At 41.5% G+C, this 57671-nt stretch carries 52 protein-coding genes and 2 pseudogenes (2 of these 54 cut by a window edge); 31 read left to right on the forward strand and 23 right to left on the reverse strand.

Annotation, left to right across the window (positions count from 1 at the left end):
* Together H6H03_RS24735 and H6H03_RS24740 are read right to left on the reverse strand one after the other, a co-directional pair.
* Positions 1-442: the 5' portion of a DUF4351 domain-containing protein gene (locus H6H03_RS24735; protein WP_190957707.1), read on the reverse strand. Its footprint begins 467 nt before the window's first position; only the first 442 of its 909 coding nucleotides appear in the window; the start codon lies at positions 440-442; its stop codon lies beyond the left edge, outside the window.
* Between the two features lie 159 nt (positions 443-601).
* Positions 602-997 (reverse strand): hypothetical protein, encoded by a 396-nt coding sequence (locus H6H03_RS24740; protein WP_190957708.1) that lies wholly within the window; start codon positions 995-997, stop codon positions 602-604.
* A 755-nt stretch (positions 998-1752) separates the two neighbouring features.
* Between H6H03_RS24740 and H6H03_RS24745 the strand changes: the two genes are divergently transcribed.
* Positions 1753-2046, forward strand: coding sequence for a DUF433 domain-containing protein (locus H6H03_RS24745; RefSeq protein ID WP_190957709.1), 294 nt, complete (start codon positions 1753-1755; stop codon positions 2044-2046).
* On the forward strand, positions 2043-2387 hold the full coding sequence (locus tag H6H03_RS24750) for a DUF5615 family PIN-like protein (RefSeq protein WP_190957710.1): 345 nt from the start codon (positions 2043-2045) through the stop codon (positions 2385-2387). Before H6H03_RS24745 ends, H6H03_RS24750 begins: the two co-directional genes overlap by 4 nt.
* Positions 2388-2623: 236 nt before the next feature.
* Here H6H03_RS24750 and H6H03_RS24755 read toward each other — a convergent pair.
* A pseudogene (locus tag H6H03_RS24755) lies at positions 2624-2935 on the reverse strand (hypothetical protein); the annotation flags it as partial.
* A 199-nt stretch (positions 2936-3134) separates the two neighbouring features.
* Between H6H03_RS24755 and H6H03_RS24760 the strand changes: the two are divergent.
* The 4 genes from H6H03_RS24760 (at position 3135) to H6H03_RS24775 (ending at position 5675) form a co-directional block, all read left to right on the forward strand.
* Entirely contained in the window at positions 3135-3452 is a 318-nt protein-coding gene (locus tag H6H03_RS24760) for a 2Fe-2S iron-sulfur cluster-binding protein (RefSeq protein WP_190957711.1), read from the forward strand.
* Between the two features lie 167 nt (positions 3453-3619).
* A complete protein-coding gene (locus H6H03_RS24765) occupies positions 3620-3799 on the forward strand; it encodes a hypothetical protein (RefSeq protein ID WP_190957712.1) in 180 nt (59 codons plus the stop codon).
* 101 nt (positions 3800-3900) lie between these two features.
* A complete protein-coding gene (locus H6H03_RS24770) occupies positions 3901-4968 on the forward strand; it encodes a DUF3326 domain-containing protein (protein ID WP_190957713.1) in 1068 nt (355 codons plus the stop codon).
* A 110-nt stretch (positions 4969-5078) separates the two neighbouring features.
* Positions 5079-5675: a CPBP family intramembrane glutamic endopeptidase gene (locus H6H03_RS24775; protein WP_190957714.1), complete on the forward strand. Its 597-nt coding sequence runs from the start codon at positions 5079-5081 to the stop codon at positions 5673-5675.
* A gap of 93 nt (positions 5676-5768) precedes the next feature.
* Here the strand turns inward: H6H03_RS24775 and purN are convergent, their stop codons facing one another.
* Entirely contained in the window at positions 5769-6419 is a 651-nt protein-coding gene (purN, locus tag H6H03_RS24780; protein ID WP_190957753.1) for a phosphoribosylglycinamide formyltransferase, read from the reverse strand.
* A gap of 23 nt (positions 6420-6442) precedes the next feature.
* Between purN and H6H03_RS24785 the strand changes: the two genes are divergently transcribed.
* Together H6H03_RS24785 and H6H03_RS24790 are read left to right on the forward strand one after the other, a co-directional pair.
* Entirely contained in the window at positions 6443-7324 is an 882-nt protein-coding gene (locus H6H03_RS24785; RefSeq protein ID WP_190957715.1) for a carbohydrate ABC transporter permease, read from the forward strand.
* Positions 7325-7555: 231 nt separating this feature from the next.
* Positions 7556-8215 carry a pentapeptide repeat-containing protein gene (locus H6H03_RS24790; RefSeq protein ID WP_190957716.1) on the forward strand — a complete coding sequence of 220 codons (660 nt, stop codon included), beginning with the start codon at positions 7556-7558 and terminating at the stop codon, positions 8213-8215.
* Positions 8216-8295: 80 nt separating this feature from the next.
* Here the strand turns inward: H6H03_RS24790 and H6H03_RS24795 are convergent, their stop codons facing one another.
* From H6H03_RS24795 to H6H03_RS24815, 6 genes are all read right to left on the reverse strand, one after another.
* On the reverse strand, positions 8296-9369 hold the full coding sequence (locus tag H6H03_RS24795; RefSeq protein WP_199339082.1) for a GGDEF domain-containing response regulator: 1074 nt from the start codon (positions 9367-9369) through the stop codon (positions 8296-8298).
* 253 nt (positions 9370-9622) lie between these two features.
* Positions 9623-10399: an ABC transporter permease gene (locus tag H6H03_RS24800; RefSeq protein WP_190957717.1), complete on the reverse strand. Its 777-nt coding sequence runs from the start codon at positions 10397-10399 to the stop codon at positions 9623-9625.
* Positions 10399-10521, reverse strand: coding sequence for a hypothetical protein (locus H6H03_RS41455; protein ID WP_277927401.1), 123 nt, complete (start codon positions 10519-10521; stop codon positions 10399-10401). The genes H6H03_RS24800 and H6H03_RS41455 overlap by 1 nt, the downstream gene beginning before the upstream one ends.
* Positions 10522-10608: 87 nt before the next feature.
* On the reverse strand, positions 10609-11616 hold the full coding sequence (gene fraD, locus H6H03_RS24805) for a septal junction protein FraD (protein ID WP_190957718.1): 1008 nt from the start codon (positions 11614-11616) through the stop codon (positions 10609-10611).
* Positions 11617-11675: 59 nt separating this feature from the next.
* Positions 11676-12218 carry a filament integrity protein FraC gene (gene fraC / locus H6H03_RS24810; protein ID WP_190957719.1) on the reverse strand — a complete coding sequence of 181 codons (543 nt, stop codon included), beginning with the start codon at positions 12216-12218 and terminating at the stop codon, positions 11676-11678.
* Positions 12219-12295: 77 nt separating this feature from the next.
* Entirely contained in the window at positions 12296-12493 is a 198-nt protein-coding gene (locus H6H03_RS24815) for a hypothetical protein (RefSeq protein WP_190957720.1), read from the reverse strand.
* A gap of 354 nt (positions 12494-12847) precedes the next feature.
* On the opposite strand from H6H03_RS24815, the gene H6H03_RS24820 reads away from it, so the two are divergent.
* From H6H03_RS24820 to H6H03_RS24875, 12 genes are all read left to right on the forward strand, one after another.
* Positions 12848-14212: an LLM class flavin-dependent oxidoreductase gene (locus H6H03_RS24820; protein WP_190957721.1), complete on the forward strand. Its 1365-nt coding sequence runs from the start codon at positions 12848-12850 to the stop codon at positions 14210-14212.
* 200 nt (positions 14213-14412) lie between these two features.
* Positions 14413-15951 carry an amidohydrolase family protein gene (locus tag H6H03_RS24825; RefSeq protein ID WP_190957722.1) on the forward strand — a complete coding sequence of 513 codons (1539 nt, stop codon included), beginning with the start codon at positions 14413-14415 and terminating at the stop codon, positions 15949-15951.
* 75 nt (positions 15952-16026) lie between these two features.
* On the forward strand, positions 16027-16677 hold the full coding sequence (locus tag H6H03_RS24830) for a carboxylesterase family protein (RefSeq protein WP_190957723.1): 651 nt from the start codon (positions 16027-16029) through the stop codon (positions 16675-16677).
* Positions 16678-16857: 180 nt separating this feature from the next.
* The gene (locus H6H03_RS24835) at positions 16858-17856 is read left to right on the forward strand and encodes an aldo/keto reductase (RefSeq protein ID WP_190957755.1); all 999 of its coding nucleotides are present in this window, start codon (positions 16858-16860) and stop codon (positions 17854-17856) included.
* A 162-nt stretch (positions 17857-18018) separates the two neighbouring features.
* Positions 18019-19071 carry an aliphatic sulfonate ABC transporter substrate-binding protein gene (locus H6H03_RS24840; protein ID WP_190957756.1) on the forward strand — a complete coding sequence of 351 codons (1053 nt, stop codon included), beginning with the start codon at positions 18019-18021 and terminating at the stop codon, positions 19069-19071.
* 110 nt (positions 19072-19181) lie between these two features.
* A complete protein-coding gene (locus tag H6H03_RS24845; protein WP_190957724.1) occupies positions 19182-21005 on the forward strand; it encodes an ABC transporter ATP-binding protein in 1824 nt (607 codons plus the stop codon).
* Positions 21006-21149: 144 nt separating this feature from the next.
* On the forward strand, positions 21150-22286 hold the full coding sequence (locus H6H03_RS24850; protein ID WP_190957725.1) for a cob(I)yrinic acid a,c-diamide adenosyltransferase: 1137 nt from the start codon (positions 21150-21152) through the stop codon (positions 22284-22286).
* Between the two features lie 198 nt (positions 22287-22484).
* Complete coding sequence (locus H6H03_RS42085) at positions 22485-22712, forward strand: phage integrase N-terminal SAM-like domain-containing protein (RefSeq protein ID WP_190957726.1); 228 nt, start codon at positions 22485-22487, stop codon at positions 22710-22712.
* 189 nt (positions 22713-22901) lie between these two features.
* Positions 22902-25691, forward strand: coding sequence for a DUF3131 domain-containing protein (locus tag H6H03_RS24860; RefSeq protein WP_190957727.1), 2790 nt, complete (start codon positions 22902-22904; stop codon positions 25689-25691).
* 462 nt (positions 25692-26153) lie between these two features.
* Positions 26154-28127 (forward strand): glycosyltransferase, encoded by a 1974-nt coding sequence (locus tag H6H03_RS24865; protein WP_190957728.1) that lies wholly within the window; start codon positions 26154-26156, stop codon positions 28125-28127.
* Positions 28128-28157: 30 nt separating this feature from the next.
* A complete protein-coding gene (locus H6H03_RS24870; protein WP_242058024.1) occupies positions 28158-28883 on the forward strand; it encodes a PIG-L deacetylase family protein in 726 nt (241 codons plus the stop codon).
* A 213-nt stretch (positions 28884-29096) separates the two neighbouring features.
* On the forward strand, positions 29097-29426 hold the full coding sequence (locus H6H03_RS24875) for an STAS domain-containing protein (RefSeq protein ID WP_190957729.1): 330 nt from the start codon (positions 29097-29099) through the stop codon (positions 29424-29426).
* Positions 29427-29589: 163 nt separating this feature from the next.
* Here H6H03_RS24875 and H6H03_RS24880 read toward each other — a convergent pair whose 3' ends face one another.
* On the reverse strand, positions 29590-30780 hold the full coding sequence (locus H6H03_RS24880) for a PP2C family protein-serine/threonine phosphatase (RefSeq protein ID WP_190957730.1): 1191 nt from the start codon (positions 30778-30780) through the stop codon (positions 29590-29592).
* A 134-nt stretch (positions 30781-30914) separates the two neighbouring features.
* On the opposite strand from H6H03_RS24880, the gene H6H03_RS24885 reads away from it, so the two are divergent.
* Together H6H03_RS24885 and H6H03_RS24890 are read left to right on the forward strand one after the other, a co-directional pair.
* The gene (locus tag H6H03_RS24885; RefSeq protein WP_190957731.1) at positions 30915-31331 is read left to right on the forward strand and encodes an ATP-binding protein; all 417 of its coding nucleotides are present in this window, start codon (positions 30915-30917) and stop codon (positions 31329-31331) included.
* A gap of 121 nt (positions 31332-31452) precedes the next feature.
* Positions 31453-32313, forward strand: a pseudogene (locus H6H03_RS24890) (Rpn family recombination-promoting nuclease/putative transposase).
* An 8-nt stretch (positions 32314-32321) separates the two neighbouring features.
* Here H6H03_RS24890 and H6H03_RS24895 read toward each other — a convergent pair.
* The 3 genes from H6H03_RS24895 to recN form a co-directional block, all read right to left on the reverse strand.
* Complete coding sequence (locus H6H03_RS24895; RefSeq protein WP_190957758.1) at positions 32322-37022, reverse strand: response regulator; 4701 nt, start codon at positions 37020-37022, stop codon at positions 32322-32324.
* A gap of 235 nt (positions 37023-37257) precedes the next feature.
* Complete coding sequence (locus H6H03_RS24900) at positions 37258-38505, reverse strand: hypothetical protein (protein ID WP_190957732.1); 1248 nt, start codon at positions 38503-38505, stop codon at positions 37258-37260.
* A gap of 203 nt (positions 38506-38708) precedes the next feature.
* Complete coding sequence (gene recN, locus H6H03_RS24905; protein ID WP_190957733.1) at positions 38709-40457, reverse strand: DNA repair protein RecN; 1749 nt, start codon at positions 40455-40457, stop codon at positions 38709-38711.
* A 376-nt stretch (positions 40458-40833) separates the two neighbouring features.
* Between recN and H6H03_RS24910 the strand changes: the two genes are divergently transcribed.
* A complete protein-coding gene (locus tag H6H03_RS24910; RefSeq protein ID WP_190957734.1) occupies positions 40834-42828 on the forward strand; it encodes an ABC1 kinase family protein in 1995 nt (664 codons plus the stop codon).
* Between the two features lie 374 nt (positions 42829-43202).
* On the opposite strand, the gene H6H03_RS42090 is transcribed toward H6H03_RS24910, so the two are convergent.
* The 3 genes from H6H03_RS42090 to H6H03_RS24925 form a co-directional block, all read right to left on the reverse strand.
* Positions 43203-43406 (reverse strand): LysR family transcriptional regulator, encoded by a 204-nt coding sequence (locus H6H03_RS42090; protein ID WP_190957759.1) that lies wholly within the window; start codon positions 43404-43406, stop codon positions 43203-43205.
* Positions 43407-43519: 113 nt separating this feature from the next.
* Positions 43520-43954 (reverse strand): hypothetical protein, encoded by a 435-nt coding sequence (locus H6H03_RS24920; RefSeq protein ID WP_190957735.1) that lies wholly within the window; start codon positions 43952-43954, stop codon positions 43520-43522.
* 208 nt (positions 43955-44162) lie between these two features.
* On the reverse strand, positions 44163-47162 hold the full coding sequence (locus H6H03_RS24925) for a valine--tRNA ligase (protein ID WP_190957736.1): 3000 nt from the start codon (positions 47160-47162) through the stop codon (positions 44163-44165).
* A gap of 119 nt (positions 47163-47281) precedes the next feature.
* Between H6H03_RS24925 and H6H03_RS24930 the strand changes: the two genes are divergently transcribed.
* From H6H03_RS24930 to H6H03_RS24940, 3 genes are read left to right on the forward strand one after another with little or no spacing between them, the layout of a single operon-like run.
* Positions 47282-47671 carry a GxxExxY protein gene (locus tag H6H03_RS24930; protein ID WP_190957737.1) on the forward strand — a complete coding sequence of 130 codons (390 nt, stop codon included), beginning with the start codon at positions 47282-47284 and terminating at the stop codon, positions 47669-47671.
* A 51-nt stretch (positions 47672-47722) separates the two neighbouring features.
* Positions 47723-48988, forward strand: coding sequence for an MFS transporter (locus tag H6H03_RS24935; RefSeq protein WP_190957738.1), 1266 nt, complete (start codon positions 47723-47725; stop codon positions 48986-48988).
* A 14-nt stretch (positions 48989-49002) separates the two neighbouring features.
* Positions 49003-49974, forward strand: coding sequence for an N-acetylglucosamine kinase (locus tag H6H03_RS24940; protein WP_190957739.1), 972 nt, complete (start codon positions 49003-49005; stop codon positions 49972-49974).
* 429 nt (positions 49975-50403) lie between these two features.
* Here the strand turns inward: H6H03_RS24940 and H6H03_RS24945 are convergent, their stop codons facing one another.
* The gene (locus H6H03_RS24945) at positions 50404-51765 is read right to left on the reverse strand and encodes an FGGY-family carbohydrate kinase (protein WP_190957740.1); all 1362 of its coding nucleotides are present in this window, start codon (positions 51763-51765) and stop codon (positions 50404-50406) included.
* Positions 51766-51922: 157 nt separating this feature from the next.
* On the opposite strand from H6H03_RS24945, the gene psaM reads away from it, so the two are divergent.
* Both psaM and H6H03_RS24955 read left to right on the forward strand, forming a co-directional pair.
* Complete coding sequence (gene psaM / locus H6H03_RS24950) at positions 51923-52054, forward strand: photosystem I reaction center subunit XII (RefSeq protein ID WP_096538979.1); 132 nt, start codon at positions 51923-51925, stop codon at positions 52052-52054.
* Between the two features lie 378 nt (positions 52055-52432).
* The gene (locus H6H03_RS24955) at positions 52433-52840 is read left to right on the forward strand and encodes a slr1601 family putative cell division protein (protein WP_190957741.1); all 408 of its coding nucleotides are present in this window, start codon (positions 52433-52435) and stop codon (positions 52838-52840) included.
* Positions 52841-53007: 167 nt separating this feature from the next.
* Here H6H03_RS24955 and H6H03_RS24960 read toward each other — a convergent pair whose 3' ends face one another.
* The gene (locus tag H6H03_RS24960) at positions 53008-53730 is read right to left on the reverse strand and encodes a tetratricopeptide repeat protein (protein WP_190957742.1); all 723 of its coding nucleotides are present in this window, start codon (positions 53728-53730) and stop codon (positions 53008-53010) included.
* Between the two features lie 572 nt (positions 53731-54302).
* On the opposite strand from H6H03_RS24960, the gene H6H03_RS24965 reads away from it, so the two are divergent.
* Both H6H03_RS24965 and H6H03_RS24970 read left to right on the forward strand, forming a co-directional pair.
* Positions 54303-54767 (forward strand): hypothetical protein, encoded by a 465-nt coding sequence (locus H6H03_RS24965; protein ID WP_190957743.1) that lies wholly within the window; start codon positions 54303-54305, stop codon positions 54765-54767.
* A gap of 6 nt (positions 54768-54773) precedes the next feature.
* The gene (locus H6H03_RS24970; RefSeq protein ID WP_190957744.1) at positions 54774-55331 is read left to right on the forward strand and encodes a glutathione S-transferase family protein; all 558 of its coding nucleotides are present in this window, start codon (positions 54774-54776) and stop codon (positions 55329-55331) included.
* Between the two features lie 168 nt (positions 55332-55499).
* On the opposite strand, the gene H6H03_RS24975 is transcribed toward H6H03_RS24970, so the two are convergent.
* Positions 55500-55991 carry a YajQ family cyclic di-GMP-binding protein gene (locus H6H03_RS24975; RefSeq protein WP_190957745.1) on the reverse strand — a complete coding sequence of 164 codons (492 nt, stop codon included), beginning with the start codon at positions 55989-55991 and terminating at the stop codon, positions 55500-55502.
* A gap of 54 nt (positions 55992-56045) precedes the next feature.
* On the opposite strand from H6H03_RS24975, the gene H6H03_RS24980 reads away from it, so the two are divergent.
* Complete coding sequence (locus tag H6H03_RS24980) at positions 56046-56201, forward strand: hypothetical protein (protein ID WP_190957746.1); 156 nt, start codon at positions 56046-56048, stop codon at positions 56199-56201.
* On the opposite strand, the gene H6H03_RS24985 is transcribed toward H6H03_RS24980, so the two are convergent.
* The 3 genes from H6H03_RS24985 to H6H03_RS24995 all read right to left on the reverse strand — a co-directional run.
* Positions 56182-56577 carry an MAPEG family protein gene (locus H6H03_RS24985; protein ID WP_190957747.1) on the reverse strand — a complete coding sequence of 132 codons (396 nt, stop codon included), beginning with the start codon at positions 56575-56577 and terminating at the stop codon, positions 56182-56184. The two genes, H6H03_RS24980 and H6H03_RS24985, sit on opposite strands and share 20 nt — an antisense overlap.
* Before the next feature lie 182 nt (positions 56578-56759).
* Positions 56760-57263 (reverse strand): DNA recombination-mediator protein A, encoded by a 504-nt coding sequence (locus H6H03_RS24990; protein ID WP_073641923.1) that lies wholly within the window; start codon positions 57261-57263, stop codon positions 56760-56762.
* Between the two features lie 89 nt (positions 57264-57352).
* Positions 57353-57671 carry the 3' portion of a PadR family transcriptional regulator gene (locus H6H03_RS24995; protein ID WP_190957748.1) on the reverse strand. Its footprint extends 224 nt past the window's final position, so 319 of the gene's 543 nt are visible here — the last part of the coding sequence; the start codon falls outside the window, past its right edge — the gene reads right to left on this strand; it ends in the stop codon at positions 57353-57355.

Genomic DNA, 57671 nt, shown 5'->3' on the forward strand with positions numbered 1-57671 from the left:
TCCGCAAGGCATCTGGCAGAAAATGTACTCCTGGTAACCAACCTGCTTGTTGCATAGTTCCAAAGCTAGACAACCTAGTTTCAGATACGGTAGGTGTCAGAATCCACAATTTAGGAATTTCCGAGTCCTGAAGTTTGGTTTTATTGGTTTTGGCTTCTCGTCGTAACAGAGCCTTTACTTCTAATAATTTTAGAATACAGTCGCATATTTCATCAGTAGAAGCTGGATTACGGAAGGGTTCTATGAGTGCAGGATGTTCCGCAAATCTTCCTAGCAAACCTAGTATTTCTATATTAGAGCTTTGCTGTTTGGCAGGAGTGAATAAAACATCTATTTCTTTAATCTCTCCTGAAACTTTTTCTGATGCTTTGACTTGTCCGTAATTTTTTAATAATTCTTCTAGATAGTCTTTGGCGAATTGATCGTGTATAAAACGGGTCATTCAATTTTAAGATTGCGGAAGTTTTGAATTAATGTAAAGTTTTATTATATAGGATTCCTGATTCGTTTGTGAGAAGATAGATCCCGGATTTTTCAAAAAAGTCAGGGATCTAGACACGATGAGTTTGCCAAACCTTACTAAAATTATCGCGCAATTTTACTAGATAGTTATTACATTTTCATCTGATGTTTTATTTGTGTTAGATTTTAACCGTGTTAATCTGCTTTTACGAACGCGTTCGCTGTCTCTAACCCCACCTGCAAGTTCATATTCATTGCTGTTTTTGCCGTACTTGCAACCAACCCACGTCAGCATTTTGTCTGAAACCTGACTTAAGTTTTTTTCCATCTCATCTAGCTTTTTTTTAGAAGAGTCAATCATAGCTATAGCAGCGTTATAATCATTAAGCATATTGCGAAAATTCTCTATTAATTGAGTCAGGTTTTGTAAGTTGTAAGTATCATCAAAATTGAGATTTGGATCGATAGCTTTCAGTCCAGCAACTCTAAACTGAGCTTTTTTTAGAATTTGGGAACTACGTTTTTTTACAGGCATACATTTACGCTTTTAAAAGCTTTACAAAGCTATTTTGTCTCAATTAACCTGTATTCTGGTTCAGCAAAAAGCGCATTTTTTTAGTAAAAGTTTTTATTTATGCCCGTGATTTCTCGGAATTTAATCATCAAAGGTTGATTTTCAGCACAATAATATTACAGCAGTTTTCTTTTGCATGAAGTACAAAGTCAGTGGTTTTGAGGCAGGAGCCAGAAGGCAGTGTTTCGACTACGCGGTAATCGAGCGAAGTCAAGATTCAACAACCAGGCAAGAGCCAGAAGAATAATTTGATTTGTGAATCCTTGATTCTGTACCTCATTTAGTTGCAAACTGCTGTATCCCTCTTCTGTCACTTTTCGGGAGGGCGATCGCTTTAACTTTAAGGCTTAATGTTGTAACCTTAAGGCTTAATGTTGTAACCTTAAGGCTTAATGTTCTAGCTCTAAGGCTTAATGTTGTAACCTTAAGGCTTAATGTTATAACCTGAAGCCTTTATGTTATCACCTTAAGGCTTAATGTTCTAGCTCTAAGGCTTAATGTTGTAACTTTAAGAGTCAACCTTATAACATTGATGACCAAAGTTTGTTAGTGAGTGCAACCATCGCTACATAGTGTATATTGTTGAGTTACAGCGATCGCAGAGTTAGAAAAAATTTTAATAAAAATGAAAAGCTTATTCTATAAGCCTTTCGGCTTCCACGTAGGGTATTAGTCTGTGATACATTAACAGAAATACTGCCAAAAAGCTCAATAGTATGACAACTACTACAAACTCTCGCTATGTTACCCGACAGGCTGATATTTTATCAGGTGAACCGATTATTAAGGGAACTAGAACGCCTGTAAGAGCAATTGTTGAAAATTGGCGTTTAGGTATTAGACCAGAAGAAATTCCGCTACACTTACCTCATTTAACTTTAGCGCAAGTCTTTGATGCTTTGAGTTTTTACTTAGATAATCAAGCAGAAATCAATGAATATATCGAGCTTAATCATGTCCCTGATGAATTAGTACATCCTGCTATTAAAGCTAGATTAAATCAAAAATGACGATTTTTGCTCAAGTTTATATTGATGAAGATGTGGATGTTCTTGTGGCTACTTTACTCTTAGCAAGAGGTTTTGATGCAACGACAGCACGAGAACAGCAAATGTTAGGAAAACCAGATCAAACACAACTAGCTTTTGCTGCATCTATTGGGCATTGCATTTTAACTCATAATCGACTTGATTTTGAGGAATTACACACAAACTATCTAATTACTAGTCAACCTCATGCAGGGATTTTGATTGCTAAACGCAGAAGTTCTTATGAAATTGCCGAAAGGGTTGCCATCCTTCTTGATACTTTGACAGCAGACGAAATTGCTAATCAATTATTGTATATTTAGCGCAATAAAGCACCAGGAATACAGCAGGGTTTTTTCTGCGACTTTAGTAACTATAGCACTCATGACCGTTTGAGTAATGATGGTATTATTCAATGGCATTTGGCGTTTTTGCAATTGGGGAGGATGTTGAAAAAATCTGCTGCTAGATATCGGCAGTTTTTAGTGGCTTGTAATAAATCTTTATAATCGGAAAGCTTTAGATGTTACACTTTACAAGTCAGTCTGGTATGCGAGAGAAGAGACGGTCTTAACTCATTATTCAACACAGCGATCGCAATTCCCCCTACTGAACCACGAGAAGCACCCACATCCAGCCCGGCTGCTTTGAGAATTTCGCGGGTAGTGCCAAACAAACTATAAAGAGAGTTCATCGCTTCTCGTACCAAACCCTCGTCAACTTCTAATGGTTGCACAGCAATGCGCGTCACCAATTCCACATACAGCGACCAAGCGGCTTTCCGTTCTGTGGGGTCAACTTTCCAAGCCATTGAACCAATGCCAAAAGGCAGACTTACAGATACAGTCTCTAAAGAAACGCGATCGCGCATATTAATATTTATAGTAGGCAAATTTAACTAAATTATTTGTGTATTTTATAGTAAAAGATACTACAAGTCTATAAAATATCCACAATTTGTTGTTATAATTATCACTGTTTAACTTAAATTTTTATGGTGATAGCTGGATATTTTTAACTAATTCCGATATATTAATAAATTTGCCCCTTGCTTAAAACTTTTTTTGAATATGCCGAAAACTTACACCGTAGAAATTCATCACCAAGGTCAAATTCATACTTTGCAAGTCCCCGACAATGAAACCATCTTATCAGTTGCCGAGGCAGCTGGTTTAGAATTGCCGGCTTCTTGCCATGCAGGTGTTTGTACAACTTGTGCCGGTCAAATCAGCGAGGGAAAGGTAAATCAAACTGATGGTATGGGCGTTAGTCCGCATTTACAAGAACAAGGTTACGTATTGCTTTGCGTTGCCAAACCCCTTTCTAATTTGAAAATTGAGACTGAAAAAGAAGACACACTTTATCAGTTGCAATTTGGCAAAGACTAATAATTGAGTAAATATGTATCAGTGAACAGTTATCAGTATAGATGTTGATTTATTAATAGCTGAATGACTGTTCACTACCATGATTACAAAAACTGGAAAATCATATAACTATTTCATAGCACCTGATAAGCTATTCTATAAACTAAAAATCAACAGGATTTAGCGCCATGACAACTCATTTTATTACCGCAGAAATCGACCTGCAAGAAACTCCCGCAGAATTACTCAAAGAAATTGAAACAGAGTTAAAAAAACAAGGCGAACCCCTGCGTTGGGCGGTTACCTCTGTAGACGTTACCCAGCAAAAGGCTACAGTTGAAGCCGTTGTCACCACAGTTGAGAGTTAGAGTCGGGCATAGGGGATGGGGCATGGGGCATGGGAGCAGAAAAGAAAATTCTTAACTCCTAACTTTCAATGCCCAATGCCCAATGCCCAATGCCCATAATTATGCATTCATACACTGCTATTTTAATAATACCAACCGGCGTTGGGGCTGCCATTGGCGGTTACGCTGGTGATGCTTTGCCTGTTGCCAAACTTATAGCACAGGTTTGCGATCGCCTGATTACTCACCCTAATGTCCTCAATGGCGCGAATTTGTACTGGAATCTCCCCAATGCTTTCTACGTTGAAGGTTTCGGACTTGACAAATTCGCCGCTGGTTCCTGGGGTTTGCGTCCAGTGCGGAATAACAAAATAGGTTTGCTTTTAGACCAAGGTATTGAGCCAGAGTTACGGCTAAGACACCTACAAGCAGCAGACGCAGCTAGAGCTACCCTGGGATTGACTTTAACAGATTATGTCATTACAGATGCACCATTAAATGTAGAATTACGGACTACGACATCGGGTGCAAGTTGGGGGACAATTGGTAACCCCGATAGCTTGTTAAGGGCAGCGGAGATACTGATAAAAAAAGCTGGGGCAGAAGCGATCGCAGTTGTAGCCCGTTTCCCCGATGATATGGATGAGGAAGCATTACAGAAATACCGCCAGGGTGAAGGAGTTGATTCTCTAGCGGGTGCAGAAGCCGTAATTAGCCACTTAGTTGTGCGAACCTTTCAAATTCCTTGCGCCCATTCACCTGCCCTTGCCAGCACCCCACTAGAACCAGACTTATCACCACGTTCTGCTGCTGAGGAATTGGGTTACACATTTTTACCGTGTGTTCTTGTAGGTTTAAGTCGTGCCCCACAATTTATCGTTGAGAGAAAAGCGATAGCATTAGAGCAAGAGGATATTTGGGCTGATAGAGTAGATGCTGCCATTGTACCTGCAAATGCCTGTGGTAGTAGCGCTTTACTGAGTTTAAGCCAAACACCATGCCAAATAATTACAGTAGAAGAAAATAAAACTGTCATAAAAGTTCCTCCCCAACCGTTAGGAATCAAATCCATACAGGTAAACTCATATTTAGAGGCAGTAGGCGTTTTAGTAGCCCATAAAGCAGGCATCGATCCCTATGTTCTCCGTCCCAAATTATCCTCTTTGCAACCAGTAGTCATTAGTCATTAGTCATTTGTGAATAACCAATAGCCCAATGCCCCATGCCCCATGCCCCATGCCCCATGCCCCATGCCCCATGCCCAATGCCCCATGCCCAATGCCCCATTTTCTAAAAACCCGTGATTGAAGAACAAAAGCAAGAACCAGAAATTCCATATCTGACGCGCATCCAAGTACTTGTAGCGATGGGAGTGACTGCAATTATTTTGTTTATAGTCGCCAAACTATCGTTGTACTTTGGCAACTTTTCGCTATTTTCCTGGAATTTAAACGAAAAGGATTTGCTGTTGGGTGTAGGATTGGGATTTGCTATTACCGCATTAAGTGGCTTAACTTATCGCCTTTGGACTTCCTACCGTAAAAGTGCAGATTTTTATCTAGAAGTGATATTAAAGCCTTTAGCCTTACCAGACTTAATTTGGTTAGGGTTGCTACCAGGTTTGAGTGAAGAATTATTATTTCGGGGCGTGATGCTGCCAGCTTTAGGTTTAGACGATTTAGCTGTTATTGTATCTAGTCTTTGCTTTGGCGTCTTGCATCTGAGTGGTTCTCAACAATGGCCTTATGTAGTTTGGGCAACGATTGTCGGGATGATATTAGGATATAGCGCCTTGCTCAGTGGCAACTTATTAGTGCCCATCACTGCTCATATTATGACGAATTGGATTTCTAGTTATATGTGGAAAATTTGGCAATTGTCAAAAAGTCAAAAATAAGAGGTTGCTAAATTGAGGTACAGGAATTTTTGTTTTTAAACGCAAAGTGGCGCAGAGTCAAGCGCAAAGTTACGCAGAGGTTTGCGTAATTCTTTATTTGATTGAGTGTACTTCATTTGCTAAGGCGATCGCCATTGGTAAAATGCGATGTTCTTGAATTTGAATTCTGGCGTGCAGTGTTTCTGGCGTATCATCCGGCAGCACTGGTACTGCGGCTTGCATCAATATGGGGCCGCTATCCATTTCTAAACAAGCGATATGTACAGTACAGCCAGTGATTTTTACTCCAGATGCTAAAGCTTGCTCTACAGCATTAATTCCTTTAAAACTAGGCAACAAACTCGGATGTATATTAATAATCTTGTTAGGAAAAGCATCAATAAATACTGATGTCAACAGTCGCATCCAGCCTGCCATAATTACCCATTCGACATCATAGCGCCGTAATGTCTGCACAATTTTTTCATCAAACTTTTCTCGGCTTTTGTAGTCGCGGTGATTCAACAACACAGCTTCTACTCCTCGATTTGCTGCTCTGAGTGCTGCTTTAGCCGTCGGATTATTATAAATCAAAACCTGAATTTTGGCATTTAGGTGTCCATCTTCGATCGCTTGGGCAACTACATCAAAATTGCTGCCATTGCCAGAAGCCATAACTCCGAGTTTTAAAGGAGTATCTTGTTGGGAGACGTTGTTAACGCTAGGAGAAACCAAGCTAGGGGTACAATCAGGGCTAAGGGTCATAACAGCAAAAAAGGAAAATGATAATGCCAAAAACATATAGTAAGTCTTGGTTGGATAATGATACAGCGGCTGCTTGGATTTTTCTCACACCAGCACTAATTTTATTAAGCGTTTTTATTATTTGGCCCATAGCCTATTTGTTTTACCTCAGTTTCACCGCTGGCAGTTTCACGTCAAAGGGTATTTATTGGATAGGGTTAAAAAACTATTGGCGCTTGTTATTGAACTCTGACTTCTGGCAAGTTATTACTAACACCATTTATTTTACTGTTGCCACCATTATTCCCAGTTTAATTATCCCTTTGGGATTAGCAGTGCTATTAAATCGCTCCTTGGCTTTGCGGGGAATCTTGCGGAGTGCTTATTTTTTACCTTCAATTATTTCTCTTGTAGCTGCTGGCTTAGGATTTCGCTGGCTGTTTCAAACAACAGGGCCAGTAAACGGACTTTTAAATTTTTTTGGTATTCCGGCCGTATCTTGGCTAGGAGATACATTTTGGGCAATGCCAGTACTGATTTTAATGAGTATTTGGAAACAAATCGGCTTCAATATGGTGGTATTTTTAGCTGGGCTGCAAGCAATTCCCCCCAGCCGTTATGAAGCAGCAGATTTAGATGGTGCAAATGCTTGGCAACAATTTTGGCATATTACATTACCTGGATTACGCCCCACAGTTATATTTGTCACAATCACCACCGCCATTTTTACATTGCGGAGTTTTGAACAAGTTTATGTAATAACTGGCGGCGGCCCATTGAATTCGACTAATTTGCTGGTTTATTACATTTATCAAGAAGCCTTTGCTCAATTTGATTTTGGTTATGCTGCCGCCGCCGCAACGGTGTTGTTAGCAGTGACTTTAGTACTAGTGTATTTACAATTACAAACTTGGGGAGAGGAGTAATACCAATTCAAAATTAAGAAGCTGAATTCTAACGTATCAATATTTCCTGACTTATGTCAGCATATTTTGTTTTAAAAAAAACTTTTAGAGCGTATTTTCACGTTATTGACGATTTTTTCGGAATTTCTTCTTGATTATCGATCGCTTTTATCGACCTTTGAGGTGTACTCTCAATATACAGTAACTCTCGCGATCGCCTTTTGAGATAAGTTATACCCAGAGGTGAATACTATGAAAAATTATGCTGACAAGCAGGAATTGATCTTAAATCAAATCACAAATAAATCTTTTGGGCGTCACAATTTCAGTGGATATGATTTGAGTGAAATTGACCTAAAAGGACTGGATTTAAGTGGATTTAACTTCATAGGAGCAGATTTGCGTGGTACTAATCTATCTGGTTCTACACTCACCCGTTCCAATTTAAGTGGCGCGAATTTGATGGAAGCTAATTTATGCGAAGCAAATTTGTACGAAGCCTCTTTATGTGAAGCTAATTTAAATAATGCCGACTTAAGACAAGCAAATTTGTGTGGAAGTTTTTTATGGCGAGTGAAATTAATAGGTAGTAACCTTTGGGGTACTTCTTTATGTGCTGCGGATTTAAGTGAAGCAGACCTAACCGAAGCCAAATTAATTGAAGCATCCTTAATTGAAGCTAATTTAGTTAGAGCAAATCTCACAAAAGCAAAGCTATGCGGAGCAATATTGCTAGAAACTAATTTAACTGAAGCTAATTTAACTAGTGCCGACTTGACATGGGCAAACTTAACTAAAGCAAACTTAAGTAAAGCAAACCTTTACCAGACAAACCTGATTTATGCAAAATTACGAGATACGATCATGCCTGATGGTACAATTAAAGAACCTCAGATAGTTATTAGTTATTAATGTGAATTACTTAGTCATTAATCATTAGTAATTGACCATCTATCGTTAGTTATTCTTTTCTTTCTCACAATGCCTATCAACTAGGAACCAGTAACGACACCAGCACAAATGCGATCGCGCCCTTGGTGTTTAGCCGTATAAAGTGCTTTGTCAGCTGCTTCAATTAAATGTTCCGGTGATAATTTTGAATTTGGCACAATGCTGACAAAGCCTATGCTTACAGTGACATAATTACTTATACTAGATTTAGCATGAGGAATTGCTAAATTGCGTACTGCTTCTAAAATTTTTTGAGCTATATAAATTGCTCCTTGATGTCTCGTGTTAGGAAGAATCACCACAAATTCTTCTCCACCGTAACGAGCAACTAAATCGGCTGGACGTTGAACAACACTTTTTAGCGCACTTGCAACTCGTCGTAAACAATCATCACCCATTAAATGACCGTAAGTGTCGTTATAGCGCTTAAAAAAATCGATATCTAACAAAATTAAAGATAAAGGTAAGCGATCGCGTTTTAGACGACGCCATTCAACATAGAAACACTCATCAAACCGGCGACGATTAGCTATTTGAGTCAAAGGATCTAGATTAACTAGTCTTTTTAGTTCCTCGTTAGTAGCTTGCATCTGCTCGTACAGTATTAATCGATGAACCGGGTCTACGTGATTCGGGCACTTAACGTATAACTTAGGAGCGGCCGGAATCACTGCATCCTTGATTTTCTGAAGTTCATTAATCAAAAATTGCTCGCGTTGATAGCGATTGAGTGCCGTTTGAATAGCAACGTAAAGTTCTTGTTCTTTAATAGGTTTGAGGATATAACCAAAAGGTAACGTCAGCATTGCTCGCTCTAACGTACTGTTGTCAGAATACCCAGTGACGTAGATGACGGGAATTTGCAGATGATTCCATATTTGCTCTGCTGCTTCAACACCATCCATCTCACTTTGCAAGCAAATATCCATCAAAACCAAGTTGGGGCGTAGCTTGGCTGCTTTCTCTATTGCTTCTTCAGCTGAATCGGCGATATCGACTACTGCATATCCCAATGATTCTAAAATTTCCTGCAAATTGATAGCAAGAATATACTCATCTTCAACAACCAGGATTTCCACTAACTTGGTTTTGTCTATTTCCGATGAGTTGCCCATGCTGTTAATTTCCTGCTTTTTATGAAAATATAGTCAATACAGGCCAATCCATAATGTGCAGTATCAGTAATTTTAATTGCCAAACATAACAGTAACTATACTGGATAACCTGTTTATAAGTTAAAAAAATTATAGCGGTTGCCAATCAAATGACGTACAGAAATTTGTAGGAGTGCAAAGCTTTTCACCCCTACCTTGTACCTCACTAAAACGATAAATGCTAAAAAATTCCAGTATAAACTTAAAACACGCCCTAAAACTCGCGTTGTGAGAAGATAAAAATAGCGATCGCCAACAACATCGCACTGTACAGTAGGCCATAGCCAGCATTGGTAATCAGTATTGTTGTATCAGGTAGTGCTTGTAAACCATAAACAGCCTCATTTTTCAAATCTAATCGAGATAAATCTGGCAAAATAAGAAACAAAGCTTGAGTTAAACGTTCTATCCCAAGATTGCGACTAAGCCGGCCAAGTTGTACCAAATCTGGGGTAATATTTCCCATTAAATACACAGCAAATGTTAAAATAGTCGCCACCAGCGAAGCTGTAAAAACACCAAAAGCAATAGCCGCTGCGGTGATTAACGACAACTGCAAAAACAAGAAAATTGCCGCAATTAAAATACTCGTTGTTGGATGAGCAATATTACCAAATTGCAGAAATAACAGATAAATTGCTGTCATTGTAGCTATTAGCACACTTAGCACTGCGGATAACCCCAAATACTTACCAACAATAATTTCACTACGGCTAACAGGTTTGGCAATTAATACTAAGACAGTACGTTTTTCAATTTCTTTATTAACTAGCCCTGTACCAACAAATATCGTTACAATTAACCCGATCGCATTCATCGCTGCCATGCCAAAATCTAAAAATATTTTGTCTTCTGTAGCAGCTGCCAATTCAGGAAGGACGTTAAAAGCGGCGGCAAGTATTAAGGCATAAAAACCAATAATATATAGGATGCGATCGCGTATCACTTCCTGAAACACATTCTTAGCAAGTACAAAAATTTTGGTTGTCATTAGTTATTAATCATTGGGCATTGGGCACTTGTACTGAGCGAAGCCGAGGTATTGGGCATGGAGCAAGCAGGAAGTGTGGGAGGTGTGGGAGGTGTGGGAGGTGTGGGAGGATGTGGAAGCATTAATTCTCTTTCCCCCCACACTCCCCACACTCCCCTATCTCCTCATTTCTCCCCACACTTCCCCATCTCTCCTCTGCTCCCCACTCTTCACTGCTGGGGAGGCGGCGAACCAGCAATAAATTTATTCAAGCGATCGCATTCAATTTCTCCAACTGTGATTTTATCCCCCGCTCTAATAGTTGCTGCAACTGGTTCAATTCGGCAAGATTTCTTTAAGTAATATCCCCGTGGATTAGAACTCGGCCCTATCCAGATACTTAGTAAATCTAATATATACCCAGACTTAGTATTAGATACACGCGGTTCAACAAGCCATAATTCTTTCTCTTCATATTTTCCCAGGTTTTTTTGAATTACTTTTCTACCCAAGCTTCCTACTCGCTGTTTTGCATCTAACAACCATTTTTCCACTTCCGACCAAGGTGTTTCTGCTATTTGTTCTTCTACTATTGGTTCAAGTTTATCTAAAATTAAAATTCCATTTGGTGGTGCCTTAGCTGGTTCTTCGTTTCTGACAACAAAGGTACTAGTTTTAAAAGTATCTGCCTGCAAGCTAGGATATTCTTCTAACCAATTATCTACTACAAAATAAAACTGAAGCCAGCAGCTTAACAACATACTGCTAGCTACTAAAATTATGATTCTTTGGCGGTCTTCTGGCTTAGGAATTTGAGCTTTAGCATCTGTATCCGTGCCTTCAATAAATTCTGGTATTGCCGTAATTAATGCTGAAATTGTCGGCCAAAAAACAATTGTTGTTGGTGTAACTACATCCTTTTGACTTCCAAATGCGAAAACACTAACTAAAAATCCAGTGATTACTGCTCCCACTGGCATAAAAGTCCCAGGAACTCTCAAAGGATCTTGTGTTGTATACCAAGCTGTACCAGAAATTAAAAACAGCCAACCAAAAAATGCAATTATATCTTTTATATAACCTATAGCAAAATATGAAATTACCCAAGAGAAAACACTCAGATAAATAAATGTTTGCCAAGAATAAGCTTTGGGCGGAACTAATACTTTTCTAATCCCTGCGTAAAGCCCTTCAACAAATTTGAAAGCTCCAAATAAATCTTTAAGTAGCGTATTCATATTTCTCTCTACACCTAATTAATCACTGGCCTTCCTAATGAATAAAACAATTATTTTTCCTACTTTGAACGAAGCAGTAAAATAGCGGTTATGACGCTATAGCTCAGAGAATTTCCTATTAATACAGTAGTAACTACGTTCGTATTTTGCAATTTGAGACTGCTAAAACCGCGCCATCTCTGTCTCTGGGATACTTGAATTTCCTCTTCTTTTTTCGCAAATGGTTCCTTCACCAAAGAGAAAAGTAACGCCTTCAAAAGGAAAAATTTAACTATAAAAGTAGCAAAGAAAATTATAAAAGCAGTTACAATTAGTAGAGTCTGTGTACCAGATGATTTAAAATTATTAAAAAACAGATAATTAATTAATTCTGATTTAATCTGTATTGGCAACAATGGTTCTGAAGCAAAAAATACAGACCAACCAATAACACTAGAAAATAAATTAATAGAAATGGCATAATAAGTGCTAGTTTTTTTATCAAATTTTAGGCGTTTGTGTAAAACATACGCTTCGATTGGGATGGCAATCAGTACAAATAAAAAGTCAAATAGAATTCCACCAATGGGAAAAATCCTCGGAAGCATCCAATTTTCAGGCATAAAAAGTCAATGGTAAGGGTTAACTGTAGAGAGTATAACCGGGATAGCGATGGTGATGGGGGAAATTGTAGGGGAGATCAGGGGGATGGGGAGATGGCGGGATGGGGAGACTTGTACTGAGCGGAGCCGTTGGCGCAGCCTCTCGTAGAGAAGTATGGGGAGAGAAAAGGGCAAGGAGAATAATTGTTAACTCCTAACTCCTCAGTCAACACCCCAATACTGAGCGATCGCTTTGCAATACTTAATATTTGAAACACTAATAATTCGTTTATCATGCAATTGTGATTTCCAGTACATCTTTTTTTGTGTGTATTCTGTAAACTGTATCTGATGAGTCAAATTCCTATAGAAATTTATGGTGGTTCGACCGCCAAGCAGTAGCATCCCTAGTTCTGCTGTGGTATCAACCAGACATACAGTTCCGTCATTTCATTCCTTGTAGAGCAGTTAGCAAGCTTCTACAAGCAATTTTGGTTGTTGCTAGAGCATTCCATCATTAGATTCAGTGTCTTTTCATATCTGCTTTAGACTACCCTGACGCAGACATGAAAACTCATTAGGTATACACAAATCAGCGATACCGACCGTAGAGCTTGCGCTAAGGCACTAGTAAAAAACAGTAAAAGATTATGAACAAAACACGTAAGTTTCGTTTAGGTGCATTTATTCAAGCAACCGGACATCATGTTTCTGCTTGGCGACATCCCGATTCACAAGCAGACGCTGGTTTGAATTTCGAGCATTATAAGGAAATTACTCAGACTGCCGAACGTGGTTTATTCGATGCAGTTTTTTTAGCAGACAGTCCAGGAGTCTGGGGTGGCACTCCGGAAACTCAGATACGTAATGGAAAACTTGCCCATTTCGAGCCAGTCACCCTGTTTTCGGCTTTATCCTCAGTCACCCAAAACATCGGGTTTATCGCTACTGCCTCGACTACCTATGAACAACCCTACACCCTAGCACGTAAGTTTGCCTCTTTGGACTATCTGAGTAAAGGTCGGGCAGGCTGGAATGTAGTCACCACAGGCAATGAAAATGCCGCTCTTAATTTCGGCCACGACCAACATCCAGAACACAGGCTGCGTTACGAACGTGCTGAAGAGTTCGTGGAAGTAGTAAAAGGGCTGTGGGATAGCTGGGAAGACGACGCCTTCATCCGTGACAAAGAGTCTGGTGTCTATTTCGACCCGGATAAACTGCATACATTGAACCACAAGGGCAAATATTTCTCTGTAAAAGGCCCTTTAAACGTCGGTCGTCCGCCCCAAGGTTACCCAGTAATTGTACAGGCTGGAGCTTCAGAAGCCGGACGGGACTTGGCTGCGCGTACTGCCGAAGTCATCTTTACAGCTAATCAAACCCTAGCTGATGCCCAAGAATTTTATGCTGATGTCAAAGGTCGGCTAGCGAAATACGAACGCTCCCCAGACGATCTGAAAATAATGCCTGGTGCTTTTCCGATTATTGGCCGTACCGAAGAGGAAGCTCAAGAAAAGTATGAATTCCTCCAATCTTTAATTCACCCCGATGTTGCCTGGGGTATTTTGAAAAACTATTACAAAGGTGTTGATTTATCGAAATATTCTCTAGATGATGTAGCTCCCGAACTACCCAGCGACACCAACACCAATAAGAGTCGTCTCAAACTAGTCAAAGATCTAGCTACTCGTGGCACCCTGACACTACGCCAGTTGTATCTCTCCCTTGCCACCGCCAGAGGTCATCGCACCATCCTTGGTACTCCTGAAACCATTGCCGACCAGCTAGAAGAATGGTTCAACAACGACGCCGCAGATGGCTTTAATATCATGCCACCAATCCTACCTACAGGATTAGATGATTTCGTTAACCTAGTCATCCCTGTCCTCCAAAAACGCGGATTATTTCGTAGCGAATACGAAGGCACTACCTTGCGTGAAAACCTCGGATTGGCTCGGCCGAGCAATCGTTTTGCCGTCAAACAAGCCGATGAAAGATTAGTGCTGGCATAAAGGAATTTCTCATACATGGTTAAGCCACACCTGTTAAAGCAGAATTTCTGTAGATCCCCACCGTAGAGGAGATGGGGAGATAAAGGACTGACAGTTATCAGTTAACTGTTCACTGTCCAATGTCCTATGCCCTATGCCCTATGCCCTATGCCCTATGCCCTATGCCCTATGCCCAATTGTAATTTTTGGAAGAAAAAATCATGACTGAATATAGCCGATTAAAGACTTCACACTCCGCTGCAATCAGAGCGACTCTTGATTATCCGGTAATCGATACTGACGTTCATACCAATGATTTCACGCCAGCTTTTGAGGATTACATCGCTAATTATGGTGGTGCAAAACTTGTGGATGAGTTACGCAAGGCGGAAGCTTCGCGTCTGAACTCCAAGAGCAATGGTAAAGATTGGTATCAACAAACTCCCGAAGAACGCCAACGCAACCGCACAATTCGATCGCCTTGGTGGGCAAGAGTCACCCGTAACACGCTGGATCTTGCTACTTACACCCTGCCGGCATTGCTCTATGAACGTCAGGCCGAACAAGGGTCAGACTATTCGGTACTGTTTCCCAACAATGTTCTAGCACCAGCTGGCGCAAGTCCAGAGAACCGTCAAGCACTACAACGGGCGGTGAATCACTATCATGCTGATATCTACCGGAAATATAGCGATCGCCTAACGGTAGTAGCTGGTATCCCCATGAGTAATCCTCAAGAAGCGATTGAGGAACTTGAATTTGCAGTTAAAACACTGGGTCTAAAGGTAGCAAATATTCCTGGTGGTGTGAAACGGCCGATTAAGGCGATCGCTGAGAAATATCCAGCCGATCAATTCCCCGAAATCGCCAAGTATGCTTCCTATATCGACTTTTACGGATTGGATAGCGAATATGACTACGATCCATTCTGGGCTAAGGCCGTCGAACTAGGTGTACCCATTACTACCCACTACGGCAGCCAGGGTTGGACTGGACGCTCATCCATCAGTAACTACATGAACAACCACATCGGTCACTTTGCCGATGGTTCCCAAGCATTTGCCAAAGCATTGTTCTTCGGTGGCGTCACCAAACGATTCCCACGATTGCGCGTGGGTATGTTAGAAGGTGGTGCAGATTGGGGTGCCCACGTCTACATTCATTTGGTCGATCGCTTCTCCAAGCGCAGCCTCAAAGGACTGGAAAACTACAATCCAGAACTGACAAATGCTGATGAATTGTTCGAGTTATTTGAACGTTTCGGCGGCGAAATTACTCAAGGGCATTCCCTGAGCAAAGAAGAACTGACCAAGACTGTACTGGGTTCTTCATTCAGCCGTCATAGTCGCCAGCCAGTTGGTAGCGAACTCAACGATTTTGGCGCAGCAGGAATTGAAACAATAGAAGACATCCGCGATCGCTGGGTGAACAGCTTCTTCTTTGGTTCCGAATCCGACGACCGCACCATCGCCGCAGCATTCAACGACAAAGCCAATCCGTTGGGTGTGAAAATCAACGCCATCTACTCCTCAGATGTTGGTCATTGGGATGTACCCGATCTCACCTCTCCCTTGGCTGAAAGCTGGGATCTCGTAAGAGAAGGCGTGATTACCGAAGCCGACTTTAAAGCCTATGTTTTCGCTAATCCTTACAAGTTCTACACCGAAGCCAACCCCGACTTCTTCAAAGGGACAGCCATAGAATCCAAAGTAGGTAACATCGAATCTCAACAAGTAGATAAAAACCTTGTAGTGGCTTAAAGCACTCTTGAGTGCTGAGTACTTTTTACTTTACTCAGCACTTTAATCAAACACACACGCTTAGGAGTTACAACTATGTCTATCGAACACCGTTCTGGTTTATTGCCTTATCTATTTGCGATCGCCTCTGAAGATACCAACAAACCTGCACCTCTGGTATTGTTTTTGCATGGAGCGCGCGATCGCGGTAACGATCTAAATGTGTTGCTGAAATGGGGTTTACCTCGTTTTGTGAATGAATCAAGTCCCTTACCTTACTTCTTTTTAGCGCCCCAACTTCCTGAAGGACAGACTTGGATAGAGCGAGAATCAGATGTCATTGCTTTGTTGGATAATCTTATCGCCTCGCGGCCTATCGATCCGTCCCGTGTCATCTTATCTGGGTTCAGCTTAGGTACGGCTGGGGCATGGCACATCGCTGCTTCTCATCCTGATCGGTTCGCTGGTCTGGTAGCAGTATCCGGTCGTGTTCCCAAAACTTTAGAAACCAGCCAGCTAGCTGCACTTAAGGAAATTCCTATCCAAATATTCCAAGGTGCAAAGGACGAAAAGCTTTCTGTTGAGGATACACAGCAGATTGTCGATACCTTGCGCGGTGTGGGTGGGATAGTGGATTTTACTGTACTACCCGAAGGCGATCATTTTATTGCTGATGAAGTGTATGGAGACTCGAAATTGCAAAAATGGTTGATTTCACAAACCCGTCGCGCTTCTGTAGCCGTCTGATTGAGAATTGGGGACTGGGGACTGGGCGAGGGGCAGACAGGGCAGAGGAGATACAGGAGTGTGGAAAGAAAGGGAGGAAATATTTCTTCCCCATCCTCCTACACCTCCCGCACCTTCCAATGCCCAATTCCCAGTCGCCAATCGCCAATCCCCAATCCCTTTTACTCAACAACAAACATTATGACCATACCAACTACTAAACTCGGTAAAACTGGATTAACTGTTTCCCGCCTCTGTCTGGGCACCATGACCTTCGGATTACAGACAGAGGAAGAAGTTTCCAGGCAGATCCTTGACACCGCGGCTGATGCTGGAATCAACTTTTTGGATACAGCCGATGTTTATCCCCTTGGGGGTGGTCTTGCTACTGCTGGTAGCACTGAAGAAATAATTGGGCGGTGGTTGAAAGGGAAGCGCGAACATTTTATTGTGGCTACCAAGTGCGTAGGTCGGGTAGGCCCTGCGCCTTGGGATCAGGGTGCTTCGCGCAAACATATTTTGGATGCGATCGATGCTTCTCTAAGACGACTGCAAACAGATTATATCGACTTGTATCAATTGCACTCCGATGATACATCAACCCCCCTTGATGAAACTCTAGAAGCGTTAGATACGGTAGTTCGTGCTGGTAAGGCACGCTACATCGGGGTTTCTAACTTCTTGGCTTATCGACTCAGCCGTGCTTTAGGTCGCGCTGAGGTGCGTAATCTAACTCGTTTCGTGTCGATTCAACCCCGCTACAACCTATTATTCCGCGAAATTGAGCGGGAACTATTGCCCCTGGCGCAAGAAGAAGGACTCGGTGTAATTCCGTACAATCCCTTAGCTGGTGGTTTGCTCAGCGGCAAACACAGCCTTGCTCAAGGCCCCACCCCAGGTACACGTTTCACCTTGGGTGCCGCCGCAGAACGTTATCAAGAACGCTATTGGCGCGATCGCGAGTTTAATACTGTAGAGGAATTACGCACAGTAGCGGAGTTTGCCGGATTATCGCTGACTACCTTAGCAGTAGCTTGGGTTGTAGCTAATCCGATTATCACCGCCCCGATTATTGGTGCTAGCCGTCCAGAACAACTTGCTGACACCCTCAAAGCTGTGGAAGTCAAACTCGATGACAATTTGAAACAAAAATTAGATGACCTCACGGCCGAGTATCGCAGAGGAGATTCTCTACGTTAGGGATGGAGGCAAAGAGGGCGGAGGAAGCAGGGTAAAAGGTTAAAGGAAAAAGGGGAAAAGGGATAAATTTAACCTTTCCCAATGCCCAATGCCCAATGCCCAATGCCCAATGCCCAATGCCCAATGCCCAAATAAATATTAAAATTTCAAATGGTATTAACTATGATTAAACGCCGTCGTTTTCTCAATGTTGCTACATCAGGCATATCTGGTTTTTCTCTGGCCTATCTGTTAGGAAGTTGCAGCCAACAAAACCAACAAAATATATTAAACAGCGCAACTGGCAGTTCAAGTTCCCTCGATATTAAAACCAAGGTTCTCCGTATGGGGTATCAGAGTGCAGGGGATCTTGTGAGAAATCGGAAAGTATTAGAGAAACGCTTGGAACCGCTGGGAATTAAAGTTGAATGGGCACAATTTGTCCAAGGGCCACAACTTATGGAAGGAATGGCTGCGGGAAGAGTTGACGTAGGATCGGTGGGGGAAACGCCGCCAATTTTTGCCCAAGTAGCTGGATCAGACTTGGTTTATGTCGTGGGTACGCAAAGAAACAAAAGAACAGGAAGAAGTAGTGTTATTGCTGTACCTCCAGAGTCCCCTTTGAAAAAATTTGAGGAGATAAAAGGGCAAGAAGTTTATTTTCAAAAAGGCTCGGCATCGCACTATTTTATTCTTAGAGCTTTGCAGTCAATTGGTTTGACTATCAAAGATATTAAAATCAAAAGTATACCGACTATTGAGGCGCGAGCTGCTTTTATCGAAGGTAAAATTCCGGTTTGGATGACAGGAGATCCGCATTATGCGATCGCTGAAAAAATGGGTCGAATTCGTGTCCTCAGAGATTCTGTTGGTCTAGATTCTCCTGGTGCTTATTACATTGCTGACAGGAAGTTTGCCGAACAAAATCCTGGTTTACTAAAAATTCTCATTGAGGAACTTCATGGTCTTGATAAATGGGCAGAAGCGAATCGAGATGAAGTGAAAAAATTGATGATTACTGAACAAAAACTAGATGAGGACGTAGCCGCAAGGGTGATGTCTCGTCGTACTTTTGTAGGGCGCAGAGGACTTAGCGAGGCACTGATCGCAGAACAACAACGTGTAGCGGATTTGTTCTTTCAAGAGGGTGTCATACCAAAGAAAATTAACATTCGGGATGCGTTACTTCCGCCTGATTTATATGCTGCAATTACGCCCGCTGAAATTATGGTTTAGAAACTACAGACTAGTAGTTTTTGACTACTCTATTTAACGCTAGAGGGCGGCTACAGAAGCCGTCCTATTTTTGTTTTACAGAACGGTTTGCTAGTACGAGAACAACTTTTATGACAAAAAAGGTCAGAATTTCTAAATCTTTTCAACGTGCTGCTGATGCACCAAATTTACCTAATACGACCTTCAGGTTCATTTGTTATTTCGTGAACCAGTTCCGCTGGTGGTATTTAGCAATGGTAATCCTGGAGGCAACACACGCAACCTGTGGTATTATGTTGCCCTATGCCATTGGCGAGATCATTCGGAGTGTTACGCGATCTACTGGTGACAGCAAGTCCATTTTTGAGGCTGTCAGCCAACCGCTAATGTTGTTCACCGCTTTGAGTGTGGGTGAAGTGGTATTCGGGCGATCGGCTGGACTTTTGCAAACTATTCTCCATCCCATCCACCGACAGCACATAGTCCGCTCCCTATATGCCTATTTGCAACACCATTCCCATCGTTACCTAAGTAGTAGTTTTGCTGGGGCATTGGCGCATCGCATCGGCGAAACCTCTCTGGGTGTTACCCAGACGATGCAAATGCTGATTACTGAATTTATGTCTGTAATCATCGTGTATATTGTATCCGCGATTTTACTGTATCGCGCCTATCCGCCCCTTGCTGCATTTGTGGGCACGTGGGCAGTTCTGTTCATCAGTATTTCCTTCTGGCTGGCAACTCGCTGCCGAATTTACTCCCGCAGAGCCGCAGCCGCAAGAAGTGAGACAACTGGGATCATCGTAGATGCGGTGACAAATCTCAGCAGTAGCCGATTGTTTGCTCGTCTTGATTTTGAGCGCCGCTATTTGAATGAGCAATTAAAGTACGAAATCAAAGAGGTGAGAAAGTCTAACTGGTACTCGGAGAGAATTCGCTGGTTTCAGTTCATCTCAGCAGCGATTCTAAAAATCGGGACTTTGTATTACTCGCTTTCGCTTTGGAGTCAAGGGCTAATTGCTACTGCTGATTTCGTTGTGGCAACTAGTCTGTCACTGTTGATTATCAGTGAAGCCCGTAATTTGAGCCGACGGTTTCTAGAATTCTTTGAACATATTGGCAATGTCGCCAATGGTGTCTCCGTAATTGTTCAACCCCATGAGTTAATCGATCGCGATAAAGCGATCGCTCATCCCATTACCCAAGGTAAAATCGAATTCCGGCAAATTTATTTCAGTTATGCGGCTGGCAAACAAGTCTTTGAAAATCTTTCCATCACCATCCAACCAGGCGAACGTGTCGGCTTGGTGGGCTTTTCCGGCTCTGGAAAATCTACCTTTGTGAATTTAATTTTGCGCCTTTTTGACCCACAATCAGGGCAAATTCTCATTGATGGAGTCGATATTCGAGATATGACTCAGAATGCCCTACACGCTCAAATCGGCTTAATTCCCCAAGATCCCTCTCTATTCCATCGCACATTGATCGAAAATATTCGTTACGGACGCATAGATGCAACCGACGAGGAAGTGATTGAGGCAGCACGAAAAGCCTATGCTCACGATTTTATCGCCCAAATGAAGGAGGGTTATAATTCTTTGGTGGGCGAACGCGGTGTTAAATTGTCTGGAGGGCAGAGACAGCGAATAGCGATCGCGCGGGTAATCCTCAAAAATGCACCGATTCTGATCCTAGATGAAGCCACCTCTAGTCTCGATTCCATCACCGAAAAAGCGATCCAAGATACCCTAGACTCAGCAATGGATGGCAAAACCGTGATTGTGGTAGCTCATCGTCTCTCTACCATTGCCCATCTAGACAGAATTTTGGTCTTCGACCAAGGTCAGATTATCGAAGATGGTACTCACGCCAAACTCCTGGCACGACGCGGTGCTTACTACAGACTATGGAAAATGCAGGCGGGTGGATTCCTGCCTGTAGAAGTTAGTAAATAGGGCATTGCCCGAATTTCTCACAAGAGGTGGAAGGTGTGGGGAGTGTGGGGAGTGTGGGGGGTGTGGGGAGAGATTTCTTCCCCATCCTCCCACACCTCCCATGCCCAGAGAAGTAAAAACTGCTATATTAAAACTTTTCGAGAAATGACAAGGAACGGCATCGGTATTCGCACGGCGCAAGTGCGTCAGGAACGGCTTGTTGGTCAAATTCACGTCTATGATGGTGCGGGGAAAGGTAAGTCTCAGGCGGCTTTAGGGGTAGTTTTGCGCTCGATTGGGTTGGGAATTAATACACCTACTAATTCCAACCGGGTTTTACTGCTGCGGTTTTTAAAGGGGCCTGAGCGTGATTATGATGAAGATGGGGCGATCGCAGCTCTGCAACGTGGCTTTCCCCATTTAATTGACCAGGTTCGGACTGGCAGAGCCGAATTTTTTGGGCCAGAAGAAATTACTACTTTTGATAGAGATGAAGCCGCACGGGGTTGGGATGTGGCCAAAGGTGCGATCGCCAGCGGTTTATATTCAGTTGTGGTTTTGGATGAAATTAACCCTGTATTGGATTTGGGTTTGCTGCCAGTGGATGAAGTGGTATGCACGTTAAAATCTAAACCCCAAGAGTTAGAAATCATTGCTACCGGACGCGCTGCACCACAAAAGTTGCTCGATATTGCAGATTTGCACTCAGAAATGAAACCCCACCACCACCCAACTGCTAAAGCACTTTTACTTAATGGTATTGAAATTTATACTGGTGCTGGTAAAGGTAAATCTACGAGTGCTTTGGGTAAAGCCTTGCAGGCTATTGGTAGGGGAATAAATCATCCAGGTTCTACGCGTGTATTAATTATGCAGTGGCTCAAAGGTGGTAGTGGTTATACTGAAGACGCAGCGATCGCCGCTTTGCAGCAGTCATATCCAGAAGTGGTGGATCATCAGCGTTGTGGTCGAGATGCAATTGTTTGGCGGAATTCCCGGCAAGAATTAGACTACGTAGAAGCCGAACGGGGTTGGGAAATTGCTAAAGTTGCGATCGCTTCTGGGTTGTATAAAACAATTATTCTCGATGAACTCAATCCCACAGTTGACCTGGAACTACTCCCCGTTGAACCCATTGTCCAAGCTTTGCTCCGCAAACCCCGCGACACTGAAATTATTATCACTGGTCGCTGTCAAAATCAACCGACATACTTTGATTTGGCTAGCGTTCATTCAGAGGTTTACTGCCACAAGCACTATGCAAATCAAGGCGTAGAACTCAAACGGGGAGTGGATTTTTAGATTAAGTATCGGACAAAGGAGCAGGGGGGAAAGACTGCTCCAATTTCTCTTCTGCTCCTCTAATCTTCTTTTTGGCATATTAACTTTTTTCAGAATAACAGGCGACAATATTCCGTATATTTACCTGATTTTGTACTTAAGTACGGGCTTTTCGGTATATTCATCACTGGTATCCAGAAACTTTCGGCATAACATCCAATGAGGAGATTAAACCGAAATTTTCTGAATCTTATATGGAACAAAGCCCAAAAAATTAAACATTATTCGTACAAAACAAAAAAAAGCTACATTGGCTGGATTGTACGCTATATATTTTTGCATCATCAGCGTCAGTCAAAGGATATAAAAAGTGTTGAAATCAAGGTACTTTTAACAGATTTGGCAGTTAGTAAACAAGTTGCTACATCTATTCAAAACCCACCTTGAACTCTACATAAACAATAGACATCTTCGGAAATGAATGTAGAGACGTAGCACTGCTAATGTCTCTACAAGGGTTCTGGATAACGTATATTTCATTTCTGGAGATGTCTAATATTTAGAGAAAGGCTGTAGTAAATTTATTTACCAAAAGAAGGGCTTTATAGCTCTTAATCCTTAACTTTTTATTTGCAAATGATATACAAACCCCGTCAACAAAAGCTGTTGAAATCCATCGCATTATTCTTAATTGCAATATTTCTGCAATTTTTGTTTTACATCCCGACACCAGTCTTATCCCAAAATTCCAATAACTGTAGCAATATTACAGTTCCTCTGACACCTGAAGAACAAACTTACGCTCGTGCTGCTTGGCAGTATTTTGTGAAAAATTATCAGCCAGCAACGGGATTTACCAATTCTACTGGGGGTTATCCTTCTGGTACCCTTTGGGATATGGGGAATTACCTGATGGCGTTGAATGCTGCACGCTGGTTGAATCTCACTGACCAAGCAGACTTTGATGCTCGCCTGAATAAGTTTTTGACGACTCTGAGCAGCCTAAAGTTATTTGAGGATGCCTTACCAAATAAAGTCTATAACGCAGCCACCGGACAGATGGTTGATTATGGCAATAATCCCATTGAACGGGGTATTGGCTGGTCTGCTTTGGATGTTGGTAGAATCCTGGCTGCGTTTGATGTAATTCGCAGCTGTCATCCGCAATATAATGATTGGCTCAAGGGCATTGTAACGAAATGGCAGGTAGCGCGATCGCTCAAAGACCAACAACTTTTTGGTGCTACTGTTCTTGCTGACAACAAAACATTACTGGTGCAAGAAGGACGACTCGGCTACGAAGAATACGGTGCTAGAGGTTATCAACTTTGGGGTTTCTCTGCGCCAAAAGCTATTGCTCTTGAGCCGTTTAAGTTAGTGGAAATTAATGGCGTGCAAATTCCCGTTGATACCCGTGATTTTCAAAGCACAAACGCCAATAATTATGTTGTGAGTGAGTCTTATATTCTTGATGGCATTGAATTTGGCTTGCAAGGTCAGTTAGCTGATTTTGCTGCTAGAGTCTTAGATGTGCAAAAACGGCGTTACGATACTACAGGCCAGTTGACTGCGGTTACAGAAGACAATATTGACCAAGCACCTTATTTTCTCTACAACACTGTCTACGCCAACGGTACAAACTGGGCAACAATTACCGACGCTAATCAGCCTTACCCACAATTTCGCAGTATCAGCACCAAAGCTGCTTTTGGTTGGCACTATCTTTTTCCAGATAATGCTTATGCCCAAAAACTTTTTGATGCTGTCAAGGATCTCCGCAGTCCTGATGATGGTGGCTATTATGCTGGTATTTATGAAGAATCAAAGCAACCCAATAAAGCTTTGACAGGTAATACTAATGGGCTAATTTTGGAGATTTTATACTACAAAGCTAGGGGAAATCGCCCATTAATTGCCTCTGGTTCTGTCAATGTCTCTACTGGTAAACCCAGTGAAAATGTAACACCCTCAAATCCAGCGAATTCTAGTGTTACAGTTCCTACCCCAACTCCTGCGGACACTTCTAAAATTACAGAAGTGGCTGTTGCACCGATTCCACCAGTGGGTAGTCCGCAACCATCATCTAACCTGAAACTAAAAAGACCACTGTCAGTAATTGAACGACGCTATGCAGAGGCGGCTTGGCGATACTTTCAAGCAAATTATCATTCCAAAAGTGGGCTAATTGACGATCGCAGCGATTTCAAAGGTGCAACTCTCTGGGGCTTAGGCGATTATCTCGCAGCCCTCCATGCGGCGCGATCGCTGGATATAATTAACCCCAAAGAATTTGACGGACGCACCCGACATTTATTAGCAGCCTTGACAAAATTACCTTTATTTGCAGGGGAGTTACCGAGTCGGGGTTACGATACTAGAACGCTGCAATCAGTAGATTATGGTGGAAATCCCATTGCAGAAGGAAATGGTTGGTCGGCTTTAGATTTGGGCAGGATGCTGGCGGCGCTTTATAACTTGAAAACCTGTCATCCAGAATACACGGCTGCGGTAGATAAAATTGTGCTGGATTGGTCATACTTGCGTGTGGTACGAGAAGGTATTCTTTCGAGTGCTACTGTTAGCAAAGAGGAAGATGGGCGATATCTTACTCGCGTCAATCCTGAAACCCGTTTAGGTTATGAAGAATATGCCGCTCGTGCTTTTCAATTATGGGGGTTTAATGTTGAGGGTTCTGCTGTTGGTGGTGAATATCAAACAGCCTCAGTAGAGAAAGTGAAAGTACCAATTCAACGCCGCCGCACAGACACTAACTCCAAAAACCAATATACAGTTAGCAATCCTTTCCTACTCTATGCTTTGGAATTCGGATTAGATCCACAAATGCGATCGCTTTTTGAGCCGATTTTCCAAGCGCAAGCCGAACGTTACCGTCGCACCGGCACTCTCACAGCCTCAGCTACTACCCTAATCGATCGCAAGCCTTACACTGTCCACAGTACAATTACTGGGGAAGGCGATGCTTGGGTAGCTTTAGGAGATGACGGTCAACCTGTACCCAAGGGGCGATTGGTAAGTACAGCAGTAGCTTTTGCTTATCATGCTTTGCTTCCAGAAAATAAGTATAGTCAAGAATTACTACAAGCAACGACTGATTTATACAATCCATCGGCTGGATTTTATGAAGGCTTCTATGAAACCACAGGTAAAACAGCAGTTGGTTTCACTAGCAGCACCAACAGTATGATTTTGCAATCCTTGTTGTACAAAGTTATGAATGGACAACCTCTAATTCGTCCGACTACCACCATGAAATCTCCCTGGTGGGCCGCAGTAACTAAGGGTAATTCTGGGCGAGGTTTACCCAACACCGCAATCCAACGAACAAAGTTAATTTCTGATGGTTCAGGAAGTTACTGGGCTTCAACAAGCAAAAATACTTCATTAGTAACTCGTACAAAAGAATAAATTGAATATTCTGACGTAGCGGTAATTCATGTAGACGCGAAGCGGCTTCTACCGCTACTTTCGTTATCTTTTGCGTAAGCCCTGACTGTAATGACAAAGCTGTGGTTGTTAATAACCAGTTGTATTTGGGAATACTTGTACATGAGTGAATGTAGTCATATCATGTCCGCCTAATCACTTATCAAAAAAACTCTCCGCGTCTCCCATACCCTTTGGGATGTTGCTAAATGCAGCGTCGCTTTTAAAAGAAGTTCTGACCTAACAAAGCCTTATATAGCAATCCGGTTTGATTGATGAACTTTATCTATGTGGGTAGGCAAGAGGGTTATAGAAGATTAAAGGGTACGGAATTTTGTTCAAAAATCAAATAGGAGTCCTATACCAATTTGAAAAATGATTGCGACACATGGATAGCTAAAAGCGATTATTACTAACTATTTCACAATCCAAAATATTACTAAGATGACATCAGTTTCTATTATTGATAACTCCGCAAATTTTTCTGGTAACAGCCGTTCGTTACTCAAAAAAAGAACGCTGTTATTTCGCTATTTGGCAGAAATCAATTTAATTTTTGGTATCTGGTATTTGCAGTGGCGTATCACTCATTCAATTAATTTTGATGCACTTTGGATTTCTATCCCGTTGCTAATAGCAGAAATATATAGTTATTTCGGTGGAGTAATGTTTGTAATTGGATTGTGGCGGCCTTTAGTTAGACAAATTAAATCTCTTGACCAGATGACTCCATCGATACCTAGATCTGATTGGCCAACAGTGGATGTCTTTATAACGTGTTACAACGAGCCGCCGGAAATTGTAGAAGAAACTGCCAAAGCTGCTTTAGCAATGGATTACCCGCCAATCAAGTTACGTGTTTATGTGCTAGATGATGGTAACTCCGCTGATATGCGAGCAATGACCGAAAGATTGTGTATTGAGGATTTGCAGTCATCACAACTACAGCAGGAAGCAGAAAGAATTGATGCAGAACACTGTTGTTTATTGGAACGCTTGAAGCAACTGGAAAATCTCACACCTAATACCCAAGCTGCTGAAGAATGGTTGCAAGCATCAGAGGGAAACGAGTTTGGTAGCGAATTTGTGAAGAGTCTGCGACAGTTTATTCTTTGGTTACCTCCACAGCATCAAAGTATAACGGAACGCCTGATTACCGAACGCAAAGCCTTAGAAGAAGCTATTCGCAAAAAAGAACTAGAACTAGTTGAACTGGCTCGTTTTCGCTACATTGCTCGTCCTAAGCCAGCCGGTGTACCCCACCACGCTAAAGCGGGTAATCTCAATTACGCAATTTTTTCTGGGGAAACTTCCGGAGAGTTTATTCTCACCTTAGATGCTGACCATATTCCCAAACCACAATTTATTAAGCGAGTTCTACCTTATTTCTACACTTATAATCTCTTCACAGGGAAATATGACCAGAATCAAATTGCTTTTGTCCAAACCCGCCAGGATTTTTACAACATTCCTCAGGGCGATCCTTTTGGACATCGAGCGAATTTATTTTATGGCCCGCTGCAACAAGGTAAAGATGGCATGAATGCTGCTTTTTATACAGGCACAAATGCACTTTTGAGGCGGGAAGCACTGATTAGTGTAGGACTGCAATATTTTGCTGATGAATTTGCCAAAGATGAAAAACGTTTAAATGAATTTCAATTAATTGGTGGCGTATCCAGCAACAGTATTACAGAAGATATGAATACTGCAATGCGTCTACATGGCGCTGGATGGAAATCTATTTATCATCATGAATTGCTAGCAGAAGGTCTAGCACCAGATGACCTCAGTTCTACTCTTAAACAACGGCTGCGCTGGGCACAAGGAACTATTCAAGTGCTACTGAGAGAAAATCCATTAACAAAACCAGGGCTAAGCTTTTGGCAGAGATTACATTATTTTAAAACGATGTATAGCTATTTTTCTGGTTTTGCAACTCTGGTTTTTATTTCTTGTCCAATTATCTATTTTTTTACCGATATTATTCCAGTTAAAACCTATGGCCCGGACTTTGCCATACACTTTTTCCCAGCTTTTATTATCAATCGCTTGACTTTCTTTGCAGCCACTTGGGGAATTCCTGCTGGAGAAGTTTGGCGTTCAGAACAATACGCGATCGCTCTATTTCCCTTATTAATCCAAGCGGTATGGAGTGTATTTACAGGACAAAAACTCAATTTCCAAGTAACGCCTAAACAACGACAATCTGGCATTTATATCCGGCTAGTTTGGCCACAGGTTATTGTTTTTATCTTGACCATTCTGGGAATATTATGGAGCCTTTATCGGTTCGCGATCGGGCATTTGAATTATCCTGAAGTTCACTTACTCAATGGTGCATGGGCTATTTATAATTTGTTACTTTTGTGGGCTATCATCCGCGCATCTGTTTGGCAACCTCCAAAAGAAGTGTAAGGGGAATTAGGGAGACGGGGGTAATAACTAATGACTAAAGCCATGAATACTCATTTACACTTTAACAACTTTGGGCAACGAACTGTGTTAACAATTTATGCTCATGCTGATGATGAAGTTCTACCTGCCGCTGGTACTCTGAGTCTGATGTCTAAAGCAGGGTGGAATGTTCGTTGCTTAATTTTGACTGATGGTAGTCTTTCTAGTTCATCTGTTAAGGGTACACGTCATCAAGAAGCAGATGCAGCTGGTAAAATTATCGGTGCAAATTACGAATTTTATGCGCTTGAAGAGTGCAATTTTTCAACACAAGCAGTGATTAAAGTTACTGAAGAAGCTATTGAGCATTGGCATCCGGATTTGATTATTACTCACGCACCACAACCTGAAAAATATGGACATAGAGATCATGAAGTGTGTGCCATCGCAGTTTCTAATGTTGCTACCCGCAAAAACATACCTTTGTGGTATTCAGCACCGCCTGTTTTTTTACGTGGTTTTGAACCCAATTTTTTTGTCGATATAACTTCTGTCATTGAGGAAAAAATTGCCGCTATTGGTTGTTATGAATCAGAAGCAAATAAAGCATTTATGCAACTCGATGCTATACTTGTTTTGTCTCGATTTTGGGCGCGTGAATTAGGTCAAAAAGATGGATATTTTGAAGCTTTTGAAATTTCTCGGCAATGGGTTGATGCTAGCTTTTTTAGTGCGATCGCTAATAGTAATAAAATAGAATATGGCTTTTTCAGCTAATCTGCTGAAAAATTTTACTATAGTTATTGGTCATTGGACAAATGATTAAAGCTCAAAACATACCTAGTGAATCATATTACAATATTTATATATTTTAATAATGTTTGAATTCATAACTTTATAAACAAAAATATTTCTATAGCTATTGCAGTTTGTCTTAATTAGATGCCAAAATAATAATATATTTCAAACAAAAAATTGGAGAATTAATCCATGAATATGAGTGTAACTATACTAGAATTGTCTGGAATTTTAGATGGTATTAGGGGTAATGAATTGCGCCGTGAAGTTAGTAATGTTGTGGACACTGGAACAAATATTTTATTGTTAGATTTAAAAAATGTAAAGTTTATTGATAGTTCTGGTTTAGGTGCTTTAGTATCAGCAATGCAAATAGTACGAAAAAATGATGGGCAACTTTTTATCTGTTCGATAAACGAGCAAGTTAAAATGTTATTTCAACTAACTAAAATGGATAGGATTTTTCAAACTTTTGCTGACCAAGAGGAATTCAATCGCCAAGTACTAGCAAAGCAAAATTAAATATGCTAATTTAGTTTGCTTTTACAATTTACTTGCTTCTATAAACGAGTACGTAAAAACGCAATTAATCGCATCTATAAAGAATAAACAATCAAACTGTTTGAGTTTAAAGCAAGTTTTTTCATACAATTGAATAGAGGTTATATATCTACATTTAAAGTTACTAGCCAAAGTTAACCTTTACTAAAGATAAATCATCATTAAGATTATCTTGAGCATTGAAACCGAGAATATTTGTTAATAATTGATTGAGGTTACAGATATCTGTTTGGCTATATTTCATTAGCTTACTAATGAAAGCATCAAGACCTAAAATCTTGCCATCTGGCTGATTAATTTCATAAGCTCCATCGCTAAATATATATAAATTACTGTTTTCTTTGACTTCAAGAACAGCATTTTCAAATTCAATATCAGGTAAAAAGCCAATTGGTAAATCTAAAGAATTTAGCTGTTGAATTTCGATATTTGCTATAGAGTTACTAGATAAAAGTAAAGCGGGTGGATGTCCAGCGTTGGCGTAAATAAGTTGGCGTTTGAGGCGGTGATAAACTCCATACCAAATTGTGAAGTATTTATCACCATGTTTCCTCATCTGGAAGGCGTGATTTAGGGCTTTTAGGACTTCACTGGGTTGAGAAAAGTTGGTGTTTGGTAGAGATTGCGATCGCAATACATTCAGCACCGATACAGACAACAGTGCTGAACCAACTCCGTGTCCTGATACATCTAGTAAATAAATTGCTAAGCGATCGTCATCGATCCAATTATGGCCAAAGGAATCACCCCCTAGCTGCGCTGAAGGAATAAACAAATTTTCTGTAGTTACTGTTCCTACGAGGGGTGAAGGTAGAAGCGATCGCACGTAATCAGCTGCTTGAGCCAATTCTGTTTCTAAAATTTGCTTTTGGGTTCGTAAATCCTGATTGAGTTCTTCCAAAGCTTGCTTTTTACTTTGTAAATCCTGATTTAGCTGATATAACCTTAATCCTGCTCTGACTCTTGCTTTCAATTCATTCATCTCTATTGGTTTCGAGATAAACTCATCTGCTCCAGCGTCAAGTCCCCTGACTCTATCATCTTCCTCTCCTCTAGCTGCTCCTCTAGCAGTCAATAAAATAAAAAACGTAGTTGCCAACTCTGGAGCCGATCTAATTCGCCGACAGACTTCTAGCCCATCTAATTGGGACATCATCCAATCACAAATAATCAGAGCAGGATGCAGCAGTTGTGCTTGTGTAATTCCTTCTTCACCATTACTAGCTACGGTAACATCATAACCCTGCTTTTTGAGCGTGCTTTTGAGTACTGCTCGGACTGTAGGATCGTCATCAATAACCAAAATTTTAAACATAAATTATACTGGCAAACAAATAGTTGATGTAATTTAAGTTATATGAAATTTATTTTGTTATGTATAGTGAAAATACTCAAATTAAATAAACTAATTAGCGAATAAGATGATTGCAAAATATTTGATTTTTCATAATGAATAAAAAAATCTATCTGAAAGTGAACACAGATCTAACAGCCTCGCCTGAAGTTCTATCTTGGTTTGAGCAGATGAATCAACCAAGCCTTCCCGATAAACAAATTTGGTGGCAATGTCAAACACTTTTGATAGAGGGCTTTACTAATATTGTTGAACATGCCCATAAAAATTTACCCGTTGAAACTCCAATTGAGATGGAAGCTGTGCGTTTAAATGAATATATAGAAATTCGCATTTGGTCTCAGGGCGAATGCTTTGATTTGGAGGAACAATTGCGGCAAACATCAGAATTTGAAGATAATGGCCAAGAACGCGGACGCGGTTTAAAAATCATGTCTGCTATTGCCGACAAGTTAAGCTATGAGCGGACAATAGATAATCGTTATTGTTTATTTATTAGCAAGTATTACTAATACATAGACAAATTTCAAGAATTTTAAGTACACAAAAATTAGTTTAAAATTCAGCTATAACTTTATTTTATTTCTAAATTCTACTGTATTTTTTTTATTAGCCATACTAAAATTTTGGGCAATGCGGCGAGACTCTATATTTTACAAACTTTTTCAACAATCCCCCTCTTTGCTGTTTGAGATATTGACAAATCCTCCAATTAATGGCGATGCTTATCGATTTGATTCAGTCGCCGTTAAAGAACCCAAATTTGAAATAGATGGAGTATTTCTACCACCAGAAAACGCTGGTGCGGGAGTAGTATATTTTTGTGAAGTGCAGTTTCAAAAAGATGAACAACTGTATGAAAGAGTATTCGCCGAATCATCGTTATATTTTTATCGCAACCGTGCAAGATTTAGTGATTGGCAAGCAGTAATCATTTATCCTTCACGTAGTATTGAACAAACTGACATTCATCCTCATCGGGGATTTCTTAATAGCACTCAAGTACATCGGGTGTATTTAGATGAATTGGGAGACATTCGGCAACTACCTATATGGGTAGCATTGATGGTATTAACCACAGTAGAGTCAGAAAAAGCACCAGAGGAAGCCAGGTATTTGTTAAGTAGAACCCGTCAAGAAGTTGCTTCTGAGTCAAGTGGCGCCATAATAGATATGATAACGACGATAATGGTTTACAAATTTGAACAATTAAGTCGAGCTGAGGTAGAGTCTATGCTAGGGATAACACTCAAAGAAACGCGAGTTTATAGAGAAATCAAAGAAGAAGGAAGAGAAGAAGGAAGAGAAGAAGGACGCGAACAAGCAACAATTAATCTTATTATTCGACAGTTGAATAAGCGGTTTGGAGAACTGCCCCAAGACATGCGTTCCTGAATTATTGGTTTACCGTTGCCTGTTCTCGAAGATTTGAGCGAAGCATTATTAGATTTTACTAATGTAGATGATTTACAGGCTTGGTTGTCAGCACGATAATTAAGCTTCTATTTCGTGGCTAAAAACTCTTGGATGCGTTTAACAAACTCTTCTAACTCTGAAATTAAGTTATTAGTACCTCGACGCTCTTGGTTATGAGCTAGTTGTTCTAGTTTTTCCGCTGCCAAATGCATAGTTGTAACTCCCATATTGGCACTAGCACCTTTAATTTGATGGGCTTCGCGTGCAAGTTGCTCAAAGTCCAAAGCAGCGATCGCCATCTTAATTATCTCTATACGAGGTTGAATATCTTCAACAAATATTTGTAGTAATTCTATTTCAAATTCTGAATTATTTTCTGAGAGTTGATGCAAGCGTTCCCAATCAATTGGTAGTTCAAGTAAACCGATATTTGTTGTCGAAATCGTTTCTTCGCAGGCAAAAATTTCTTTTGGCAATATCAGCATTGCCCAATGGTCTAAAGCGGCCGCTAATTTTTCCTTCATAACTGGCTTGCTCAAATAGTCATCCATGCCTGCATCTATACACATTTGTTGGTCTTCTTTCATAGCATTAGCTGTCATCGCAATCACCACAGGACGACGACCACTTGCAAAGTTATTTTCTTGCCAACGATGAATTTCTTTTGTAGTTTCTAAACCATCAAGAACTGGCATTTGGCAGTCCATTAAAATTAAATCGTAGGGAATTTTTTCTAATAACTGCAAAACTTCTTGACCATTACCGGCAACATCAGCGCTGTAGCCAAGACTTTGGAGTTGTTTCAAAGCTACTTTCTGATTTACTAAATTATCTTCTGCTAGGAGAATTCTTAATTTAGGAAAGTTAGAAGTCGGGGAAGGAGATTCACAGACGCGGGGCCACGGGGACGCAGGGAATGTACTAAATAGATTCTCCGCGTCTTCCATTCTCCGCGCCCCCCGAAGTTCAGATCGCCGGAAGCCTGCGCTGTGACTTCTCTCTGTGTCTTCTTCTTCTGTTCCTAAAATAGTCACGATCGCATCAAAAAGTCGAGACGGCTTCACAGGTTTAACCAAATAAGCAGCAAATCCGATTTTTAGCGCTCGTTGGATTTCATCGCGTTGATTAGTAGAGGTGAGCATAACCAAAGGTAAATGTGCGATCGCTGAATCTGCTTTAATTTGCTCTCCCAAAGTCATGCCATCTATTTCTGGCATCTGCATATCAATCACAACAATGTCATACAAGCATTTGTGCTTGGCAGCTTCTTGAATAGCTTTCAGGGCAATAGTAGCCGAAGCAGCTCGATCTACTACCATCCCCCAGCGAGTGGCTTGATACTGGATGATTTTACGATTTGTAGGGTTATCATCGACTACCAATAAACGCCGATTAGCTAGAACAGTGGGATCGTGTATTGAAGAAATAGGATGAAGCTGCTTGGGGAAAGTTATTTCAAACCAAAACTTAGAACCTTTGCCTACCGAACTTTCGACACCAATTTCTCCTCCCATCAACGTCACTAGTTGTTTGCAGATGGCTAATCCCAAACCTGTGCCGCCATACTTGCGGGTGGTGGAAGCGTCTACTTGGGTAAATGGCGTAAAGAGTTTCCATTGGTCTTCAGAGTTAATGCCAAGACCAGTGTCTGTAATGGCAAAATTAATGGTGGCAGTATTGGAAGTTTGCGATCGCACTTCTACTCTTACTATCACCTCTCCACTGTTGGTGAATTTAATGGCGTTGCTGATTAAATTCATCAGAATTTGCCGCAAACGACCAGCATCACCTTGCAGATGGGTGGGAACGTTGGGATAAATTAAGGCTGCAATTTCTAATCCCTTTTTATGGGCTGGGGGTGCTAATAATTCCAACACCTCTTCCACACAGGTAGATAAGTCAAAATCTAAAGTTTCTAAAACCATTTCCTCAGCCTCAAGTTTGGATAAATCCAAAATTTCGTTAATTAGGCTTAACAAAGCATCTCCACTAATACGAATTGTTTCGATAAAATCCCGTTGCTCTGAGTTGAGTGGAGTTTCTAACATTAAACCTGTCATCCCCAATACAGCATTCATGGGAGTACGAATTTCGTGGCTCATGTTGGCTAAAAAAGCGCTTTTGGTTTTAGAAGCTAATTCAGCTTCATGACGCGCAACTTCGAGTTCTCGTCGCTGCTGAGTTTCTGCATCTAACATTTGAGCTTGGGCTAAGGCGATACCTACTTGGTCAGCTATTTGCCGCAAAAGATGAGTTTCAAAACTAGACCATTGCCGAGAACTACCGCACTGATGAACAATCAGCAAACCGCAGAGTTCTTCTTTGACAAGAATGGGTACAACTAAATGAGATTTGACTCCAAATTGTTGGAGTAATTCTATGTGATTTTTTTGGACTTCACCCAGATCCAAATCTGCTAGCTCCGAATTCCGTTTTTGACGATACTGCTGTAGATAATACTGTTGTAAATATTCTCCCCGAAAATAACTTTCTGTAAGCTTTTTCTCTTTGATTGTCAGCCAGCCAGAAACCACTGCTTCGACGATGGTGGTTGTAGATCCATCCGGCAAAGGCTGATAGATTAAGACTCGATCGCTATGGAGAATTTTTTGTACTTCCGTAACAGCGATTTGGAGAATTTCTTTAATTTGCAAAGACTGGCGAATCTTTAGGGTGATTTCAGTAAATAATTGCGATCGCAAGTTTTGGCGTTGCAGTTCTTCTTCTGCCTGTTTGCGCTCAATAAACTGCCCGACTTGCTCGCCAATGGAATTCATCACTTTTACCAAATCTGAGTCAGGTTGCTGGATTTCATGGCTAAAACAAGTAATCACACCAAGGATTTTTTGACTCCCCCGAATCGGAAAACCGAAAGCTCCATGCAGTCCGGCTTTGGCAGCGATTTTCAACCGCACGAAATTCCGATCTTCAGAAACATCAGCCATCCAAACAGGTTTAGCATCAGCCCAAACACGACCAGGCAGGCCAATTCCTGGGGCAAATGTGGTTTTCCGACTGAGTAGTTTAAATTCCTCCATCTCTAATGATGTTTTATACCAGCTATCGAAAAAAGCCAGTATATTGGCTTGCCGATCTACCATCCAAATTTCACTCACAGTGGCTCCCAAACTTTCGCAGATTCCTTGTAATATTTGGTGCATGGCTTCCTTGATAGTAGTAGACTCTGCTAAAGCACGGGTTGTAGCATACTGGGCTTTGAGATGCTGTTCTGCTCGTTTGCGCTCGGTGATATCAATACCTGTGGCAACAATGTATTCAATACGACCCTCATAGTCTTGCAAAATAGTGTTAGTCCATGCAATTAGCCGCCGACTACCATTTTTCATCACCCAATAGCTTTCGTACTTTTTTGAGCCTTCACCAGTCCGCAGTCGTTCAAAAGCTTCTTTTACCGGCTCTACCTGTTCCGCAAGTAGAAACAGATTCCAGAAATGCCTCCCTCTGACTTCATCAAATGAGTAACCAGTTGTTTGTTCGCAAGCTTGATTGAAGCGAACAATTTGTCCTTGTGCATCGAGAACTATTACCAAAGCGCTGGCTGTATCAAGAACTGCTGAAATAAAGTTGCGTTCTTTATTCAGTGCCTCTTCTGTGAATTTACGCTCCTTTACCTCACGATAAATAAAGTAGTAGACTATGGCCAGAATCAGGCAACTTAAGCAAACTGCGATCGCCTGCATCACAATCGTATTGCTGACACTGGTTTTAGTTATTTTTAATTGCTGCTGAAGCTGTTGCTGTTCCTCGTTTTCCATTTCATAAATGATATTGCGAATATCATTCATAAAGTTATTTCCCTGGTCTGTTTTGATTACCTCTAATGCAGCATCTAATCCTTGAGCCTGGCGTAAGTCGATAGTCTTTTTGAGTTCATTCAGCTTGAGAATTATTAGCGGTTCAAGAGTGTCGAGTTGTCTGAGTTGTTGAGGATCGTTTGTTGTTAATTTTCTTAATTGCTGAATTTCTGGAGCAACTTTGACAACTGCTGTTTGATATGGTTCCAAATACGCATCGTTTCCAGTGAGTATATATCCGCGTTGTCCCGTTTCAGCATCCTTGATATTAGAAAGGAGTTCTTGCAAACTATTAATTGTCACTTGAGTGTTGAGCAAATTTTTACTCGTATTAATCAACACTTCTGTACTTTGATATGAGAGCGTCGCAATCAGAACTAAAATAGTCAAGGCCAACCCAAATCCTTGGGCAATTCTTGTTAAAAATTGTTTGCGTACCTTTTGTGCTTGTTTACGTCTATCACTCGCCAAAACCAAACTTGCTAAAATGCGCCGCATTTCTAATTGCTTGATTACCTGGCGGCCTAGCATTCGTAATGCTTCAATTTGTTCTGGAGAGAGGTTTCTGGGTACACGATCGATTACACAAAGCGTTCCTAATCCATATCCTTCGGGATTTGTCAACGGTACACCAGCATAAAACTGTACATGAGGATCTGAGGTAACTAGCGGGTTTGTGGCGAACCTTTCGTCTTTTGTGGCATCAGGTACAACAAAAACCTCAGGTTGCAGAATTGCGTGGGCGCAGAAAGCCAGATCTCTAGGAGTTTGTAGGGCATCCAAGCCAACTTTTGACTTGAACCACTGGCGATCGCGATCGACTAAACTGATTAAGGCAATAGGGGTTCCACAAATATATGAAGCTAGACGAGTTAGGTCGTCAAAAGCAGCTTCCGAAGGAGTATCGAGGATTCTATACTGTAAAAGAGACTCAATTCGCTGTGTTTCGTTTTCTGGTAATGGTGCTTTCATCATTCAGAATTCAGAATTCAGTAGTTAGGAGTTAGCAGTACAGACGCGATGAATCGCGTCTGTACAAGAGAGACAAGATTAATCGCGTCTGTATAAAAGTTGGGAGTTTGGAATTCCAAGAGTTTGATAGTCAAGTTTTATAGTTTCAAAAAGATTAAAAAATTAAAAATCTAGAGCACGCGTGATTTTATATTTATTCTGAATTCTGACTTCTGAATTCTGAATTGTTTATTTGCTAAAATTTGACACGCAATTGTCCTGTAAAAGAGTTACCGCCGTAAGCCCTTTCTCCTGTATCTTGATTGCGGACATTACTGAAGCTATAGCCCAAATCTGCTTCAATATTCGGTGATAGCTTTACCGTACAGCGTGTTTGATAGGTATTGGCATTATCGAATTCACCTTTAAGTCGCTGTCTTCCTAAATTTGCAGCTAGGCGACAGCGTAAGAATTTAGTAATATCTCCTTCCCAAGCCACTTCAGCGTTGTAAACTAGGAAATCTGGTGGTGAAAAATAGCCACTTGTGCCTTCTAAATCGCGATCGTAACTCCAATTAAATAAGTTAGCTGCTAAAGAAAATTGGCCGAATTTACGCTCTAACCTACTAAAAGTTTGTACCTCAGAGTTACCATCGTTGTAGTTACCCAAACGCAAAGAAGAAAACAAGCTGGTGTTTCGATCGATTTGCCAGAATAAATCAGGCCCAAATCGCCAACTACTAATTTCGTTTTCTAAAGTTCGGGCATTGGATTTATAAGGGCCTTGTTCTAAATTACCGGATAATACTAATAGCGATCGCAATTGTCCTGATGGCGAAACTCTCGCTGGCACAATCGGAACTTCCACCTTAGCATTGAGATTCATCGCCGCCGGTAAACGATCGAACACATCAACTCCAGCTGCTGCTTGTAGCGTCACTTGTCCAATTTTTCCCTGCCATCCAACTTGCAAGGGAAAATTACTAACTGATTCAACACCACGTTGATCGAAGAAATCAAAACCCGTCTTCAAAAAGATTTTATTGCCATTTCTTAATCGAAACTGAAGCGTTGGTTCAATAAATAAATTTGTTTGCCCAAAGTTATCTGTGTCATAACGATAGTTCGTATCAATACTTTCTAAAACTACATTTGGTGTTGTTGGTTCAATAGAAGGTGTTGGAGGCCTTGAATTTTCTGGTGGCTTTGGCTTCGGTCGCGGTGGTTGCTGCCGTAAATCAGGATTGAAGTTTTCCGGTGCCGCAATCAAAAATCGATGGGGTAGAGGTTTGGAAAGTTCTAAGTGATACTGATTTATATTTAATGGCGAAGAAGAGAGAGATTTAGTGTTTTCATGGAGTTGGGCCGCTTGTAACTTAACTTCACAGAATGCCCAAATACCTACACTTAAGATGACTCCCAATTGAATTTGTAAGTATCCCAAAATATACTTAGTAAAAGCATATCGATAAATAAAGAGATAACGTCTAAAACTATCTGCCATCAGCCGATACTGTAGGTGTATATCAATGAAAAACTAGCTGCCAAAAAAATTTTCTGGCTGCTAGTTCGTGTATTCTGCTTGGATTATGATGCCCACAATATATGCTGACTACAGCGATTTTCACATGATAGGTTTACGGAACTTTTTTAAAAATCAAATTAAGGCAAGGAAACTTCTTGCATACGAGAATATAGACAATTCAATCAAGTTTGCTCACTGCGACGGTGATTAGCGGCTTGCAATAACAAAGATTCGGCAAAAGCGATCGCATCACTCGCTGATTTTCCACCAGCTAATTGCGCTAATTCTTCCCGGCGAGTAGTTAAATTATCTAAAGCTGTAACTCGCACAACGGTACGTTGTTCTACGCTGCCATTGTTAGCTTTTTTACCTTTACCTTGACTAATAGTTTGCTTATCTACCCGAAAATGCCGGTCTGCCATTGCTGCAACTAAGGGTTGGTGAGTAACACATAATACTTGGTTGCGTTGGCTGAGTTGGTGTAATTTTTCGGCGATCGCTTGGGCAACTCTTCCAGAAACCCCCACATCAATTTCATCAAATACCATTGTCCCGGCTGCATCAACCTGAGAAAAACAAGCTTTCAATGCCAGTAAAAAACGGCTCATTTCTCCACCAGAGGCAATTTCTGTTAAAGGTTGCAGTGGTTCTCCGGGGTTGGGACTAAACATAAAGGTAATTTTATCTGCCCCCATAGCAGTTGGAGAAGTTGGCAAAATTTCAACTTGAAATTTCACCTTTTCCATTGCTAAAGGTTTGAGTTCAGATATCAAACGTGATTCTAAATTAGCAGCCGCCTTACTCCGCAGTTGAGTTAATCGAGCGCTGGCTTCGGTAAGTTTCTCAAAACACGCCTTTTCTTGCTGTTCTAAACTTTCGATAGATTGTTCACTGTCATTAAGTTGGGCTAATTCTGATTGAATACGCTGGTAATAGGCGATCGCTTCTGTTAATGTCGGCCCATACTTGCGGCAAATTTGCTTTAATTCCCGAACCCGTTCTTCTACTTCTTCTAACCGCTGGGGATCGGCTTCTAAACTGTCACCATAAGCATTAATTTGCCTTCCCACTTCCATAACTGCTGCTTGGGCATCCCTAACTAATTCCAATAAAGGTTGCAGTTGGGTGTCATATTCCACCATTTCATTTAATGTCGCTTCGCTGTCTCCCAATAAATCTGCGGCGGCGGGAGTTTCATCATCATTTTGATACAAAGCCTGATAAATTTTGTAGCTCATTTGTTGCAAATCAACTACATGATTCAGGCGTTCGCTCTCTTGTGCCAACTGTTCCAATTCATTGGGTTCGCTAAGATTTGCTGCTCCCAATTCTTGCACTTGATAGGTAAGCAAATCGAGTTGTTGCAAACGTTCCCGTTCTGATGTCCGGCGTTTTTCCAATGCTAAATGCGCTTGTTGGTAAGCACTAAAGCTACTGGCGACCTTATGGCGTTGATGCATCAACGAGTCACCGCCATATAAATCCAACCAATCCCGGACTTGGGCAGATTGTCCGACTTGCACCGTTTGACCTTGGGCTGTGATTTCCACCAAGCGATCGCGCAGTCCTCCCATAATCTGCCGATTTACCAACACACCATTCACCCGCGATCGGCTGCGGACATTACTAGCTGTGGCGGAGATTTCTCGGCTAATAACTACGGAATTTTCATCAAGCAAATCGATTTCCTGTTCCGTCAACCAAGCAGCTAAGGGGGCGTTTGAAGTGAAAGTAGCTTCTACCATTGCCCGATTGCTACCTGTACGAATCACTCGACTAGAGACTTTACCTCCCAAAGCGGCATCAATAGCATCCAAAATAATTGATTTCCCAGCGCCGGTTTCACCCGTCAACACATTGAGTCCTGCGCCAAATTCTAATTCCAGTTCGTCAATTAAGGCAAAGTTTTCAATTCGCAAACAAAGCAACATTGAGCCAAAGTCTCCTTCCGTTGTGCTGAGTGCCTAGTCGTGAGTAGAAAGAAAATTTCGGAGTTAGTTAGTAAGGCTGCATGTCTTTACTTTAAGACTTAGCACTTTTAACTCAGCACCGAGAAAGGCAGCAATACCTACTACTATTAAATTAATACGCCCATATTAGTGTAGCAAAGCAATGAAGAGTGGGGAATGGGGCATAGGGCATGGGGAGTGGGGACTGCGGATGAAGGAGACAAATCAATTCAAAATTCAAAATTAAAGAACTTTTGAATGCGTGACTTTTTAATGCCCAATGCCTAATGGCCGATGACCAATCTTCAACATATTGTTACAATACTTAACATGCTCATTCTCAGCGGTGGCCTTTTCCATGATTGTTAAGACACTTCCCCCTAATTCCGGATCGATTCAGGAGGACAGTCGCAACGGCAAAACTAGCCAAGGCGAACTGCATATTATTGATGTAGTGCCAGTAGAAAATGGTACAAAAGACTTGGTAGTGCAATCGCCAAGACTTTTAGCAGCGCGAAGGGATACTAAAACAGCCGAACCTGAGACGCTTTACGATCCCGTGGAGATAGCGGCGCATTATCAAAATAGACCTCTGCAAGTTTTAGGGCGGATTTTCGCGGTGTTGAGGCCAACACTCTCCTTCGTTTTTGGGTTGTGGTCGGATAGTAAACGGGGAATTGTTGTCAAAAATGACCGCCGCCGAGCCGTTCAGTTACGAGAATTACTAACGCAACTGGGGCCTGCTTACATCAAAATTGGCCAAGCCTTATCCACCAGACCGGATTTAGTTCCTCCCGTATATCTAGAAGAATTAACTAGGCTACAAGACCAATTACCGCCTTTTCCCAACGAAATCGCTTACCAGTTTATTCAAGAAGAATTAGGCGCACCTCCCCAAGAGATTTACGCCGAACTTTCACCCCAGCCAATTGCTGCGGCTTCCTTGGGGCAAGTTTACAAAGGTAAGCTGAAAACTGGTGAAGAAGTCGCGGTTAAAGTCCAGCGCCCAGACTTAAGAGAGCGGATTACCATTGATTTGTATATCTTGCGTAACCTTGCTGCTTGGGTACAGAAAAAGTTCAAACGGGTACGGAGTGACTTAGTTGGGATTCTCGATGAATTAGGCGATCGCATTTTTGAAGAAATGGATTACATCCATGAAGGCGAAAATGCCGAACGATTTTTCGAGTTATACGGTCATATAAAAGACGTTTACGTACCGAAAATTTACTGGGAATATACCAATCGTCGTGTGTTGACGATGGAGTGGATTAACGGCACTAAATTAACCCAAACAGAAGAAATTCGCGCCCAAGGTATAGATGCTCGTTATTTAATTGAAGTGGGTGTGCAGTGTTCCCTACGCCAGTTACTAGAACACGGATTTTTCCACGCCGATCCCCACCCTGGTAATTTGTTAGCAACAACCGATGGCAAATTAGCTTATCTCGACTTTGGGATGATGAGCGAGATTAAACCACCGCAGCGTTATGGTTTAATTGAAGCGATCGTTCATGTGGTTAACCGCGACTTTGAAGGTTTAGCAAAAGACTACGTTAAATTAGATTTTTTAACACCAGAAACAGATTTAACACCAATTATTCCAGCTTTTGCTAGAGTATTTGCTGATGCCCAAGGAGCTAGTGTTGCTGAACTCAACATTAAAAGTATCACCGATGAATTATCGGCTTTGATGTATGAATATCCTTTCCGCGTACCGCCCTACTATGCTTTAATTATTCGCTCCCTGGTGACGTTGGAAGGTATTGCAATATTTATAGATCCGAATTTTAAAGTTCTCAGCGAAGCTTATCCCTACGTTTCTAAACGCTTGTTAACAGACCCAGCACCACAATTAAGAGCATCATTGCAAGATTTGTTATTTAAAGATGGCAGATTTCGCTGGAACCGCTTAGAAAACTTGTTAAAAAATGCACGTAATAGCCAAGATTACGACTTTAATTTAGTGCTGAATCAAGGGATAGAATTTCTATCATCTGAACGCGGCGCTTTCATTCGTGACAAGCTGGTGGATGAATCTGTTAATGGACTTGATGCTTTAGGTAAAAATATTCTGCATAACTTTACCTATTTACTAAGAGAACGGGTAGGGTTGACAGCAGTTAATGAAACTCCAGCTGCAACAGTTGAACAACAACAAACCTTGGAGCATATCAAACGCATTTTAAATATTCTCCGAGAAACACGAGGTTTTGACCCAGTGGAACTTGCGCCTCAAATTGCTCAGTTATTAGTAAATCCAGGTGTACAGCGTTTGGGTCAACAAGTAGCCACCCGCTTTACGCAAAAGGCTTTAGCTAGGGTAATTCGGCAATTATTGGCCTCGGAGTGAGAAGTTATATGATTTGGCTTACTGAGGGTTGTAGATAGCTTAACGAGAAATCAAGATTTCAACATTTCCTCAGCATTATAAGAGCCAAGCCAGGGCGGGTAGTAGTCAGTACTGATGAACAGCTAGAGGCAGAGCTTAGAAAAAGACTGGCATCCTGATAGACCCCATTTCCTAACCCCCTAAATTCCTCATAACCAGATACGTTTATGGGGAATTTTGATAGCAAAAAATCCCTAGCTGGCTATGATATCATGTCCAGTTAAAGCCTGAACTCTTGTCGTTTAGCTTTTCATTGTGAGTCTGCGAGTCATTTTTGAGTACGAACTTTACTGTATTTCAAATTGAATTAGAAATCGAAGTACTAATACCAACAGTTAACCTTCCAATTTCGCCTTAACTTGCTTGTTTTGCAGATATCTGAATTCCCTCGACTTGTTCGAGGAGGTGTTGTGCTTCTTGAAGAAGAATCTCTGACCGTATGGCGTCAGTTCCAAGCGAGGCTTACGCACAAATAGTTCTATGCCTAATTTTTCTAATTTTTTAATTTGTTTGCTGAGGTGTGGCTGAGGAGAAGCGATCGCCTACGAAGGAACTTCAACAATCTATCCAACCCTGAAATAAGTGACAGCGTTTCGCTTTAACATTTCTGTTAATGGGCAAACATAAGTATGAAAAAATTATTTCTAGCCTATCATTCCTCATCTTTGTGATAACCATTTTTTTCACGTTTGAGGCTTTCTTCTAAAGCTTGAATTTGTTCGCGTCTGGCTTCCAATTCCAGAGAACGCCGCGCTAAGTCTTGGTTTTGCAACGTTAGGGATTGCCGCCAATTTTCTGCTCGTTCAGCTTCGTGCTGTAAGAATTCTGGTGTAATACCTGTAGTGAGGTAGGTTTGTACTAAATGAAGTACCCAATCGGTAGCATCTTCTACTCTTTCAATATCACCTGTGGGAGAAAGTTCAACTAAAACAAGTAAGTTTTCACTCATAGGATTTCCCTTTCCTAACAGAATGAAAGCCTCTTCTGGAATTATCGCCCACAAGTTATCAACTTCCTGACGCGCTAATAAGCGTAATTGGTACTGCTCTAAAAAATCATTTTTACGCACCTGGGCTAGATATAGCATGAGAGTTACTCCGCTTTAATTAGAAATTTCAAATTTAAAAAATTATTTTTAATCAAAAAACAAGTGCAAACATTAGTTAAAAGAATGAAACTAGGTCACAGCCAGAAATTTAATTAGATGAGTTATACTTTCAAAAAATGTGGAACGGCTTATTTGTAGGTAGGTAATGGGTAATTAGCAATTAATCATCCCATTACCCATGACAGCATTACAATCCTAAACTACGTAGGCGCTCGCGCAGAATTTCTGCTTGTTTTTCGGCTTCTGCTAAGGCATCTCTCGCTCCTTGAACCACGTCAGGTCTAGCTTTATCGACAAAATTGGGATTGTTTAATCTGGCACTCAAAGATTGAATTTCCGCTTCGACTTTGGTGAGGCTTTTCTCTAGTTTGGCATGTACAACTTCAATATCTACCACGCCGCTGAGCGGAATTACTACTTGTATTGTACCTATCACACCGGCGATCGCATTTTCTGGTTGTTGTGCCTGTTGTGATTCTGTCCCTTGGAAAAACTGTCTCCATAGCTTTTGTCTAGCTTCAGCAGTCAGTAAATTTTGACTAACAAACCAAGCTGCATAAAGAAAACCAACCATTTCAAAGAAAGCTCCGACAATGGGAGTTTCATAAATCGCATTTCCCACAGCAAAACCTAACCTAGCCAAGATAATCGCCAAAATAGTTAAACCAATTATTTTCAAACCCTTCTGAGGTTTTTTACCAGCAACAGTTTGGCTTTTTTGCTTATCAGTAATAGTTAAAGTTTCAACCTTCGCCAAATCTTTAATATAAACCTGTCCAGCGGTGAGAATTTGTCTTTCTTTTTGACTTTCAGTTTGTAAATTAGCTGTCACCTTCACGCCTGGTTTCACATCAGCTTCAGCACGCAAATTGCGAATTGTGCGGATAGTATCAATTAGCAATTCAAACTGTTCTTCTAAAGCCAAATCTATTAGATTTGCATCTACCTTTGGATAGGGTTGTAAAGCCAGAGTTTGGGGCGAATCTGCCGATTGTTGGGTGAGAGATTGCCAAATTTCCTCGGTAATATGAGGCATAAAGGGATGAAGTAGTTTTAAAATCCCTTCCAGCACGTAGGCGAGGGTTTGTTGCGCTACCCGCCGCGATACTGGGTCTGCATCTGGCTGGAGGCGAGATTTCACTAATTCAATATACTGATCGCAGAAATCACCCCAAATGAACTCATATAATCCCTTGGCTGCTTCCCCTAAACCGTAATTATCAATGTAATTGCTGGTTTGTTTGATGGTTTGATTATAACGGGAAAGAATCCAGCGATCGCTCAGTTCTAGGGATTGGGAAGACGCGGGGAAAGGACTCTCCGTGCTACCGTGTCCAGTCGCCAAATTCATCATCACAAACCGAGCTGCATTCCACAACTTGTTAGCAAAGTTCCGGGATGCTTCTACAGATGGTGATTCATCCTTTTTGCGATCGTATTCTAAGCGGATATCTTGTCCCGCCCCCGCCACTTCCTTAACTAAGGTATAGCGCAGCGCATCAGTACCATATTTGTCAATTAATAACAGCGGGTCAATACCATTACCTTTGGTCTTTGACATCTTCTGGCCTTTTTCATCTAGCACCAAACCGTGGATGTAAACAGTTTGGAAAGGCATTTTCCCAGTAAAATGCCCACCCATCATTGTCATTCTGGCTACCCAGAAAAAGATGATGTCAAAGCCTGTGACCAAAGTAGTGGTAGGGTAGTAAGTCGTTAAATCCTGAGTTTGTTCTGGCCAGCCCAAAGTTGAAAACGGCCAAAGTCCAGAAGAAAACCAGGTATCTAAGACATCTGGGTCTTGTTCTAACTTGACATTTTCGCCAAATTGCGCCTTAGCTTTATCCCAAGCTTCGGCTTCCGATTTTGCCACCACAAACGGCGTATTATCGGTAATTTGCCCATCGGTTTCACTGACAGCATACCAAGCGGGAATTTGGTGTCCCCACCACAGTTGGCGAGAGATACACCAATCTTTGAGTTTTACTAACCAATCACGATAAACCTTAGTCCAGCGTTGGGGGACAAACTCAGGAGAATTTTGCTGGTCGAGGAATTCTAAAGTTTTGTCAGCGAGGGGGCGAATTTTGACAAACCACTGAGTTGAAAGTAGGGGTTCAATGGGTACTTTACCGCGATCGCTGTAGGGAACGGTATGCTTATAATCTTCAATTTTCACCAAAACGCCATCAGCTTCTAGGCGAGAAACGACATTTTTTCTAGCAACAAAGCGGTCTTGTCCTTGGAATTCCCCAGCATTGGCGTTGAGAGTGCCGTCTTTATTCATAATGTTGATTAACGGCAGATTGTGACGCTTACCCATGTCAAAATCATTGGGGTCATGGGCGGGAGTCACCTTCACACAGCCTGTGCCGAAAGTGGGGTCAACGAATTCATCGCCAATGATGGGAATTTCTCGTTGTAGAATGGGCAGAGTGACGGTTTTGCCGATGAGATGTTTGTAGCGATCGTCATCGGGATTAACTGCCACTGCTGTATCACCAAGCATCGTTTCTGGTCGAGTCGTCGCCACTTCTACAAAACCAGAACCATCCGTCAGCGGATAGCGGAAATGCCAGAGATTGCCATTAACCTCTTGATTTTCCACCTCCACATCAGACACAGCTGACTGGGAAGCTGGACACCAGTTAACTAAATATTCACCACGATAAATTAAACCTTCCTCGTAAAGGCGAGTAAATGCCTCAACAACAGCTTTGGATAAACCTTCATCCAGGGTAAACCTCTCCCGCGACCAGTCTGCCGAAACACCCAAGCGTCGCAATTGATTAACAATCGTTCCTTCAGACTCCGCCTTCCATTGCCAAGCGCGTTCTAAAAATTGATCGCGGCCTAATTCGTAGCGAGTCTTACCCTCAGTCTTGAGTTGCTTTTCCAGCATAGTATGTACTGCAATGCTGGCGTGGTCAGTTCCAGGTAGCCACAGGGTATTACGTCCCTGCATTCGGTGGTAGCGCACGAGGGTATCAATCAACGCACTTTCAAAAGCGTGACCCATGTGCAAACTGCCGGTGACGTTAGGCGGGGGAATGACGATGCAGTAGGGTTCACCGTTATGGTTGGGGTCAGCTTTGTAAACTTGGTTGTCTTCCCAGAATTTTTGCCACTTGGCTTCAGTGGAAAAGGGGTCGTAGAGACTTGGGAGATTGAGAATGGTTGCGGTCATGCGGGGCAAACTAAGTATGGAAGGACTCTAATAAATTTTGCCATAGGGTTGGAGAGAGGATTTGATGGAAACGAACCGCAAAGGACGCAAAGAACGCAAAGGAAGAGGAGGAAGGTAAGATGAGACAACCAAGTTCTCAGGTAGAAAATCTAGCTTATAGGGTGATTGGGGCAGCAATTGAGGTACATCAGGTATTAGGGGCAGGGTTTTTAGAGGAGGTTTATCACAAGGCACTCAAAGAAGAATTTTTAATTCGCGGAATACCCCATAATTTTGAGCATCCGGTAAAAGTACGCTACAAAGGTCGTCCAGTGGGTGAGGGCAAATTAGATTTTTTGGTTGGAGACTCTCTAATTGTTGAATTGAAAGCTGTCCAAAACTTAACCCCGATTCATGAAGCCCAAGTCATCTCATACCTTAAAATGACTCATTACCCCCTAGCTCTCCTTATCAACTTTAACGTTTCCCTTCTCAAAGACGGCATCAAACGCATCATCCTTTCTTCTTAATCTTCTCTTCTTTGCGCCCTTTGCGCCCTTTGTGGTTCGTTAAATAAACCCATGAAACCTCAACCAACCTCCCCCTGGACATTCATCCCCACCCTATATTTCACCTCCGGCATCCCTTACGTAATCATCAACACAGTTTCCGTAATCTTTTACAAAAAACTCGGAATAGATAATGCTCAAATTACCCTATGGACAAGCTTTCTCTATCTCCCTTGGGTCATCAAAATGTTTTGGGGCCCAATTGTCGATATCTACTCTACCAAACGCAAATGGATAATTTACACCCAATTAGCCATGTTCGTTTGTTTAGGTTTGGTAGCCTTTTGTTTACAACTACCCAATTTCTTCTTCATCTCCCTGGCAGCATTAACAATAGCAGCTTTTATTTCTGCAACTTATGATATTGCTACAGATGGTTTTTATTTGCTAGCTTTATCTCCCGAACAACAAGCTTTCTTCGTAGGCATTCGCTCACTTTTTTATAGACTCGCTGTTATTTTCGGCTCTGGAATATTAGTAGTTATAGCAGGCCAGCTTGAAGTATCTCTTAACAACATTCCTCTAGGTTGGACTCTAGCTATTAGCTTCTCAGCTTTAATTTTAGCAATACTGTTTATTTTTCATCGCTTAGTTTTACCCGCACCTGAATCGGATAGTCAACGACAGCTAGAAGCTACAAAAAAAATAGATTTTTGGACAATTATTAGTTCCTATTTTAATCAACATAAAATTATCAATATTATAGCCTTTATTTTACTCTACAGACTTGGCGAAGCAATGCTTGTCAAGATGGCCTCTTTATTTTTGTTGGATAAACCAGAAGTAGGAGGCTTGGGTTTATCAACATCAGATGTCGGATTAGCCTACGGAACATTTGGTGTAATATCCCTGATTCTTGGAGGGATATTAGGAGGCTTGCTCATTTCAAAATATGGGTTGAAAAAATGTCTTTTACCTATGGCTTTAGCATTAAACTTGCCCGACATATTTTATGTTTATATGGCTTACACAAAACCTTCATTAGCGTTAGTATATCCTTTGGTTTCCTTAGAGCAATTCGGATATGGCTTTGGTTTTACAGCATTTAGTGTTTACTTAATGTACATTTGCCAAGGTGAATACAAAACCTCTCATTTTGCCATATCTACTGGCATCATGGCTTTAGGAATGATGTTACCCGGATTAATTAGCGGCTATCTCCAAAAATCACTTGGCTATCCACTATTTTTTATCTTGGTCTGTTTGCTCACAATTCCTGGGATGATTGCTCTATTTTTTATACCTTTAAAAGAAGAATCAAAACTTGCGAATAATTAACTACTTCAGATATTATGACTTATGTCTTGGGAATAGATGGCGGCGGTAGTAAGACAGTATGTGTGTTGATGGATGATTCTGGTCAAATTCTAGGACGCGGTGAAGCTGCGGGATCTAACTATCAAAGTATAGGTATTGAAGCCACTTTTAAAGCAATTGAATCTGCAATTCATACTGCGGCTAATGAAGCAAGAAAAATTATAAATACTATTACTATTGAAGCAATATGTCTGGGTTTGGCAGGAGTGGGACGTGCATCAGATATTGAAGTAGTAAAAAGTTTAGTACAAGAGTTGCAAAATAGCAAAATTTTACCTATTACTTGGTCATTACAACCAGCGAATATTGTAATTTGCAACGACGCTTTGATTGCTTTAGTTGGTGGAATTGGTCATGATGTGGGAATTGTGGTTGCAGTAGGTACTGGTTCTATAGTTTTTGGGCGAAATTATCAGGGAAGTACTAAGCAAGTCGGCGGATGGGGCTATATTTTAGGAGATGAAGGTAGTGCTTATAAAATTGCTGTTGCTGGGATGAATGCTGCATTAAAATCCTATGACGGGCGCGAGGTAGCAACTAGTTTACTGGATGCTTTTAAAGAGCATTTTGATTTGGAAAATATAGAAGATTTAATAGAAGTAATATATCGACGACAATGGGGAGTTAAACAGATAGCTGCTTTAGCACCAATTGTCGATTTAGCAGCAGCTTCAGGTGATGAAGTAGCGAATAATATAATTGATGATGCTGTTAAAGAATTAGTAAAAGCTACATCTACAGTAATTGATGCAATTTTTATTCCAGACTCGATTTATGAAGTAGTCACAACGGGAAGTGTATGGCTAAGTAGATCGAAAATACATGAGAGGTTTTCAGCATCGATAATTAACAAGTTTCCTTTTATTCAAGTTATTTATCCAAGGTTTGAACCTGCTTATGGTGCTGCTTTGTTGGCATTGCAGAGTTTAGTGAGGGAAGAAGAATGAGAAAGCGATGGTTTGAATAAATTTTTTACGTAGACGCGCAGCGGCTTGCCGCAGGCTACCACAGAGATGCAGAGGGCATAGATAGTAGTATAGAGAATTACTATGTCTCAACGCTAAGGACTCTGCGATCGAGTCAGCTATGCTCAAAATATAGGTGATATAAATCACCTTACACTGGCTATTTTTTAACAGTAATATCCAATAGTAAAGGGGATAGATGACATTCGCTTGTGGCAAAGCACCCATCCCCGAATAGCTGCCCAGATCATGAAACCTGGAATCCTATAGTCCGGTATCTAATAATCCCAGTATCGGCCGAGATATGTTGATTGTCACCCGGATAGATACTGATTTAAAAGATATCTGTCGTGGGGTATAGGGAATTGAGAGTATTGACTGTTCACTGCTGACTGAGGAGTTAAGAATTATTCATTCTCCTTGTCCCCCTTGTCTCCCTTGTCTCCCCTGCCCCCCATCACCCCATCTCCCACACTCCTCACATTCGCCACACTCGTCACACTCCCTCATCCCTGTGTCCCTACACACCTTTCCCATCGCCAACAATGCTGTGCCGTAAGCAGCTTCTGTATATTTTGAGGCTATGACAGGTACTTTTAAATACTGCTGACGAATAGCAGTCCAAGTATCATTTGCCGCGCCGCCACCAGCAGTATAAACACGAGTCAATTTGTCTGCACCCATTTGTTGTAATAATTCATACCCTTTTGTTTCTATACGGGCAATACTTTCTAACAATCCATGTAGAAATTCCACTGGGTTATCTGGGCGTGGTTCCAATCTTGGGGGTAGATTGGGATCGTTAATGGGAAAGCGATCGCCTGCTTTCAACAATGGATAATAATCTAGTTCGCTGGCTTTTGATGCATCAATTTCACGGCTAAGGCTTACTAATTCAGCGTTGGTGAAAAATTTCTGTAGCACTGCACCCCCAGTATTAGAAGCACCCCCAGTCAACCACAATTTACCCAAGCGATGGCTATAAATTCCGTACCGCGCATCTTCTACACGGGTACGACTCAAAAGTTTTAGTACCAGCGTCGAACCTAAGGAAGTCACGGCTTCACCAGGCAATTTTGCCCCACTGGCAAGAAAAGCCGCAATACTGTCGGTTGTACCAGTACATACTAAACAATCACGCCGAAAACCAAAGTTATCTGCAACTTCAGAACGCAATTCTGCCACGGGAGTACCAGGTGGCAAAACTCTGGGTAGTTGAATCGGTATTTGCAACTTTTCCATCCATTCGGGGTATTTCAACTCTTCCACGTCATAACCCAGTTTTAGGGCGTTATGGTAATCGCTAATGCCTAAATACCCATGCAGCAAAAACCCCAGCCAATCTGCTTGATGTAGGAAATATCTAGCTTGATTAAAAGAAGGTAACTGCTTCATCCAAATCAGCTTGCTTAGGCTAGAGGTGGCGCTTAATACAGTATGATTGGGGGGCGCTACACTCTTTAAATCATTTAGCACAGATGATCCCCGTGGGTCGTTGTACAATAGCGGTGCATCTATTGGGTTGCCAGCAGCATCCACCAGCAAGACAGTGGAAGAAGTACCATTAATAGCGATCGCTTTAATTTCTCGCCGCAATTCCTGAGGTATCTGTTCCACCAGCGCAAACAAGGCCTCCCGCCAAGAATTTGGCATCACAGCCACTGGTGAATCCTCAAAAGGATATCGCACCTCAGCCTGGATGCTAGCTTTGTTATCAATCACCACACCACGTGCGCCAGATGTCCCGAAGTCGATACCCAAATACAAATCCATAGATTTATAAATTTTTTTAAAGGATAATAACTAACGACTACTGACCAATAATTGCTTTTGTTGCATCTTGTAACAAGATCTTCCACGAACCTGGCAAAACAAGGAAAAGTAGTAAACGAACAGTTCAAAATCTATTCAAGTTAGGAGATTTTCAGCTATGCCTATCTTAGATACTCTGTACCTCGCTCAAGTGTCTTCTATCTCAGATACCCAAGTGTACATCGCTCTAGTTGTGGCGCTGATTCCAGGAGTTCTAGCTTGGCGTTTAGCCACAGAACTTTACAAATAAGGTACGATGTGACACAGTTAAAAAGCTAATAATCCTGGCATTACGGGGGTGCAATTTCCAAACGCTTAAGGCTTTACGCCTTGAGTATTTATGGAACTATGCACTTACGTAAGCCAGGTTATTTTTTAACTTGTACAGCACTTGTAGCTATTTTCCAAAAATGAAGTAAGATGACAGCTAAATCAAGCATTCACAAGTGGTGAGTAAGGTTAAAAGACCTGAGTGAGAAGATTCATAAGTACTACTTCTTACTCATTATTTCTTCCTGAACACTCAACACAGGTAAACGCCCCGTTCGCGACGCGTCTCGTAGAAAAGAAAGCTAACAGCACTCTTAATAGTGCTTCACTTCATTTAAAGAGGTTATTTTTTAGGATCATGAACGCGATTCAACCCTCCAGACCACCCTCACAACCGATACAAAAACGCCGGGTCATTCCTCGACCAAAGCGGCATCTTCGTCAACGTTCTTACCAAGTCATGGCATTGGAAAGTACTGCCAAGATAGCTGTTAATCTTTTCATTACAGCTGCTGCCGCATCTGCCTTGACACAACTTTTGCCTTATCACTGGTCACAGCAAGAAAAGTTGCGAGAAATCAGCACTGAAGTCAAGCTGATAGAAGCACATGTCAACAATTTACAGGCAGAATTTAGCCGTAACTTCGATCCCCAGCAAGCTAAAAGTATTATGCAACAACAAGGGTACAGATTCGATCCCCGCCAGCGTCGAGTGGTGCTGATGAATAAAGATGGTATCATTCAACAAACAGATTTATTACCCTAAGATAAATATCGAATTTGGGATTATTCTGTTTCTTGTGATTTTGGCTAGCTAGAAACTGGGTGAAAATTTATATTATTGCTAATAAATAACAGCGTCCCTATATTCCAATCTTAAATTCAAAATGAATTCTTGATTTTTGGAATTTTCAGTTTACCAGAATGGTTCATCTACCAATTAGGACGCCCAGGAGATAGAAGATCGTTAAGCCAATTTTCTAGCTGTAAACGCAAGCGATAACCAGTAACATCCTTACTGTTGTTTACAGGAGGTAGTTGAGTAAGGGCACGACGATAATCAGCGATCGCACAATTCCAGTCACCCCAAAGATGGTAAGTTCTGCCACGTTCAGCCCAAATATGACCTTCGAGTTGACCGAAAAGCAGTGCTACCTCAAAATTTTCAATAGCCTCTTCGTATTGACCCAAGTCACGCAAGGTAATCCCTCTGTTAATCCACGCCCGGACATGACTAGGATTCAAATTAATTGCTTCATCATAGTCAGCAAGTGCTAGTGCTAATTCTCCACAAGCAGCATAGTAATTTGCTCGATTGTTATAAGCGCTGGCTAAATAGGGATTGAGTTCGAGGGCGGCATTATAGTCACAAAACGCTTTTTGCATTTCACCACTTTGGAAATAAATCAGCCCCCGGTTGTTGTAATCAATCGCATTGTAGGGATGGCGGAAAATTAGTTGGTTTAAAAGTGCGATCGCCTCAGTATAATTTCCTTCTTGAGCCAACTGCAAAGCATAAGAGCGCAAGTGACTGTCTGCTAATTCAGTGCGATCGCTTGTTCTCTGGTCTTGATGGTTATTTATTTTATTGATGATAAGTTTTTTATATTGGTTACCTTGATGGTCACCAGAAGCTAAAAATGAGTCAATATTCATCTTTTTACGCCTAAAATGCCTGCTATATGGAATAAAGTTCTAGTTTTATTTGTTATTGGCTTTACCACTATGTATATTTTTAGAGTATTGAATATTACCTGAAAGCCATCTCAAGAGGGAACTTAAACTACTCACACAAGTGGAAATTTACGCCTTAAATAGACAATTGCTCCTCAAACCTAATCATGGATACTTCACCCCCAAGGTTAATTCCAGAAATAGCCAAGAGAAATTTCGCGCTAAGGCAAAAGGGACTGGGGATTGGGTACTGGGGAATGGGGATTGGGATTGAGTATTGAAAAAATTGTTGTTAGTTCCCAAGTAACGCACGACCAGTAAAAAATTAAAAATCCTGTATTTCTAGGCTTTTGAAACATTTAGAATGCTATTCTTATACCCGTCGCAATGTACAACTCAAGTAGTAACAGCGACAAGTTGGTAGAATGCCAACAAGCCTTTCATTCCTTGATTACAGAGGGGGATGACGAAGACAAAAGGACAAGGAGAATAACCCCTCAGTCCCCAATCCCCAGTCCCCAGTCCCCAATCCTTAAATTTTGAGAAATTTTCTGATGACAACTGCAATTTCTTATCCCAATGCTCCCGATTTAGCAGCCGACGATTACATTGTCATCGGTTTGGCAACCTGCTTCGTCAAAGAAGATGGAGAAGTTCATCAAATCGAAGTCATAGAACCAATTCCCTCTGCGGCTTTGGAGGCACTGTTAAAAGGCATTCCTACCTCCTACAAGCTGGCTTGTGCAACAACTTTGGGATCTGTGCTGGATGGCGATTCACAACTCGTACCAGATGGCTTCCCCCACCAGGCTCAGTTCGGTGAAGAATTTATCCCACGGTTGTTTGCAGCAGCTCGGACTTACAAGCGTCGTGAATCTGCAAAATCCCTAATTCCTTTAGGTACAACCTACACTGAGTTCAAGTATTCCGTTGACCGCAAGCGGGTGCTAAATGCTAGTAGAGTTGTTACCAAAGAAGATAATGTTAAGCAGCATTCTCACACTCACAAAGTTCTTTAGGTAATTATGCTAAAACTTTACGGTGGTGCTCGTAGTCGAGCATCAATTGTTCATTGGTATTTAGAGGAACTAGAAGTTCCCTATGAATTTGTCAAGCTTGATATGCAGGCAGGGGAACATCTCCAGCCTGAGTATTTGAAAATTAATCCATTTGGAAAGGTTCCAGCAATTGTTGAGGGAGATTTTCAGCTTTGGGAATCTGGGGCAATTTTGCTCTATCTCATGGATAAGTATGGAAAAGCGCCAGTTTCACTAGAAGAGCGTGCTGTGATTAACCAATGGGTGTTATTTGCCAATTCCACCCTCAGTACAGCAATTTTGGTAGAAGCAAATCGCGATCGCCAAATACCTCGTTTGTTGAGTACGTTGAATGAAATTTTCAGTAAACAAACTTTTTTACTAGGTAATGAATTCACTGTTGCGGATGTTGCAGTCGGGTCTGTTTTGAATTACATTCCCTTAATTCTGAAATTAGATTTCAGTCCCTACCCAGCTGTATTGAATTACATGAACCAATTGGCTGAGCGTCCGGCATTTCAAAAAACTATCGGTGCAAGAACGTAAAAGGGACTAGGGATCGGGGATTGGGGGAGATGAGGGAGACAAATCAATTCAAAACTTGTACTGAGCGCAGTCGAAATATTCAAAATTCAAGAACTTCTGCCCCTTGCTCCCTGCCCCTCTGCCCCTCTGCCTCCTGCCTCCTGCCTCCTGCCCCATGCCCCATCCACTTTACCGATAATTTGTAAATTGCAAAGCCACAGGATAGTCTTCTTGTTTTAGTCGTTGAATTACAACTTGTAAGTCATCTTTAGATTTGGCAGAAACCCGCACAGCCTCACCTTGAATTGAGGCTTGTACCTTTTTGAATTCGTCACGAATCAATTTGGAAATTTGTTTGGCAATATCTTGATTGATGCCTTTTTTAAGTTTAATTTCTTGACGCACGCGGTTACCGCTTGCTGATTCAATTTTGCCAAAATCAAAGATTTTTTGGGAAAGATTACGCTTAGCAGCTTTTTCCCGCAGGATGTTGTGTACAGAATCTAAGGTAAACTCGCTGTCAGTATTAACATTAATGCTTTGATCGGCTAACTCAACAGTAGTTTGAGTATCTTTGAGGTCATAACGGCTTTTGATTTCTCGCACAACTTGATCGACAGCGTTAACCAATTCTTGTTGGTCAAAGTCGCTCACAATGTCAAAGGAAAAAGTAGAAGCCATAAAGTATTTTGGATTTTAGATTTTGGATTTTAGATTGCGAATTGGGTATGGGGCATGGGGCATTGGGCATTGGGAATAAACAGTGAGAAGTTATTCTCCTTGTCTTTTGTCCCCTTGTCTCCCTCATCCGCCTTATCCTCCTCATCTCACCCATGCCCGATGCTCGATGCCCCATGCCCTGTTTGGCCAATTAACTATTTGCTTGGATGATGCTCAGGAAGATCAGAATAGCAGAACCAAGGGAGCCGATGCCAAACATCAGCGATCGCAAAATAGGTATATTCAAAATATAAAAAATTGAGTAAAGAAAACGCGCAGCCACAAACGCGATCGCAGCCGTCGCTGCTGTAGAAGAATTTACACCAGTGACGTATGCCATGAATGCGGCTGCTGCAAATACCATAAACGCTTCAAAGGAGTTCTGATGTGCCCAGGTGGCTCTTTGAGCGTATGGCGGCAATTTATCAAACATAGCGCGAGGGGCAGAGATATCGTACCCAACACGCACACGGGCATAAGCTACTACTAAAAATGGCACGTAAATTAGAACGGCAGCAGCAGCGATGGAGTACAAAAAAATTATCATTTAGTTATTAGTCAGTAGTCATTAGTCATTGGTCATTGGTCAAATACATAGACGTGCTTTAGTTTGATTACCACGAACTAGGACAAAACGCAAAGTCTGAGCGCCGATTTCCGGCGTAGACGCCCGAAGGGCGGCTTGCCGCAGGCATCGGAACTTTGTAAGAGAGGACTTTTGACAAATGACTAATCAAAGTAGAAGAGTGTGACCACTTTTCTTTGTTCTTCTGCATCTTGACAAGTTTGCAGCAAAGTGCGGCTGTCGTGAAACGCAAAGCAAATTAGTTGCTGGCAACGAGAGACAATTTCTTTGTTGCACAAGTAACTAGCTTCGGCAAGAGACAGATTATCATTACTGGGATTTTCCACCAGATGCATTACCTGTTCTAGTTGCTGGCGGGATTCTAAGGGCTGGCGTTCCAAGCTTTGGGGTAGAATCACGGTTAACAAGTTTGGATCGGCCCGCGTTGCTCCTCGGATGGCAGCAGAATTTGTACCTATGGCGCCAGAAGTGATGATCCGATTACCCGATAAAACTAGGGCATATGTCATCATTTCAATAAGATTCTGATGTGTAATCGGCACATGACGAGAACCCAGCAAGGCAATTCTTTTAGAACCCGTTTGCTGGATTGTCGCCAGTTCTTGCGCTAATGTATCGACGTTAATAAGGTCTGTTGATTGACTCAAAGATAGACATAATCAGATTAAACGACCCAGCTATTCTACCAAAGAGCGTGTAGGTGCGAGGCAAACCTGAGTTAGACAACTACAATTTTTCACTTTTTTGTTTGGTTGAGTGACTGAATTACGCGATCGCACCAAGCCAGCCAATGTCTTTCATAAGTAATTCCATTCAGGAGAGTCAAATACTGGAATTGCTGCGGTTCTGGCAGTTCTTGGGGATTCTGAAAGTAATGCTGTTCCAAATCCTCATATATAGATAATTTTTCTAAGTGGGCTTTTTGATGTTGCTCTAGTTCTGCCAAAATCGTCTCCTTAGGAGCAACATGACCAGCAAAAATTTTTACAAGTAAATCGTCTTTTATCGGTGTGGGTTCACAAGGTTGAGCAATCCACTCTTTTAACTGCTGTTCT

The organism is Nostoc paludosum FACHB-159 (assembly GCF_014698835.1).
In the GTDB taxonomy this organism is placed as follows: Bacteria; Cyanobacteriota; Cyanobacteriia; order Cyanobacteriales; family Nostocaceae; genus Nostoc; species Nostoc paludosum.

Excerpts from the sequence above, each read along its gene's own strand:
- H6H03_RS24745 (WP_190957709.1), top strand. The coding sequence starts at position 1,753 with ATGACAACTACTACAAACTCTCGCTATGTTACCCGACAGGCTGATATT.
- H6H03_RS24960 (WP_190957742.1), bottom strand. The coding sequence starts at position 53,730 with ATGAATATTGACTCATTTTTAGCTTCTGGTGACCATCAAGGTAACCAA.
- H6H03_RS24885 (WP_190957731.1), top strand. The coding sequence starts at position 30,915 with ATGAATAAAAAAATCTATCTGAAAGTGAACACAGATCTAACAGCCTCG.
- H6H03_RS24985 (WP_190957747.1), bottom strand. The coding sequence starts at position 56,577 with ATGATAATTTTTTTGTACTCCATCGCTGCTGCTGCCGTTCTAATTTAC.
- H6H03_RS24970 (WP_190957744.1), top strand. The coding sequence starts at position 54,774 with ATGCTAAAACTTTACGGTGGTGCTCGTAGTCGAGCATCAATTGTTCAT.
- fraD (WP_190957718.1), bottom strand. The coding sequence starts at position 11,616 with ATGAATACGCTACTTAAAGATTTATTTGGAGCTTTCAAATTTGTTGAA.
- H6H03_RS24870 (WP_242058024.1), top strand. The coding sequence starts at position 28,158 with ATGACTAAAGCCATGAATACTCATTTACACTTTAACAACTTTGGGCAA.
- H6H03_RS24910 (WP_190957734.1), top strand. The coding sequence starts at position 40,834 with ATGATTGTTAAGACACTTCCCCCTAATTCCGGATCGATTCAGGAGGAC.
- H6H03_RS24850 (WP_190957725.1), top strand. The coding sequence starts at position 21,150 with ATGACAAGGAACGGCATCGGTATTCGCACGGCGCAAGTGCGTCAGGAA.
- H6H03_RS24795 (WP_199339082.1), bottom strand. The coding sequence starts at position 9,369 with ATGGGCAACTCATCGGAAATAGACAAAACCAAGTTAGTGGAAATCCTG.
- H6H03_RS24955 (WP_190957741.1), top strand. The coding sequence starts at position 52,433 with ATGAACGCGATTCAACCCTCCAGACCACCCTCACAACCGATACAAAAA.
- H6H03_RS24920 (WP_190957735.1), bottom strand. The coding sequence starts at position 43,954 with ATGCTATATCTAGCCCAGGTGCGTAAAAATGATTTTTTAGAGCAGTAC.
- H6H03_RS24945 (WP_190957740.1), bottom strand. The coding sequence starts at position 51,765 with ATGGATTTGTATTTGGGTATCGACTTCGGGACATCTGGCGCACGTGGT.
- H6H03_RS24750 (WP_190957710.1), top strand. The coding sequence starts at position 2,043 with ATGACGATTTTTGCTCAAGTTTATATTGATGAAGATGTGGATGTTCTT.
- H6H03_RS24980 (WP_190957746.1), top strand. The coding sequence starts at position 56,046 with ATGGGGCATTGGGCATTGGGAATAAACAGTGAGAAGTTATTCTCCTTG.
- H6H03_RS24845 (WP_190957724.1), top strand. The coding sequence starts at position 19,182 with ATGACAAAAAAGGTCAGAATTTCTAAATCTTTTCAACGTGCTGCTGAT.
- H6H03_RS24975 (WP_190957745.1), bottom strand. The coding sequence starts at position 55,991 with ATGGCTTCTACTTTTTCCTTTGACATTGTGAGCGACTTTGACCAACAA.
- H6H03_RS24815 (WP_190957720.1), bottom strand. The coding sequence starts at position 12,493 with ATGATAAACGAATTATTAGTGTTTCAAATATTAAGTATTGCAAAGCGA.
- H6H03_RS24800 (WP_190957717.1), bottom strand. The coding sequence starts at position 10,399 with ATGACAACCAAAATTTTTGTACTTGCTAAGAATGTGTTTCAGGAAGTG.
- H6H03_RS24770 (WP_190957713.1), top strand. The coding sequence starts at position 3,901 with ATGCATTCATACACTGCTATTTTAATAATACCAACCGGCGTTGGGGCT.
- H6H03_RS41455 (WP_277927401.1), bottom strand. The coding sequence starts at position 10,521 with ATGCTTCCACATCCTCCCACACCTCCCACACCTCCCACACCTCCCACA.
- H6H03_RS42085 (WP_190957726.1), top strand. The coding sequence starts at position 22,485 with ATGAGGAGATTAAACCGAAATTTTCTGAATCTTATATGGAACAAAGCC.
- H6H03_RS24740 (WP_190957708.1), bottom strand. The coding sequence starts at position 997 with ATGCCTGTAAAAAAACGTAGTTCCCAAATTCTAAAAAAAGCTCAGTTT.
- H6H03_RS24830 (WP_190957723.1), top strand. The coding sequence starts at position 16,027 with ATGTCTATCGAACACCGTTCTGGTTTATTGCCTTATCTATTTGCGATC.
- H6H03_RS24860 (WP_190957727.1), top strand. The coding sequence starts at position 22,902 with ATGATATACAAACCCCGTCAACAAAAGCTGTTGAAATCCATCGCATTA.
- H6H03_RS24865 (WP_190957728.1), top strand. The coding sequence starts at position 26,154 with ATGACATCAGTTTCTATTATTGATAACTCCGCAAATTTTTCTGGTAAC.
- H6H03_RS24820 (WP_190957721.1), top strand. The coding sequence starts at position 12,848 with ATGAACAAAACACGTAAGTTTCGTTTAGGTGCATTTATTCAAGCAACC.
- psaM (WP_096538979.1), top strand. The coding sequence starts at position 51,923 with ATGCCTATCTTAGATACTCTGTACCTCGCTCAAGTGTCTTCTATCTCA.
- H6H03_RS24925 (WP_190957736.1), bottom strand. The coding sequence starts at position 47,162 with ATGACCGCAACCATTCTCAATCTCCCAAGTCTCTACGACCCCTTTTCC.
- H6H03_RS24900 (WP_190957732.1), bottom strand. The coding sequence starts at position 38,505 with ATGGCAGATAGTTTTAGACGTTATCTCTTTATTTATCGATATGCTTTT.
- H6H03_RS24940 (WP_190957739.1), top strand. The coding sequence starts at position 49,003 with ATGACTTATGTCTTGGGAATAGATGGCGGCGGTAGTAAGACAGTATGT.
- purN (WP_190957753.1), bottom strand. The coding sequence starts at position 6,419 with ATGACCCTTAGCCCTGATTGTACCCCTAGCTTGGTTTCTCCTAGCGTT.
- H6H03_RS24840 (WP_190957756.1), top strand. The coding sequence starts at position 18,019 with ATGATTAAACGCCGTCGTTTTCTCAATGTTGCTACATCAGGCATATCT.
- H6H03_RS24965 (WP_190957743.1), top strand. The coding sequence starts at position 54,303 with ATGACAACTGCAATTTCTTATCCCAATGCTCCCGATTTAGCAGCCGAC.
- H6H03_RS24785 (WP_190957715.1), top strand. The coding sequence starts at position 6,443 with ATGCCAAAAACATATAGTAAGTCTTGGTTGGATAATGATACAGCGGCT.
- H6H03_RS24835 (WP_190957755.1), top strand. The coding sequence starts at position 16,858 with ATGACCATACCAACTACTAAACTCGGTAAAACTGGATTAACTGTTTCC.
- fraC (WP_190957719.1), bottom strand. The coding sequence starts at position 12,218 with ATGCCTGAAAATTGGATGCTTCCGAGGATTTTTCCCATTGGTGGAATT.
- recN (WP_190957733.1), bottom strand. The coding sequence starts at position 40,457 with ATGTTGCTTTGTTTGCGAATTGAAAACTTTGCCTTAATTGACGAACTG.
- H6H03_RS24765 (WP_190957712.1), top strand. The coding sequence starts at position 3,620 with ATGACAACTCATTTTATTACCGCAGAAATCGACCTGCAAGAAACTCCC.
- H6H03_RS24760 (WP_190957711.1), top strand. The coding sequence starts at position 3,135 with ATGCCGAAAACTTACACCGTAGAAATTCATCACCAAGGTCAAATTCAT.
- H6H03_RS24790 (WP_190957716.1), top strand. The coding sequence starts at position 7,556 with ATGAAAAATTATGCTGACAAGCAGGAATTGATCTTAAATCAAATCACA.
- H6H03_RS24825 (WP_190957722.1), top strand. The coding sequence starts at position 14,413 with ATGACTGAATATAGCCGATTAAAGACTTCACACTCCGCTGCAATCAGA.
- H6H03_RS24875 (WP_190957729.1), top strand. The coding sequence starts at position 29,097 with ATGAATATGAGTGTAACTATACTAGAATTGTCTGGAATTTTAGATGGT.
- H6H03_RS24930 (WP_190957737.1), top strand. The coding sequence starts at position 47,282 with ATGAGACAACCAAGTTCTCAGGTAGAAAATCTAGCTTATAGGGTGATT.
- H6H03_RS24880 (WP_190957730.1), bottom strand. The coding sequence starts at position 30,780 with ATGTTTAAAATTTTGGTTATTGATGACGATCCTACAGTCCGAGCAGTA.
- H6H03_RS24935 (WP_190957738.1), top strand. The coding sequence starts at position 47,723 with ATGAAACCTCAACCAACCTCCCCCTGGACATTCATCCCCACCCTATAT.
- H6H03_RS24895 (WP_190957758.1), bottom strand. The coding sequence starts at position 37,022 with ATGAAAGCACCATTACCAGAAAACGAAACACAGCGAATTGAGTCTCTT.